At 40.4% G+C, this 57,671-nt stretch carries 56 protein-coding genes and 1 pseudogene (2 of these 57 only partly in view); 20 read left to right on the top strand and 37 right to left on the bottom strand.

The window, feature by feature from the left end; all coding sequences use genetic code 11:
• The 4 genes from LV83_RS02480 to metK all read right to left on the bottom strand — a co-directional run.
• Positions 1 to 1,061: the 5' portion of a carboxypeptidase-like regulatory domain-containing protein gene (locus LV83_RS02480; protein ID WP_111609932.1), read on the bottom strand. 388 nt of this gene lie to the left of the window's left edge; 1,061 of the gene's 1,449 nt are visible here — the first part of the coding sequence; its start codon is at positions 1,059 to 1,061; the stop codon falls past the left edge of the window.
• Entirely contained in the window at positions 1,061 to 2,239 is a 1,179-nt protein-coding gene (locus tag LV83_RS02475) for a hypothetical protein (RefSeq protein ID WP_111609931.1), read from the bottom strand. The genes LV83_RS02480 and LV83_RS02475 overlap by 1 nt, the downstream gene beginning before the upstream one ends.
• Positions 2,229 to 2,492 (bottom strand): hypothetical protein, encoded by a 264-nt coding sequence (locus LV83_RS02470; protein WP_111609930.1) that lies wholly within the window; start codon positions 2,490 to 2,492, stop codon positions 2,229 to 2,231. Before LV83_RS02470 ends, LV83_RS02475 begins: the two co-directional genes overlap by 11 nt.
• Before the next feature lie 232 nt (positions 2,493 to 2,724).
• Entirely contained in the window at positions 2,725 to 3,978 is a 1,254-nt protein-coding gene (gene metK, locus LV83_RS02465) for a methionine adenosyltransferase (protein WP_111609929.1), read from the bottom strand.
• Between the two features lie 178 nt (positions 3,979 to 4,156).
• Here metK and LV83_RS02460 point away from each other — a divergent pair, with 178 nt between their 5' ends.
• Positions 4,157 to 4,768, top strand: a complete 612-nt coding sequence (locus LV83_RS02460) for an META domain-containing protein (RefSeq protein ID WP_111609928.1) — start codon at positions 4,157 to 4,159, stop codon at positions 4,766 to 4,768.
• A 48-nt stretch (positions 4,769 to 4,816) separates the two neighbouring features.
• Here the strand turns inward: LV83_RS02460 and LV83_RS02455 are convergent, their stop codons facing one another.
• The 9 genes from LV83_RS02455 to htpG form a co-directional block, all read right to left on the bottom strand.
• Positions 4,817 to 5,395, bottom strand: a complete 579-nt coding sequence (locus LV83_RS02455) for a precorrin-2 dehydrogenase/sirohydrochlorin ferrochelatase family protein (RefSeq protein ID WP_111609927.1) — start codon at positions 5,393 to 5,395, stop codon at positions 4,817 to 4,819.
• A 106-nt stretch (positions 5,396 to 5,501) separates the two neighbouring features.
• Positions 5,502 to 6,278 (bottom strand): uroporphyrinogen-III C-methyltransferase, encoded by a 777-nt coding sequence (gene cobA, locus LV83_RS02450; RefSeq protein ID WP_111609926.1) that lies wholly within the window; start codon positions 6,276 to 6,278, stop codon positions 5,502 to 5,504.
• A complete protein-coding gene (locus LV83_RS02445) occupies positions 6,275 to 8,374 on the bottom strand; it encodes a HEPN domain-containing protein (protein ID WP_111609925.1) in 2,100 nt (699 codons plus the stop codon). The genes cobA and LV83_RS02445 overlap by 4 nt, the downstream gene beginning before the upstream one ends.
• A 71-nt stretch (positions 8,375 to 8,445) precedes the next feature.
• Positions 8,446 to 9,702, bottom strand: a complete 1,257-nt coding sequence (locus tag LV83_RS02440) for a sulfate adenylyltransferase subunit 1 (protein WP_111609924.1) — start codon at positions 9,700 to 9,702, stop codon at positions 8,446 to 8,448.
• 207 nt (positions 9,703 to 9,909) lie between these two features.
• Entirely contained in the window at positions 9,910 to 10,809 is a 900-nt protein-coding gene (gene cysD, locus LV83_RS02435) for a sulfate adenylyltransferase subunit CysD (RefSeq protein WP_111609923.1), read from the bottom strand.
• A 134-nt stretch (positions 10,810 to 10,943) separates the two neighbouring features.
• Complete coding sequence (locus tag LV83_RS02430; RefSeq protein ID WP_111609922.1) at positions 10,944 to 11,648, bottom strand: phosphoadenylyl-sulfate reductase; 705 nt, start codon at positions 11,646 to 11,648, stop codon at positions 10,944 to 10,946.
• Positions 11,623 to 11,895 carry a DUF2061 domain-containing protein gene (locus tag LV83_RS02425; protein WP_111609921.1) on the bottom strand — a complete coding sequence of 91 codons (273 nt, stop codon included), beginning with the start codon at positions 11,893 to 11,895 and terminating at the stop codon, positions 11,623 to 11,625. The genes LV83_RS02430 and LV83_RS02425 overlap by 26 nt, the downstream gene beginning before the upstream one ends.
• A gap of 76 nt (positions 11,896 to 11,971) precedes the next feature.
• Positions 11,972 to 12,388 carry an RrF2 family transcriptional regulator gene (locus LV83_RS02420; protein ID WP_111609920.1) on the bottom strand — a complete coding sequence of 139 codons (417 nt, stop codon included), beginning with the start codon at positions 12,386 to 12,388 and terminating at the stop codon, positions 11,972 to 11,974.
• A gap of 548 nt (positions 12,389 to 12,936) precedes the next feature.
• On the bottom strand, positions 12,937 to 14,823 hold the full coding sequence (gene htpG / locus LV83_RS02415; RefSeq protein ID WP_111609919.1) for a molecular chaperone HtpG: 1,887 nt from the start codon (positions 14,821 to 14,823) through the stop codon (positions 12,937 to 12,939).
• 385 nt (positions 14,824 to 15,208) lie between these two features.
• Here htpG and LV83_RS02410 point away from each other — a divergent pair, with 385 nt between their 5' ends.
• The 5 genes from LV83_RS02410 (at position 15,209) to ccsA (LV83_RS02390) (ending at position 20,070) form a co-directional block, all read left to right on the top strand.
• On the top strand, positions 15,209 to 15,874 hold the full coding sequence (locus LV83_RS02410) for a heme exporter protein CcmB (protein ID WP_111609918.1): 666 nt from the start codon (positions 15,209 to 15,211) through the stop codon (positions 15,872 to 15,874).
• A 196-nt stretch (positions 15,875 to 16,070) separates the two neighbouring features.
• The gene (gene ccsA, locus LV83_RS02405; RefSeq protein WP_111609917.1) at positions 16,071 to 16,745 is read left to right on the top strand and encodes a cytochrome c biogenesis protein CcsA; all 675 of its coding nucleotides are present in this window, start codon (positions 16,071 to 16,073) and stop codon (positions 16,743 to 16,745) included.
• A gap of 102 nt (positions 16,746 to 16,847) precedes the next feature.
• Complete coding sequence (locus LV83_RS02400) at positions 16,848 to 17,090, top strand: CcmD family protein (protein WP_211320444.1); 243 nt, start codon at positions 16,848 to 16,850, stop codon at positions 17,088 to 17,090.
• A gap of 12 nt (positions 17,091 to 17,102) precedes the next feature.
• Positions 17,103 to 17,519, top strand: coding sequence for a cytochrome c maturation protein CcmE domain-containing protein (locus LV83_RS02395; protein WP_111609916.1), 417 nt, complete (start codon positions 17,103 to 17,105; stop codon positions 17,517 to 17,519).
• A 28-nt stretch (positions 17,520 to 17,547) separates the two neighbouring features.
• The gene (ccsA, locus tag LV83_RS02390; RefSeq protein ID WP_111609915.1) at positions 17,548 to 20,070 is read left to right on the top strand and encodes a cytochrome c biogenesis protein CcsA; all 2,523 of its coding nucleotides are present in this window, start codon (positions 17,548 to 17,550) and stop codon (positions 20,068 to 20,070) included.
• Positions 20,071 to 20,183: 113 nt separating this feature from the next.
• Here ccsA (LV83_RS02390) and LV83_RS02385 read toward each other — a convergent pair whose 3' ends face one another.
• The 5 genes from LV83_RS02385 to tpiA all read right to left on the bottom strand — a co-directional run bounded on the left by LV83_RS02385 (position 20,184) and on the right by tpiA (position 26,140).
• A complete protein-coding gene (locus LV83_RS02385; RefSeq protein WP_111609914.1) occupies positions 20,184 to 21,722 on the bottom strand; it encodes a GH3 auxin-responsive promoter family protein in 1,539 nt (512 codons plus the stop codon).
• Positions 21,722 to 22,459, bottom strand: a complete 738-nt coding sequence (lptB, locus tag LV83_RS02380) for an LPS export ABC transporter ATP-binding protein (protein WP_111609913.1) — start codon at positions 22,457 to 22,459, stop codon at positions 21,722 to 21,724. The genes LV83_RS02385 and lptB overlap by 1 nt, the downstream gene beginning before the upstream one ends.
• 1 nt (position 22,460) lies before the next feature.
• Positions 22,461 to 24,185 (bottom strand): single-stranded-DNA-specific exonuclease RecJ, encoded by a 1,725-nt coding sequence (gene recJ / locus LV83_RS02375; protein ID WP_111609912.1) that lies wholly within the window; start codon positions 24,183 to 24,185, stop codon positions 22,461 to 22,463.
• 356 nt (positions 24,186 to 24,541) lie between these two features.
• On the bottom strand, positions 24,542 to 25,372 hold the full coding sequence (prmA, locus tag LV83_RS02365) for a 50S ribosomal protein L11 methyltransferase (protein ID WP_111609910.1): 831 nt from the start codon (positions 25,370 to 25,372) through the stop codon (positions 24,542 to 24,544).
• Between the two features lie 6 nt (positions 25,373 to 25,378).
• Entirely contained in the window at positions 25,379 to 26,140 is a 762-nt protein-coding gene (gene tpiA / locus LV83_RS02360) for a triose-phosphate isomerase (protein WP_111609909.1), read from the bottom strand.
• 72 nt (positions 26,141 to 26,212) lie between these two features.
• On the opposite strand from tpiA, the gene LV83_RS02355 reads away from it, so the two are divergent.
• Positions 26,213 to 26,719, top strand: a complete 507-nt coding sequence (locus LV83_RS02355) for a regulatory protein RecX (protein WP_111609908.1) — start codon at positions 26,213 to 26,215, stop codon at positions 26,717 to 26,719.
• 177 nt (positions 26,720 to 26,896) lie between these two features.
• On the opposite strand, the gene crtD is transcribed toward LV83_RS02355, so the two are convergent.
• Entirely contained in the window at positions 26,897 to 28,372 is a 1,476-nt protein-coding gene (gene crtD, locus LV83_RS02350) for a 1-hydroxycarotenoid 3,4-desaturase CrtD (RefSeq protein WP_111609907.1), read from the bottom strand.
• 380 nt (positions 28,373 to 28,752) lie between these two features.
• Here crtD and LV83_RS02345 point away from each other — a divergent pair, with 380 nt between their 5' ends.
• The 4 genes from LV83_RS02345 to LV83_RS02330 all read left to right on the top strand — a co-directional run bounded on the left by LV83_RS02345 (position 28,753) and on the right by LV83_RS02330 (position 33,548).
• The gene (locus tag LV83_RS02345; RefSeq protein ID WP_111609906.1) at positions 28,753 to 30,723 is read left to right on the top strand and encodes a hypothetical protein; all 1,971 of its coding nucleotides are present in this window, start codon (positions 28,753 to 28,755) and stop codon (positions 30,721 to 30,723) included.
• Positions 30,720 to 31,559, top strand: coding sequence for a DUF2490 domain-containing protein (locus LV83_RS02340; RefSeq protein ID WP_111609905.1), 840 nt, complete (start codon positions 30,720 to 30,722; stop codon positions 31,557 to 31,559). The genes LV83_RS02345 and LV83_RS02340 overlap by 4 nt, the downstream gene beginning before the upstream one ends.
• 201 nt (positions 31,560 to 31,760) lie before the next feature.
• On the top strand, positions 31,761 to 32,099 hold the full coding sequence (locus tag LV83_RS02335) for a hypothetical protein (protein WP_111609904.1): 339 nt from the start codon (positions 31,761 to 31,763) through the stop codon (positions 32,097 to 32,099).
• A 384-nt stretch (positions 32,100 to 32,483) separates the two neighbouring features.
• Complete coding sequence (locus LV83_RS02330; RefSeq protein ID WP_111609903.1) at positions 32,484 to 33,548, top strand: hypothetical protein; 1,065 nt, start codon at positions 32,484 to 32,486, stop codon at positions 33,546 to 33,548.
• A 59-nt stretch (positions 33,549 to 33,607) separates the two neighbouring features.
• Here LV83_RS02330 and LV83_RS02325 read toward each other — a convergent pair whose 3' ends face one another.
• The 13 genes from LV83_RS02325 to LV83_RS02265 form a co-directional block, all read right to left on the bottom strand.
• Positions 33,608 to 35,074, bottom strand: a complete 1,467-nt coding sequence (locus LV83_RS02325) for a glycine--tRNA ligase (protein WP_111609902.1) — start codon at positions 35,072 to 35,074, stop codon at positions 33,608 to 33,610.
• A gap of 132 nt (positions 35,075 to 35,206) precedes the next feature.
• A complete protein-coding gene (locus LV83_RS02320) occupies positions 35,207 to 35,644 on the bottom strand; it encodes an outer membrane insertion C- signal (RefSeq protein ID WP_111609901.1) in 438 nt (145 codons plus the stop codon).
• Between the two features lie 54 nt (positions 35,645 to 35,698).
• A complete protein-coding gene (locus LV83_RS02315) occupies positions 35,699 to 36,745 on the bottom strand; it encodes a Gfo/Idh/MocA family oxidoreductase (RefSeq protein ID WP_111609900.1) in 1,047 nt (348 codons plus the stop codon).
• Between the two features lie 2 nt (positions 36,746 to 36,747).
• Positions 36,748 to 37,374 carry a response regulator gene (locus LV83_RS02310; RefSeq protein WP_111609899.1) on the bottom strand — a complete coding sequence of 209 codons (627 nt, stop codon included), beginning with the start codon at positions 37,372 to 37,374 and terminating at the stop codon, positions 36,748 to 36,750.
• A 55-nt stretch (positions 37,375 to 37,429) separates the two neighbouring features.
• On the bottom strand, positions 37,430 to 38,185 hold the full coding sequence (locus LV83_RS02305) for a sensor histidine kinase (RefSeq protein WP_111609898.1): 756 nt from the start codon (positions 38,183 to 38,185) through the stop codon (positions 37,430 to 37,432).
• Positions 38,172 to 38,873 (bottom strand): histidine kinase, encoded by a 702-nt coding sequence (locus tag LV83_RS02300; protein WP_245946976.1) that lies wholly within the window; start codon positions 38,871 to 38,873, stop codon positions 38,172 to 38,174. The genes LV83_RS02305 and LV83_RS02300 overlap by 14 nt, the downstream gene beginning before the upstream one ends.
• Positions 38,874 to 38,935: 62 nt before the next feature.
• The gene (locus LV83_RS02295; protein WP_111609897.1) at positions 38,936 to 39,331 is read right to left on the bottom strand and encodes a molecular chaperone DnaK; all 396 of its coding nucleotides are present in this window, start codon (positions 39,329 to 39,331) and stop codon (positions 38,936 to 38,938) included.
• Positions 39,332 to 39,447: 116 nt separating this feature from the next.
• On the bottom strand, positions 39,448 to 40,212 hold the full coding sequence (locus LV83_RS02290) for a histidine kinase (protein ID WP_111609896.1): 765 nt from the start codon (positions 40,210 to 40,212) through the stop codon (positions 39,448 to 39,450).
• 8 nt (positions 40,213 to 40,220) lie between these two features.
• Entirely contained in the window at positions 40,221 to 40,619 is a 399-nt protein-coding gene (locus LV83_RS02285) for a molecular chaperone DnaK (RefSeq protein ID WP_111609895.1), read from the bottom strand.
• A gap of 145 nt (positions 40,620 to 40,764) precedes the next feature.
• Positions 40,765 to 43,737, bottom strand: a complete 2,973-nt coding sequence (secDF, locus tag LV83_RS02280) for a protein translocase subunit SecDF (RefSeq protein WP_111609894.1) — start codon at positions 43,735 to 43,737, stop codon at positions 40,765 to 40,767.
• Positions 43,738 to 43,830: 93 nt separating this feature from the next.
• Positions 43,831 to 44,187 carry a hypothetical protein gene (locus tag LV83_RS02275; RefSeq protein ID WP_111609893.1) on the bottom strand — a complete coding sequence of 119 codons (357 nt, stop codon included), beginning with the start codon at positions 44,185 to 44,187 and terminating at the stop codon, positions 43,831 to 43,833.
• A gap of 112 nt (positions 44,188 to 44,299) precedes the next feature.
• Positions 44,300 to 44,917 (bottom strand): uridine kinase family protein, encoded by a 618-nt coding sequence (locus LV83_RS02270; RefSeq protein WP_111609892.1) that lies wholly within the window; start codon positions 44,915 to 44,917, stop codon positions 44,300 to 44,302.
• 37 nt (positions 44,918 to 44,954) lie between these two features.
• Positions 44,955 to 45,530: a non-canonical purine NTP diphosphatase gene (locus LV83_RS02265; protein WP_111609891.1), complete on the bottom strand. Its 576-nt coding sequence runs from the start codon at positions 45,528 to 45,530 to the stop codon at positions 44,955 to 44,957.
• A gap of 285 nt (positions 45,531 to 45,815) precedes the next feature.
• On the opposite strand from LV83_RS02265, the gene LV83_RS02260 reads away from it, so the two are divergent.
• Positions 45,816 to 46,382: an LOG family protein gene (locus LV83_RS02260; RefSeq protein WP_111609890.1), complete on the top strand. Its 567-nt coding sequence runs from the start codon at positions 45,816 to 45,818 to the stop codon at positions 46,380 to 46,382.
• 392 nt (positions 46,383 to 46,774) lie between these two features.
• Entirely contained in the window at positions 46,775 to 47,278 is a 504-nt protein-coding gene (locus LV83_RS02255) for a hypothetical protein (RefSeq protein ID WP_111609889.1), read from the top strand.
• A gap of 15 nt (positions 47,279 to 47,293) precedes the next feature.
• On the opposite strand, the gene LV83_RS02250 is transcribed toward LV83_RS02255, so the two are convergent.
• Positions 47,294 to 48,223: a LysR substrate-binding domain-containing protein gene (locus LV83_RS02250; RefSeq protein WP_111609888.1), complete on the bottom strand. Its 930-nt coding sequence runs from the start codon at positions 48,221 to 48,223 to the stop codon at positions 47,294 to 47,296.
• 101 nt (positions 48,224 to 48,324) lie between these two features.
• Between LV83_RS02250 and LV83_RS02245 the strand changes: the two genes are divergently transcribed.
• The 4 genes from LV83_RS02245 to LV83_RS02230 all read left to right on the top strand — a co-directional run bounded on the left by LV83_RS02245 (position 48,325) and on the right by LV83_RS02230 (position 50,583).
• Entirely contained in the window at positions 48,325 to 48,882 is a 558-nt protein-coding gene (locus LV83_RS02245) for a peroxiredoxin (protein WP_111609887.1), read from the top strand.
• 82 nt (positions 48,883 to 48,964) lie between these two features.
• On the top strand, positions 48,965 to 49,555 hold the full coding sequence (locus LV83_RS02240; RefSeq protein WP_111609886.1) for a carboxymuconolactone decarboxylase family protein: 591 nt from the start codon (positions 48,965 to 48,967) through the stop codon (positions 49,553 to 49,555).
• A gap of 321 nt (positions 49,556 to 49,876) precedes the next feature.
• Positions 49,877 to 50,215, top strand: a complete 339-nt coding sequence (locus LV83_RS02235; RefSeq protein WP_111609885.1) for a hypothetical protein — start codon at positions 49,877 to 49,879, stop codon at positions 50,213 to 50,215.
• Positions 50,216 to 50,247: 32 nt separating this feature from the next.
• Positions 50,248 to 50,583 (top strand): hypothetical protein, encoded by a 336-nt coding sequence (locus tag LV83_RS02230; protein ID WP_111609884.1) that lies wholly within the window; start codon positions 50,248 to 50,250, stop codon positions 50,581 to 50,583.
• Positions 50,584 to 50,703: 120 nt separating this feature from the next.
• Here the strand turns inward: LV83_RS02230 and LV83_RS02225 are convergent.
• The 3 genes and pseudogenes from LV83_RS02225 to gndA all read right to left on the bottom strand — a co-directional run bounded on the left by LV83_RS02225 (position 50,704) and on the right by gndA (position 52,859).
• Positions 50,704 to 51,048, bottom strand: a pseudogene (locus LV83_RS02225) (HepT-like ribonuclease domain-containing protein).
• Positions 51,041 to 51,340 (bottom strand): nucleotidyltransferase family protein, encoded by a 300-nt coding sequence (locus LV83_RS02220; RefSeq protein WP_111609883.1) that lies wholly within the window; start codon positions 51,338 to 51,340, stop codon positions 51,041 to 51,043. The pseudogene LV83_RS02225 and the gene LV83_RS02220 overlap by 8 nt, the downstream one beginning before the upstream one ends.
• Before the next feature lie 106 nt (positions 51,341 to 51,446).
• A complete protein-coding gene (gene gndA / locus LV83_RS02215; protein WP_111609882.1) occupies positions 51,447 to 52,859 on the bottom strand; it encodes an NADP-dependent phosphogluconate dehydrogenase in 1,413 nt (470 codons plus the stop codon).
• Between the two features lie 194 nt (positions 52,860 to 53,053).
• Between gndA and zwf the strand changes: the two genes are divergently transcribed.
• The 3 genes from zwf to LV83_RS02200 all read left to right on the top strand — a co-directional run bounded on the left by zwf (position 53,054) and on the right by LV83_RS02200 (position 56,923).
• The gene (gene zwf / locus LV83_RS02210) at positions 53,054 to 54,580 is read left to right on the top strand and encodes a glucose-6-phosphate dehydrogenase (protein ID WP_111609881.1); all 1,527 of its coding nucleotides are present in this window, start codon (positions 53,054 to 53,056) and stop codon (positions 54,578 to 54,580) included.
• A gap of 45 nt (positions 54,581 to 54,625) precedes the next feature.
• The gene (gene pgl, locus LV83_RS02205) at positions 54,626 to 55,342 is read left to right on the top strand and encodes a 6-phosphogluconolactonase (RefSeq protein WP_111609880.1); all 717 of its coding nucleotides are present in this window, start codon (positions 54,626 to 54,628) and stop codon (positions 55,340 to 55,342) included.
• 255 nt (positions 55,343 to 55,597) lie between these two features.
• Entirely contained in the window at positions 55,598 to 56,923 is a 1,326-nt protein-coding gene (locus LV83_RS02200) for a rhamnogalacturonidase (RefSeq protein ID WP_111609879.1), read from the top strand.
• Positions 56,924 to 56,934: 11 nt separating this feature from the next.
• On the opposite strand, the gene LV83_RS02195 is transcribed toward LV83_RS02200, so the two are convergent.
• Positions 56,935 to 57,671, bottom strand: partial view of a zinc-binding metallopeptidase family protein gene (locus tag LV83_RS02195; RefSeq protein WP_111609878.1) — the 3' portion only. Its footprint extends 307 nt past the window's final position; 737 of the gene's 1,044 nt are visible here — the last part of the coding sequence; its start codon lies beyond the right edge, outside the window — the gene reads right to left on this strand; its stop codon occupies positions 56,935 to 56,937.

Genomic DNA, 57,671 nt, shown 5'->3' with positions numbered 1-57,671 from the left:
TCACGCGTGAGAGGATTTTCTTCAGTTTGAAACCCAAAATCGGTATAGGCCGCCTGGTAGTTACTATAAGTGAAAAAGTATTTTCCTACTGGATCTCTTCTGAATTTAACGACCGCCTCTCTTTCTTTTTGAAGATAGTATTGACCGACTTTTTCATTAATCTCTCGCTTGGCAGGAAATTGCTGATGAAGCTCTATCATGTGAATTCCATAGTCCTCTTGATCGATATAAAAAACCGCTTTCTCTAGTAACCCATACAAACTGTACCCCCATCTGGAGGCTTTACTTTTTACGCCATTATTTTTAGCCTTCACAGCTAAAACAAATACTTCTCGATCACCGATTATTTTACCCCCGAGCAACTCATAGTCAAACCAATTGATCTTAAAATCCCAAAGTCTATAAGCAAGTGAAGGAAAAATAAAGTCACCTATAGCTCCTCTTGGCCGTCCCGTCCTGCTAGTTAGAATCCCATATTGCGTTTTCTGGATATCGCTTATGGTCATAAAATTGTAATCATCACCACTTGTCGTAGGCTTTCTGGAATGTTTCTCGTGGTAGCCTTCTGAATGTAAATATCCTACAGCTCTAGCCATACCCTGAATAATATCATTGGCCCAAATCAATTCTCTATAAAATACATCGATTTCATGAGGTTGACCATATTGAGTTTTCTCCAGATTATCTTGGGCTCGCTCCATTATTTTCTTTGGATCAAAATCCAGCACTATTGCCTGATCTAGATCATACTCGCTTGGGCTCAACTTCACTTCAATGGGAGATTTTTTTAGATCTTGGACTTTAAGAGTCTTAGATTCAAAGCCAATGTGTGAGAACACCACTTCCATACCATCCTGAGCATTTGCCGGGAGGCGGAAATTAAAATCACCATCTAAATTGCTAACCGTACCTTTTACCAAGTCCGTGATGATGATATTGACAAAAGGTACCGGCGCTCCTGAAGTTGAATTGGTCACACTACCACTGACCAATCCTTGAGAAAAGCTGCTCAGTGAACTTAGGATCAAAAACAAGGACACCAAATACTTCAATGCTCCCATTAGTTAAGTATTAAAATATAAAACCCTTGTTTCTCATTTTGTTCGTCAAAAAATCCATCAGCAATATATTGAACTCCTACCTTCCCGAGAATCTTGAATTTACCTGGTACAGAATAATCTCCTAATAACTTGTTTCGTTTGAAGATTTGCAATCGGAGTGGATTGTAAGTTTCATCTAAAAGATCTTGGCGATCACTGCCTTGGCGGTAGGTTCGGAAAACAAGCTCATTCTCCTCGTCCACGAAGATATCTTTATAAAATCCTTCACTTTTTCTTGAAGCATAGAAATAATTGCTTTCAAAGGCCACATCCAGATTTTGGGACTGGGTATAGTTGGTATTCATTTCTTTGCCTGCGGCGCCAAACGATTCTTTCAAATTCCAATCCTGATCATAAACATAAATAAGCGAATCTATCTCATGAGTGACATAAATAAGATTAGTTTTAGTCACATCAAAATCAAATTTATTGTGAAAAGGGACAAAGCTGAATGCCTCATAGCTAGCTGGCCTAGTAATCTTAATTTCTTTCACTTTGCCAGAAAGCATATCGATTTTCCCTAAAACCCTACTATCTCGATAATAAGCACGTGAGATAAAAGCATTAAAAATCGGGTGCTCAACGTCCAATTTGGTCAATAAGTCTCCATCTGGTAGCTCAACTGTCCTCGCATTGTAATTTTGTAATTCATACATCCCAATATAATCACCCTTGGGATTGTCCATTATCTCATCATAGCTTACCGATGAAGGAAATTGTAGAACAGATTTTCTCAAAAAATTCCAATCCTGATCATAGAAATAAAACACCCAATCGTGCCTTATGACAAAGCCTTCTCGACTAGGAATCAATTCAGAAACTCCCATTAATTCTTCCGGACCATCAAGCTCCCGCTTTTTTACTCCATCCGATTCACCATTAAGCATAAACTCCTCAACCAAACCATATGCTTGATCCACAAAATAGATCGAACTATCTTTTACCTGGAAAAACCCAAGCTGTGAGGCGCGTGAGGGTGTAATCTCGAGAGTATCTATGGAAATCTGAGACCATTCAAAACTTTTGGAATCATTGGCAATCTTAATTTCATTTGACTCGCAGGAGAAAAGGCTTATTAAAATCAAACAAGGTAAGAAGGCCCATTTGTAATAGGCCTTCTTATTTTTACTAACAATCATCAGCTTTATCACAAGCTTTTCTGAATGAAATGCAACTTACGGTCACGCAACCACCGTCTTTACATCGTGTCTGAAGGGTACCTTCTTTTCTTTTATCATCGCAATTCTCATCAATTGCATTGTAAACACCTAATGCTACACCTGCAAGGGCAATCCCCTCTCCTGTAGAAATTTCCTGCGCGTTAGAATTGTCAAAAGACAATAGGAAGAAGCCAATAAGGCTAACTAGTAAAATTGAAATTTTCTTTTTCATGATTTTTTAGATTGTGTTTAAAAATTTAGAAAAATTCACCGATGAACTAGAAATGACGTCTGCGTAAATAAAAAAAAAAATAGAAATCAAAATTAACTACAGTTATTTTATTGAATAAATAGTTGAATGAATTTGAACGACCTAAAACTATAAATGAAGAGTTGAAAAAAGGGTAATGAAAACACTCGAATAATATAAAAAAAGCCTCTCGAAATTCGAGAGGCTTCAGTTTTTATATTCCAAACTTGGATTTGATCGTATCCACATAGTCAAGCTTTTCCCAAGTGAAGAGCTCTACATCCAAGGTGATCTCATCTCTATATGGGGATAGGAATGTTTTGGTCACAACTTCATTCTGTCTTCCCATGTGACCATAAGCAGCAGTTTCCTCATAGATGGGATTTCTCAACTTCAAACGCTGCTCAATAGCGTAAGGACGCATATCGAAGATCTCCTCGATTTTCTTTGCGATAGCTCCATCATTCAGATCTACTTTGGCAGTGCCATATGTATTGATATAAATACCCATTGGCTTGGCGACTCCAATTGCATAAGAAACTTGTACTAAAACCTCATCAGCTAATCCAGCCGCAACCATGTTTTTAGCAATATGACGGGTAGCATAAGCTGCAGATCGGTCAACTTTAGATGGATCTTTACCAGAGAAAGCTCCTCCACCGTGGGCACCTTTTCCACCGTAGGTATCCACTATAATTTTTCTACCCGTCAAGCCAGTGTCACCATGAGGTCCACCGATTACGAACTTGCCTGTTGGGTTGATATGATATTTAATTTCTGAAGTAAATAGCTTTTGCAATTCTGGCTTCAACTTCGCAATTACTCTAGGGATCAAGATCGAGATGATATCAGACTTGATTTTGGCAAGCATCTTTTCTTCCTCATCAAAATCATCGTGCTGAGTAGAAACCACAATCGCTTCAATTCGCTGTGGCACGTTGTCGTCAGAATATTCGATTGTCACCTGAGCTTTCGAGTCAGGACGGATATAGGTAATATCCTTATTTTCTCTTCTCAATTCAGCCAATTCACGAAGGATCATGTGGGACAGATCCAGTGCTAATGGCATGTAGTTTTCAGTTTCGCTAGTCGCATAACCGAACATCATCCCTTGGTCACCCGCGCCTTGCTCTTCCGGGCTCTGACGGTCAACCCCCTGATTGATATCCTGAGACTGCTCATGAATTGCTGAAAGCACGCCACAGGAATTACCTTCAAACATGTATTCAGATTTGGTGTAACCAATTCGGTTGATTACATCTCTGGCGATTTTCTGCACATCTAAATAGATTTCTGATTTTACTTCACCGGCTAAAACAACCTGTCCTGTTGTTACGAGAGTCTCACAAGCTACTTTGGAATTTGGGTCGAAAGCTAAAAAGTTATCAATCAGCGCGTCAGAAATTTGATCTGCGATTTTATCTGGATGCCCCTCAGATACTGATTCTGAGGTAAATAAATATGCCATATATAATGTGGGGTAATGCTAATTTAATGGATGCACAAAAATAGGGTAACTAGGGGAAATAAAAAATTGAAAAACTAGGTCTGTTTTAAAGTAGGTGAATTTTACCTCCTTATCCCAAAATAAGTTAACTTATCACTACGTTTAAAATAAAAAGGTATTCTTCATTCCTTTGAGCATTATGAGAAATCCTCTTTTAGCACTTTTGATTTTTATGCTTTTAAGCTGTTCTGAAGAAATTGGTGATCCGGAAGTTTTTGAACCGCTTCCCATGGGTTCGGGCTGTAATCCTAAAGACATTTGCTGCTACGACCTGAGAGAGAAGTCCGGCGTTTATGATTTGTTTAGCAGCTGGGAGTTTGCAGGATTTCAGACCATCACCAACGATAATGAATCATTAGACTACCTGACTTGCCTTGCTAGAACTGCAGTATTTACCCTTGGAGGCGAAGATTACGATAATGTATTTAAAGTAACTCTCCAGTTATCTAAGGAGGACTCTAAAATATCAGCATGTGAGAATCTAGCAGCTTTTAACCTAAGGACATTTTCTAATAAAATCACAGGATGTTATTCCAGCAGTGAGTCAGGAAGTCTCTCAATGTTTACTCCTGAAGAAGGAATTGAGTTTATACCGAATAATGCCTCATACACTTTCCCGGTATTAGGATTTGAAAATGATTTTTTGGAGGCAATACAATCGGTGGATTCATACGAGATAAAAAGTAATAAACTCTATTTGACCACTAATAGCACAAGTGAAAAACTGCTTTTTATTGCTATTGAAGATTGAATTAGAATTCAGAATTTATGCACTAGAAAATTCTTTGCTCAATCAACCTTAAGCTCTCTTCTTCACAAACCCCTCTGTAATTTCATTCATCGCCTTCACTTTATAGTCAAAGTCCCCTTTCAGGGTATCTCGATAAGCATTGAGGTTGTTGAGGAGGTCATCCAATTCCTCTGGAAGAACTTCTTCCAACAATTGACGAAGTCGCTTGGCAGCTGTGGGAGATTTGCCATTGGTGCTGATGGCGATTTTAAGATTGCCTTTGGTGACAATCCCTCCTAGATAAAAATCACAGAGATCAGGGGTATCAGCCACGTTGACTAACAGAAATCGCTCCTTTGCTTCGTCCCGAATCTGTCGGTTCACAGGTTTATCATCTGTGGCTGCAATCACGATATGTTTTCCCCCCAGATATTTTTCATGATAAACATCTGTAATCAGCGTAACCGTTTCTGCCTTTTCTGCTAACTCTAAAAACTCAGGTCTAAACATCGGAGACACCACTGTCACTTGCGCATGAGGACTGGATTTAAGTAAGAATTCTAATTTCTCAGTGGCGACAAACCCGCCCCCAACTAGGAGTGTATTAAGTTCGTGAACTTTGAGAAATATGGGGTATAGATGGTTCATTTTTTTAGTATCAAGATAATAGACATAAGTATCAAGACATATAGATTAAGGACTGAAAACTGCTTTTCAGCTTTCTGAATTAAGCTTTTATACTTACCTCCTTTTGCTAATGTCTTCCAGCCACTGAAATTGCTTCCCGATAAACCTCAGCCAGCTTCATGCTTTCACGAACTACCTCACCAATGATGATAATCGCGGGAGCCTCAACTTTGCTTTCTTCAGCCTTCTGAACAATGTCTGAAATAAAGCCTGCTGTAATCTTTTCATCGCGAGTAGTACCACTTTGGATGATTGCTATCGGAAGATCAGGTTTTCCAAACTTACTATAAACCTCTGAAATTTCAGCCAACTTCCTAGTTCCCATCAATACCACAACAGTAGCCGTTGACTGGGCAGCCAGAGCCAAATCCCTGGAAAGTTCACCAGCTGAAGTGGTGCCTGTCACGACCCAAAAACTCTCAGAAACACCCCGCTTGGTTACCGGAATTCCAGCTGAAGCTGGAACCGCAATTGCTGATGTAATCCCGGGCACTACTTCTGTAGCGATTCCGAAGGCTTCTATGTATTCAATTTCCTCCGAACCACGTCCAAAGACAAATGGATCTCCACCTTTGAGTCGTACCACATGCCCATACTTTTTAGCTAAGCTGACGCAAAGTTGATTGGTATCTTCTTGTGGAAAAGAGTGTTTCCCAACTCGCTTTCCAACAAATATCTTAACTGCACTTTCAGGCGCATGCTCAAGCAAAACTGGATCGATCAACGCATCATACAAAACCACATCGGCCTTGTTCAGAGCCAATACAGCTTTCAGCGTGATCAATTCTGGATCACCTGGACCAGCTCCAACGAGCGTTACTTTCGGTTGAATCATTGAGTTCATGCAGTTACCTCTTCCTCACGGTAGCTTTTCAGCAAACCGTAGATTTCTAAGGCTTGCGCTGCATAAGCATTTGCAAACTCCTCAGTAGGCTCATTCTGATTGATCTGGTAGATTTTCTCTGCGAAAGTTCCTCCCAAATTGATTTTACCAGATTCCACAAACACCTCATCAAATTGCTTGATGATATTCGCATAGGAATTAGTACTCACGCTTTCGCTGAGCAAAATAGCTTTGGCTGCATTGATCAAGCCCGCATAATGATGGTAAATACTATCAGACCAGCGGCCTTCCTCCAGACATTTTTGAGCGATATCAATTTTCTCCTTCGCCTCCAATAGCAAGGTTGCAACCAAGTCAAGCACCACTCCGGCACATTCGCCTACGCCGACTGCAATTTTATATTCTTCGGTATTTCCCCAGTCCACATAATCGGCTGGAGTCACTGTAGAAGCATCACCCAATTCTTTCAATAATTCATAGAAATAAATCTGACCTTTCTGGTCATAATAGCTTAGGAAATCCTGTCCATCTGCATTTGCTTCGAAATCATCAAGTAAGATTCTCAATGCCTGAGGACCTCTTTTACTTGGGATTTTAGTCACTTTATCAGCAAAACGTCCGTTTCCATCACCCATATTTCCACCTCCAAGTAGAACCTGAAGCGCTGGAATGACGACTTTCCCAGATTTCATGGACATGCCCTGAAAACCAATATGAGCCATGTTATGCTGACCACAAGCGTTCATACAGCCTGAAATTTTAATCACCAAATCCTGATTTTTCAGGTACTGAGGATACTCAGCAAGGATCACTTTTTCAAGTTCAGCTGCAATTCCGGTAGAACTGGCGATACCAAGATTACAAGTATCTGTACCTGGGCAAGCCGTGATATCTCCCAAGGAATTATAGCCAGCTGACGCTAAGCCAATTTCCTTTAATTCTTTATAGAAATAAGGAACCAAATCCTCCCGAACATCACGGATCAGGAAGTTTTGACGTAGGGTAAATCGAACTTCAGCGCTTGCATATTTTTCCACCAAGTCCGCCAATTTTCTAGCCTGATCTGTGTAGAAATCTCCAAGAGTTACTCTAACGCCAACAGACACAAACCCTTTTTGCTTTTGAGGCAAAATATTGGTGAGTTTGAAGTGCTCAAAGTCCAACCCAAGCTCTTCTTCAACTTTCGCAGATGGAGCATCAGGTAATTTTTGCGCAGCATCATACGATTCATGATCGATAGGGTATGACTTAAATGGAAGTGCCTTTTTTTCGCTTTCTACCAAATCCAAAAATGCTTCCAAGCCCATGTCCTTGATCAAAAACTTCATTCTGGCTTTCATTCTTTTTGCCCGCTCTCCATGGCGATCAAAAATCCGGATCACCGCTTCAGCAAATGGAATGATCTGATCTGCCTCGACAAACTCTGAAAACACGTCGGCATGTCTAGGCTGTGAACCCAAACCTCCACCAAGCATCACTTTGAATCCACGAACTTCCTTTCCGTCAATCACTTTCACTTTTGGAATAAAACCCAAATCATGCAGATAACTTAGTCCTGTATCTTCATCAGAAGAGGAAAAAGAAATCTTGAATTTCCTTCCCATTTCCTGAGAAATAGGGTTTCTCAAAAAGTATTTGAAAGTCGCGTCTGCATAAGGAGTCACATCAAATGGCTCATTGGCATCGATGCCTGCCGTTTCAGAAGCAGTCACGTTTCTTACGGTATTTCCACAAGCTTCACGGATGGTAACATCGTCTCGTTCCAGTTCCGCCCATAGTTCAGGCGTACGATCCAAACTCACGTAGTGAATCTGGATATCTTGACGAGTAGTGATATGCAGTCTTCCGGTAGAGTATTCGTCAGAAACTTTGCAAATCCTGCGCAATTGATCGGAAGAAACGCGCCCATAAGGAAGTTTGATCCGGATCATCTGAACACCTGGCTGACGCTGGCCATAGATCCCGCGCGCCAGACGAAGGCTACGAAATTTTTCCTCGTCAATATTACCTCCGTTGAAAAGCGCAATTTTCTTTTCTAGGTCAATAATGTCTTGTTCTACAATATTATTTTCAAGTTCTGTTCTAAAACTTTGCATGGCTTAATAGGTTTTTTGTGCTGGTTGGAAAGTGAGTAGATTGTCACCCTGAGCGGAGTCGAAGGGTCTAATTATTCTATAAATCCAACCGAAACGGTATCGTACTCTGCTTCATCAATTAGGATAAAGCTTCCATTTGACTTATTTGATTTATAAGTATCAAAGTGAATCGGCTTATTAAGTCGGAAATGCACGCGTCCGATGTCATTTAATTTTAGTGAATGAGCATCTTCGCCCCCAGTGAAATCCGTGTGAATTCTAGATTCTATTTGATCGACTTTTGCCATCACTCGATTCACTCCGTGTTGCAAAATATATTTTTTCCCAACTGTCAATGCCTTGTTGTTTACCTGGCAAATCGTAGCCGTTATTTGCTTTTCGCTACGCGGAACTGCTGAGCTTTTCACCAACATATCTCCCCGGCTTAGATCAACTTCTGTTTCCAAAGTGATTGCTATGGAACTTCCTGGAGCTGCTTCTTGAATTTCTTGATCGAAGTAGTGAATGCTTTTGATTTTAGAAGTATTCAAAGAAGGTAAAAGCGTCACCTCATCACCCACTTTCAGATTTCCTCCATAGAGCATTCCTGAGAAACCTCTGAAGTCATGCCAAGCTTCCGTCTTTGGACGGATCACATACTGAACAGGAAATCTAGCCACCGTGCTTTCTTCCAAATCTTTTGCTTCCAAAACCTCCAAATGATCCAATAGTGTATTTCCAACATACCAAGGCATTTCTTCTGACTGTCTGGCGATGTTTTCACCTTTCAAAGCCGAAACAGGAATAAAGTTGATCTGATCTTCTGTGAAATCTGATTTTGAAACTAACACATCAAAATCTGCTTTGATTTTCAAAAAGACTTCCTCATCATAATTCACCAAGTCCATCTTATTGACAGCTACCACCACATGGCTGATTCGAAGTAAATTGGCGATAAAGAAGTGACGATAAGTCTGCTCGATCACACCTTTTCTCGCATCGATCAAGATGATCGCCACCTGAGATGTTGATGCTCCCGTCACCATGTTTCTGGTATATTCCACATGACCAGGAGTATCAGCTACAATGAAATTGGTTTTCTCGGTATTGAAATAAATATGTGCCACGTCGATGGTAATGCCTTGCTCACGCTCAGCTACCAAGCCATCAGTTGCAAGAGAAAAATCCAAGTAATCGTATCCGCGTTGCTTAGAGCTTCGCTCGATTGCTTCGATTTTATCTGTAGTCAATGATTTAGTATCGTAAAGTAATCGCCCGATCAGCGTGCTCTTGCCATCATCGACAGATCCTGCAGTAGCGATTTTTATAAGTTTTCTATTTTCAGACATGTTGTTTCTTTTTAAAGGGTAATCTGGAGTTTGTTAAGAATACTGCTTCTGGAGAAGCAGCATAAAAGACAAGGCCGAAGTCTGCTTACATAGTGGAGGTTCAGGTAAGCCTCGTAAATCGTAATTCTAAAATCTTATATAACTATAGAATCAAAACCTTCGAGGAGACCCTTCGACTTCGCTCAGGGTGACACCTCAAAGGTTACCCTAGAAGTATCCGACTTTCTTCCTCGTTTCCATCGCGGCTTCGGATCGCTTATCATCGATTCTCGCACCTCGCTCGGAGATGGAAGAATCTCTGATTTCCCCAACCACATCATCCAAGGAAACTGCCTCGGAAAACACAGCCGCAGTACAGGTCATGTCTCCTACAGTTCTGAAGCGTACCATTTTCACCATTACTTCCTCATGCTCCTCACGGAAAACATGCTCATTGGCAGTCCAGATCAATCCATCACGCATAAATACCTCGCGCTCATGCGCAAAATAGATCGATGGAATCTCAATATTCTCAGTTTTGATATACTCCCACACGTCCAGTTCAGTCCAGTTGGAAATCGGGAAACAACGAACGTTCTGGCCATTATGGATTTTACCGTTTAGCATATCAAACAGCTCTGGACGCTGATTCTTCTCATCCCACTGACCAAAGTCATCTCTAACTGAGAAAACCCGTTCTTTTGCTCTGGCCTTTTCCTCATCTCTTCTCGCTCCACCGATACAAGCATCGAATTTGAATTCTTCGATGGCATCCAAAAGTGTGGTAGTCTGAAGGGAATTTCTACTTGAATACCGTCCTCGCTCTTCACGAACTTTTCCCTGATCGATCGCATCCTGTACATTTCTTACAATCAGCTCTAATCCTAGCTCTTCCACTAGCTTATCTCTAAATTCGATTGTCTCCGGAAAATTATGCCCAGTGTCCACATGCAATAAAGGGAAAGGGATTTTAGCTGGATAAAAAGCTTTTTGTGCTAGCCTAACCAGCGTGATCGAGTCTTTTCCTCCAGAAAAAAGCAAAACCGGACGCTCAAACTGCGCCGCCACTTCACGAATGATGTGGATCGATTCTGCTTCTTTTGGATTAGGTATTAATAGGTTGTTCATAATATTTATGATTTACGAAGTACGATTTGCGGGTTGAAATTGTACTTCAAACTTTATCTTCTATTTGTCTTCGACTTCGCTCAGACTGACAAACTTTGCCTCAGTCTTGATTCTTGTGTCTATAATCTTGTGTCTTATTTCGCGTGCAATCCGCACTCCTTCTTCGAATCTTCCCACCACCAACGGCCTGCACGGGCATCTTCGCCTTCCATAATCGCGCGAGTACATGGAGCACAGCCTATACTGATGAAACCTTTGTCGTGCAGCGGATTATATGGTATGTTTTTCTCGTCGATGTATGCTATCATTTGATCAAAAGTCCAGTCCAACAACGGATTGAATTTGAGAATCTGATTTCCTTCATCCCACTCGATACGCTTCATATCGGATCTGTTGGCGGATTGCTCAGCGCGAAGTCCCGTCACCCAAACTTCATTTCCAGCAAGAGCTCTTCGAAGCGGTTCTACTTTGCGAACAAAGCAGCAGGACTTTCTATTTTCAACAGAGTCATAAAACCCGTTGATCCCTATATCACTTACCAAGTTCTCTACAGAGGAAGTAGTAGGGTAATATACTTTTATGTTTTGCTTGTATTTAGCTTCAGTTCTGGATAGCAGGTCAAGGGTTTCTGGAAAAAGCCTTCCTGTGTCCAAAGAAAATATTGAAATAGGCAAATGCGCATCAGCAATCAACTGCGTGATCACCTGATCCTCCTGACCTAGGGAGGTAGAAAAAGTAACTTTTCCCGGAAGAAGATCGGCTATCAAAGCCAGTCCTTCCTGAGCACTCAGCCTACTCAGCTGAGCCTCTAACTCATGCATATTCTTTTTGAGTGTCATCTTCTTTTACTTTAGGTACAGATTCCCAGATTCTCTCATGAAAATAGAACAGGATGATTTTGGAGAAAACCTCCACAGAACCAATAGACAGTGCCATCACAAATTCCCCGGTTATGAAATAGGAAATAATGATGGTATCAATTGTCCCGACAATTCTCCAAGAAATAGACTTAAGCAAGCTCTTGGCATTGCTATCTTTTCCAGGCTTGCTAGCAAACAGCTTTTTGAGTGGTTGGTCTAAAATCATACAAGGTTTGTTACGAGCATAAAGTACAAAAGTATATAAACCCTATAAAATATATAGGGTTTATGGTAAAAAAATTTTACTCTTCGTTCAAAATATCCTCTAATGATTTGTTTTCCAGTATTTTAAGAGTCTCATCTCTCACCTGAATCATTACTCTATTTATACCGCAAACTGCCTCATTTTTACACTCTTCGCAGGGTTCGTAGTAGTTTAAGCTCACGCAAGGAAGTAGAGCAATCGGGCCATCTAACAATCGAATCACTCTGGAAAGGGGAATATCTTTGGGTTCTTTGATCAGGTAATAGCCTCCACCTTTGCCTTTTTTACTTCCCAGCATTCCAGCCTTCTTGAGTTCAAGTAAGATATTCTCTAGAAACTTATGAGAAATCCCATGCTCCTCTGCGATCTCTTGGATCAACACGGTCTTCTCATCTTTGTGCTTGCCGAGGTAAGTAAGGGCATGCAGGGCGTATTTGGTCTTTTTGGAAAGCATAGATCAAAAATACGCTTTTTAAGTGAATACCCTAGTACCGTACTAGGCTTTAATAAATATGACAAAAAAACGGGTATGAAGACATACCCATTTAACTAGTTTTTTTGAATTGTTTGATATTAAAGCAATTCAACACTTCTCTATTCATAGCAAGTCAACCTCATTATAAAAATCTGCCTAGAATCAAAGCTAAGAATAAGATAACTAGAGAAATGGAAAGAGATGAAATCTTCTTTTTCACCTTTTTCCTTTCATACAGCTGAATTAACGAGAGAACCAATCCAACTATATATAGAACCAATTTAACATTTTCCCAATTCATATAAGAATGCATATTGAACCAATGTAATCAGAAAAGGCTAATTCAGCCAAAGAAGTCCTTGTAATCTCAAGCTTCGACCTACTACTATTTTAATCGCAGTCGATGATCTTTATTAGTAAAAATCACTTAGAAAAAGGAATAACAAAAAAATCCCCGAGGTTCGGGGATTTTTAATCTACCAAACCCTCCAAGGGTTTAGAGCCCTTGGAGAGTAGCTACTACTTTTTTACAGCAACTCCACACTTCTCTTCACGAAGGCCGTTAAATCTTTACCGGTTAGCAAGCCTTGGGAAAGAAGAGCCAAGTCAAATGACTGTTTAGCTATTTTTATCTTTTCTTCTTCAGTTTCAGCTTTCAAGACTTTGTCCACTGCAGGGTGATTTCCGTTGACAGCTACCTTGTAAGCATCAGGAAGGGAACCGTAGAAGCCCATTCCTCCACCGCCAGTTGCAGCCATTTCCTTCATTCTGCGCATGAATTCCTCCATGGTGATCGTCACAGGAAGTTCCTCAGGACTCAAGCCTTCTACTTCTACTGTATAAGTCTTATTGTTGATTGCCTTATCGAAGATTTCCTTCACTTCCTTGCTCTGATCTTCAGTCAGCAAGTTGGCATAGGTCTCATCCTTCTGGATCAGCTTCTCAGCCACATCAGCATCTACGCGCTTCAGTTGGGTTTTCTCCAACTTAGATTCCAGGTTTTGGATAAAGTGACTATCAATAGGTGAATCCATTACCAAGACATCGTAATCTTTCTTGTTGGCAGATTGGATAAATCCATCCTGCTTTTCCAAATCAGTAGCATATAAGATGACCGCTTGATCATTCTTGTCCGTTTGATTTGGCTTCACTTTAGATTGATATTCTTCAATAGTGAAGTACTCACCTTTTGTGTTTTTCAGCAAAGCGAAATCCTTACCTTTCTCGTAAAATTTTTCTTCGGAGATCATTCCGTATTTCACGAAAAGTCCGATATCATCCCACTTGTCTTCGTATGCTTTTCTATCTTTTTTGTAAAGTTCAGCAAGCTTGTCCGCCACCTTCTTCGTGATGTACGAATTGATTTTCTTCACATTTCCATCCGCTTGCAAGAAACTTCTTGATACGTTCAGAGGAATATCCGGAGAGTCAATCACCCCATGAAGCAACATCAGGAACTCAGGAACGATGTCCTTCACTTCGTCCGTGATGAATACCTGACGAGAGAATAATTTGATCTTATTTCTCTGAAGTTCGAATTCGTTTTTCACTTTCGGGAAGTACAATACTCCCGTCAAATTGAATGGGTAATCTACGTTCAGATGAATCCAGAAAAGTGGATCCTCAGACATAGGATAAAGCTCTTTGTAAAATTTCAAGTAATCTTCGTCTGTCAGATCACTTGGAGACTTTGTCCAGATCGGAGCCGTGGTATTGATGAAATTATCAACTTCAACAGACTTCCATTTCTTCTTACCTTCCTCATCTACACCATCTTCTACAGATTCGGTTTTTGTTCCAAACTTGATTGGAACAGGAAGGAACTTAGCGTATTTGTCAAGGATTCCTTGGAGCTTGAACTTGTCTAGGAATTCTTCAGAATCTTTATTGATATGAAGAATGATGTCTGTTCCGCGCTCTTTTCTTTTTCCTTTGGAAATCTCGAAAGAGGTAGAACCGTCACAGGTCCATTTTGCTGCTTCAGCTCCTTCTTGGTAGGAAAGTGTACTTATTTCTACTTTATCAGCTACCATGAAAGCCGAATAGAAACCGAGACCAAACTTACCGATGATCTCATTGGCATCTTTTGCGTCTTTGAATTTCTCGACGAATTCCTCCGCTCCAGAGAAAGCCACCTGGTTGATGTACTTTTTGATCTCCTCAGCAGTCATACCCAGACCGCGGTCGGAAATGGTGATGGTTTTCTTCTTCTCGTCGAAACTCACCTCCACCGTAGTGTCACCAAGTTCGCCCGTGTACTGACCTAATGTCGCAAGTCGCTTGATTTTTTGAGTCGCATCGACGGCGTTAGAAACTAGTTCTCTTAGAAAAATCTCGTTATCAGAATAGAGAAACTTCTTGATAATCGGGAAAATGTTATCGGTATGGATCGAGATCGTGCCTTTTTCCTGCATGGCTATAAATTAGTTTAGTTAAACACTTGTTTGTCGGGCACAGAATTGCAACTGTTGTTCCAAAGGAGTTTTGGTGTCAATTTGGCAGTTTCGATTTCGGAATTCAGATTTACGATTTCAGATTTTCTTACTAATTAGCTGAGTACTAAAAAGTAAATATATAGATTAACCACACTTTACAATTTCCCCACCTTACAATTCTGAAGACAAAGCTCAGAGTTTTCAATTCGTCATAATTGGTGTCAGTCCGAGCACCCGAGAGACGGGAGTCTAGAGATTCTAGAACCCTTCGACTTCGCTCAGGGTGACAACCTTTCATTCCACGAATGCTTGAATTTTTCAATATTTCAATCTTATAATTTTTCAATCCACCTATCTTTGAGCGATGTTGAAAGAAATCTCGGTTCTGATCAGTAAAGAAGTCACGCTGGAATGGCGACAGAAATTCGCGCTGAATGGGATTTTGCTTTATGTGGTTTCGGCAGTTTTTATCACGTATTTAAGTCTTGGCGCTCAGAAAGGAAACATTTCAACCCCGATCTGGAATGCACTTTATTGGATCATTATCCTGTTCTCAGCTGTGAATGCCGTTGCAAAAAGCTTTGTCCAAGAGCATCAAGGCCGCCAACTTTATTATTACATGATTGCTTCTCCTGAGGCAATTATCCTTTCGAAAATTATCTACAACACAGGACTGACATTGATTTTAGCACTTTTAGGCTATGGAGTTTTTTCAGTGATTCTGGGAAATCCTATACAGGATCAAGGCTTGTTTCTCCTGAATTTGGTATTAGGAGCGATGGGTTTTTCAGCCTGCTTGACCATGGTAAGCGGGATTGCTTCCAAAGCAGGAAATAACGCGACGCTGATGGCTATTCTTAGTTTCCCGATAATCATACCGATTTTGCTGATGGCCATCCGGATATCGAAAAATGCGATGGATGGACTGGATAGGAGTGTAAGTATGGATTATCTATTCACACTTTTAGCGATCAATGCGATTGTCGCTGTGACAGGATATATTCTGTTTCCTTATTTGTGGAGGTCGTGAGATTGGAAAATTGGAAGATTGGAAGATTTTAAAATTAACTCCATAGAAAGTCTGAGATAAACAAAAATGCTTGAAGTTCTGTAGATCTCGTAAATCGTAAATCTAATATCCTAAATCCACTCAAAAGACTTCACAAAAAGCACCGTTTTCAGGAACTTATGACGTATTTTTGCGCTTGAATTAGCAAAAATGCCCTATGCGCCAATCCTGGTGGAAAATTCTTGCAATTGCCCTGCTGCTGTACACGCTAATCGCAGGCTTGCTGATGGAAGCGCCAAGACTTCCAATTCTCAACGAAACCATTCGTGCTCTTCACTTCCATGTGACTATGTGGTTTGGAATGATCCTGATGCTAGTAGTAGCAGTGTATTATAGCATCAAGTATCTGCGAACTAATGACCTTCGAAATGACGATTTGGCCATAGAGTTCACCAATGCTGCCATTTTATTTGGAGTTTTAGGAATTGTGACTGGTATGCTCTGGGCCAAATTCACTTGGGGAGATTACTGGAGTGGAGATCCTAAGCAAAATGCATCGGCCATTGGGATCTTGATGTATTTCGCATATTTAATACTAAGAAATTCACTGACTGATTCGCAGCAGAGAGCACGTATCGGAGCCATTTATAACATTTTCGCATTCGCAGCTTTTATTCCCCTTATCTTCGTACTCCCAAGATTAACAGACAGTTTGCACCCAGGAAATGGTGGAAATCCAGGCTTCAATGCCTATGATCTAGACTCCAAACTTCGGGCAGTTTTCTATCCAGCGATTATCGGATGGACTTTATTGGGAAGTTGGATCGCAACTGTACGCGTCAGAATGCGTAGGGTGGAGAGAACAATTGAAGACCGAATGATTAATTCTTAATAGAAGAGATGAAATCGAGCATGACCCAAAGCGACACACAGAGGTATGATTATGCTGTTTGCGAAGATTCCATGTGGCAATTAAAAATCAAATTATAAACACGTGAAAAAATTATTGACAATAGCGCTTTTGGTTTTCAGTCTTTCTGCTTTGGCACAAGAAAAAATCCCTGTCACTGAAGCCGACTACACCAATAACTCAGTGGAAATGGCTGACTTGATGAGATCAAATGGCAAAATCTACGTCTTGGTAGGTGTAATCGCAATTATATTTGCAGGGATCACCGTTTACCTAATCAGCACGGATCGCAAGATCAGCAAACTTGAAAAAAATCTTCACTCCTAAAATTCAGAACTAATGAAGAAAGGACACATAATAGGTTTAGGAATTATTGCCATAGCAATAGTCATCATCATGACTTCCATCGGGGATGCAAGTAGCTACGAAAGCTTCACTACTGCTAAAGAAATGAAGCAAGACGGGGACGATAAGGCAATTCATGTAGTAGGACAACTGAAAAAGGATGCTAGTGGAGAAGTAACTGGTCTAAATGTTCGGGAAGATAAAGTTTCTTTCACATTTATGTTGGTGGACAACGAAGGTGTAGAGCAGGAAGTGTTTTACAACGAGCCAGTTCCTGCAGATTTTACCCGGTCCGAATCCGTAGTAGTAATCGGATCCTACAAGAATGACGAAATATTTATTGCCGATAAGATCTTAATGAAGTGCCCTTCCAAGTACCAAGAAACGGAAGTGCAGGCAGCAGGAATGTGAGTTTAGGGCAGTTTGAATTAAAATATCCATGATCAATACCTTTATCGGTAACCTCGGCCACTTCATGACCATAGTGGCCTTTGTCAGTGCACTGACTACCGCATACGCTTACATTCAGTATTTCCGCGCCAACGAAATCGACAAAGCAAGTTGGAAGAGATTCAGTAGAATCAGTTTCGGAGTTCACGGCATCTCTGCTGTGATGATTGCTTTTTCACTTTTTGAGATCATCTACAATCACCGCTTCGAGTATTTTTACGCTTACTCTCACAGTTCGGAGGCACTGCCAGTACATTACATGATTTCCAGTTTCTGGGAAGGTCAAGAAGGAGCTTTTATCCTTTGGATATTTTGGAACGTGGTGCTTGGCACAATCCTTATTTTCACTAATAAGTTCTGGGAAGCTCCGGTCATGGTGGTGTTTGCGCTCGTTCAAGCATTCTTAGTGTCTATGATTTTGGGTGTGGTGATCGGTGATTTGAAAATAGGAAGCTCTCCTTTCATTCTCCTGAGAGATGCCACACAGGCACCGATTTTCCAGATGAATCCTGATTTTGTTCCTGAAGATGGAACCGGATTGAATCCACTTTTGCAAAACATCTGGATGGTGATTCACCCTCCTACGTTATTCTTGGGCTACGCTTCGACATTGGTTCCTTTCGCTTTCTTGATGGGTGGATTAGTGACCAAAAAATACTCTGAGTGGATTCGCCCAGCTTTGCCATGGGCGATTTTCTCTGCAATGATCCTAGGAATGGGAATTATCATGGGAGCCTATTGGGCTTATGTGACCCTGAATTTTGGTGGGTATTGGAACTGGGACCCGGTAGAAAATGCCGTGTATGTGCCTTGGCTTATTCTGGTAGCATCTATTCACACCATGATCACTTATAAGAAAAGTGCCACCGCGCTGAAGACTTCAATTGTCTTGGTGATCATGACTTTTATTTTGGTGCTTTATGCCACTTTCCTAGTGAGATCGGGTGTATTGGGAGATGCTTCAGTACACTCCTTCACAGATTTGGGTCTATCCGGTCAGTTGCTGATTTATATGCTTTTCTTCCTAGTAGTAGCTATAGTCCTTTGCGTAATAAATTGGAAAAATATTCCTACTTCAGAAAAAGAAGCCTCTGTTTACTCCCGCGAATTTTGGGTTTTCATTGGTGCGACTACGCTGGCATTGATGGCCTTCCAGGTCATTTTGCCTACCTCCATTCCTGCTTGGAATGCCATGGTAGAAAGTTTCGGAGGCATATCTAACATGGCTCCGCCAGCAGATCAGATCGAGTTCTACACCAAATTTCAATTGTGGTTTGCAGTTGCCTTGGCTATGCTAACTGCCGTTGGTCAGTTTTTCTGGTGGCAGAAAATGGATAAGAAAGCTTTAAAAGATGCGCTTCTGACTCCTTATATCATTTCAGTTTTACTTTCGGCGGCGATTATTGTTTTGGCCAAAGTCTTTGATTGGCAATACATGATCATCGTGCTTGCTGGTACATTTACGATTACTGCAAACGCGGTGATTCTAGCCAAAATTCTAAAGAAATCTACCTTCAAACTGGCTGGAGGCTCTTTGGCACATATTGGTTTGGGTATGATTTTGATCGGAATTATGTTCAGCTCGGGATATTCTGACACCATTTCCATCAATATGTCCGGCTTGACATACAGCAATAGCTGGGAGGATGAGTTGAACAAAGAGCATGTCTTGCTTTGGATCAATAAGCCAACTCAGATGAAGGACTATACGGTGATTTATCGTGGTCGTCAGAAGAAGGTAAAAGGTATATCTGAATATGTTCCTGCCAAGATTCTGGAACCAACAGGAAAAGTAAATGAAGCCCTAGCGTTGGAGGATTATAAAGATCACTTCAAAAAGGGAGACAAAGTTGATATTGTCCTAGAAGAAAATGACTACTTCCAGATCGAGTATTACCAAAATGAAGTATTGAAATTCTCCCTAAGTCCTATGTCTCAGTTCAATGAGGGTATGGGTGGATTGATTTCTTCACCAGCCTCCAGAATTTTTATAGACAGGGATCTGTATACCTACGTAGCAGCCATGAATGATTCTGAGGATCCGGATTGGAAAGAAGATGAGAACTATGAAGTAGCACCTGGGGAGCAGTTCCACATTGCAGATTATGTGACCTACTTTGATGGCGCTGATGTGCTTCAAGAATTGGATGGTTATGTGCTACAAGAAGGAGACGTGGCAGTAAGAGCTAATCTTAGAATTTTGGATTACGATGTAGAAAAATTGCTTCAGCCAACCTTCATTATCCGTAACAATCAAGTTGGAAAACTGCCAGTGGTAGATAATGAGCTAGGTATTAAAGTGAGTCTTGAAAACATCTTGCCAGAGGAAAACAAGTTTGTCTTCAAGGTAAATCAGTATCAAAAAGACTATGTGGTAATGAAGGCTATAGTGAAGCCTTACATCAACGTACTTTGGATCGGTACCATCGTGATGCTGATCGGGTTTACAGTCGCTATCTTCAGAAGATTCGACGAGTTCAAAAAGATGCGGGATAAGGGAATGGAAATTTAAAAGCTGAAAGCTGAAGTCAGAAATCAAAAGTCTGAAAGTTGAAAGCTAAAATCATAAAACAAGGAAGCCCGGCGATATCGTCGGGCTTCCTTGTTATTGCAAAATACTAAATATCAACCTACGGGTTTTGAACTTTCCATCATCCCCAATATCTCATCCAAATATTCTCTGGAGTTGGAAAGTCGTGGCACTTTATGCTGACCTCCTAATTTCCCTCTTTTCCGCATCCACCGTTCAAATAAGCCATGTGGAGCATGATGGATGATTGGTTCTTTCAATGCCAGTCCTTTGTGACGCTTAGCATCGTAATCAGAGTTTATTTCTCTCAAATGCTCATCAACTAGTCTGTCAAACTCATCTGGATCAGATGGTTCTTTTTGAAATTCCACGATCCATTCATGCGCACCCTTCGATCCAGACCCTTCAAAATACACGGGAGCAGCTGTGAAATTAGAAATCATGGCAGCTGTATGCTCGGCTGCGAATTGGATCGCTTTTTCAGCATTTTCCACAATCACTTCCTCGCCAAATGCATTGATGAAATGACGTGTCCGACCTGAAATTCTAAATCGATAAGGTGCCGTAGAAGTGAATTTTACTGTATCCCCAATTTTATATCTCCAAAGTCCACCATTGGTGGTAATCACTAGCGCATAATTCTTTCCAACTTCTACTTCAGACAATGGAATCACTTCTGGGTCTTCATTATCCCATTCTTCCATGGAAATGAATTCATAGAAAATACCATAATCCAACAGCAGTAATAACTCATCAGAATCCTTCTGATCCTGTATCCCAAAAAATCCCTCAGAAGCATTGTATGTCTCCATATAGCGCATCTTCTCTGATGGAATAAGCTCCTTGAAAAGACTTCTGTAAGGTCCAAAAGCTACCGCACCATGGAAAAATATCTCCAGATTTGGCCACACTTCTGTAATATTCTTGGCTTTCTTTAACTCTAAGACTTTTTGCAAAAGCACCACGGTCCATGTGGGAACTCCCGCCATGCAAGTCACATCTTCGTCCATAGTCTCAAGAGCCATTTTTTCAATTTTGGCTTCCCATTCTCCCATCAAAGCAGTTTCCTTAGAAGGTGTTCGGACGAAATACGACCAAAAAGGCAAATTCTCCATGATCACTGCTGAGATATCTCCAGCTCTAGCGGTCCCAAGAGGATTTAGCGGGTTTTGATCAAGGGTACCTCCGATTGTCAAGGTCTTACCAGCAAACATTCTAGAATCAGGGTAATTGGCCATATAAAGTGCAACCATGTCTTTGCCCCCTTTATAATGGCACTCTTCAAGACTTTCATGTGTCACCGGAATGTACTTGCTTCTACTTGCAGTTGTTCCTGAGGACTTCGCAAACCATTCTATTTCCTTATTCCAAATGACATTGTCTTTACCTTCCATTGTCTTGTCAATGAATGGCTTGAAACTATCATAGTTTCTTATAGGTACTCTGCGGGCAAAATCAGCATAGGACTTTATCTCCGAAAATCGATGCTCAACTCCAAAATCTGTATTTTTTCCAGCTTCTAATAGTTCCTTAAAAATCGTTTCTTGAACAGCAATAGGGTTGTGCTTAAAGTTATCAATTTGACCTAGGCGACTTCTAAAAATCCAAGTCATTAAGGAATTCAGAACTGCCATTAATTAAATACTTTTCGTTTCAACTCGAAATTAGACCCTAAATATACTTTTCTCACTTGCTCGTCGGCTGCCAATTCTTCAGCTGTTCCAGCTTTAAGAAGCTTCCCTTCGAACATCAAATATGCTCTGTCAGTAATAGAAAGTGTTTCATTTACATTGTGATCGGTGATCAAAATACCAATGTTTTTTGTCTTAAGCTTAGCTACAATGGTTTGAATTTCCTCAACCGCGATAGGGTCTACACCTGCAAAAGGCTCATCCAGCAAAACGAATTTTGGATCAACTGCCAGAGCTCTGGCGATCTCAGTTCTTCTTCTTTCACCACCAGAAAGCACCATTCCCAGATTTTTACGCACATGAGTTAGACTGAATTCCTCCAGCAAACTCTCCACCTTTTCCTTGCGCTGCTGCTTAGGCATTTTGGTCATTTCCAGCACAGCCATGATATTTTCCTCTACCGAAAGCTTACGGAAAACTGAGGCTTCTTGGGCTAAATAACCGATTCCAGACTGGGCTCTTTTATACATCGGCAGGCTTGTGATATTTCTATCTTCCAAAAAAATCTTGCCCTCATTAGGTTGAATCAACCCTACAATCATATAAAAGGAGGTGGTTTTTCCGGCTCCATTTGGACCTAAAAGCCCCACAATTTCACCTTGACTCACCTCGACAGAGATGTCGTTCACCACTCGGCGACCCTTGTAAATTTTTACCAAATGCTCAGCACGAAGAATCATATCAGTCAAATTTGATGTCTTTCACGTAAAGTTGCAAACTGCTCTTATCGCGAAACACATTTTCTCTCATTTCAGCAACTATATCAAATCGCATTTTTCCGCGGAGCATATTTACGGTTGTTAAGTCAGGATCTTTTGCCCGATCTGCCATCCCAAATCCCAGACAAACCGGCGTAGTCACCTGCCCATCCTGTACTATTTTGAACCTCAGATGTTTATCCTTGAGAACAGTCACATCTTCAGCATATACATTCGCAATTCGGAAAATCGGCTCCGTATTTCCTGGCCCAAAAGGCGCCATTTGCTTCAAGATATTATAAAACTTGTAATTAATCTGATCTAAAAGCAATTCATCATCAACTTCTATCACTGGCTTACGATGGACTTCCTCAATTCTACGCTTTACCACAGCTTCAAATTTCTCCTGAAAAGCAATCACATTCTCCACAGGAAGTGTCAAGCCGGCTGCGTACATATGGCCACCAAATTGATCCAATAAATCTGAACACTCTTCTATTGCTTCGTAAATATTAAAGTCTACCACAGATCTAGCGCTGCCAGTAGCTTTCCCATTTGATTCCGTCAAAATGATAGTTGGTCTGTAATATTTTTCAATGCAGCGACTAGCCACAATCCCAATTACGCCCTTATGCCAGTCATCTTTGAAAAGTACCGTAGAATTCCATTCTTCCAATTCCTCCCGGGAAGCGATCATTTCAAAGGCTTCTTTGGTGATATTTTCATCAAAATTCCTTCGCGTAGCATTCACCTCGTCTACCACTTTGGCCCGCTCCATCGCACCTTCCAAATCCGAAGAAATCAAAAGCTCCACTGAAGCTTTTGCATGCTCTAGTCTTCCTGAAGCATTTATTCTAGGTCCAATTTTGAAAACCACATCCGAAATCCCAATGTCCTTTTCCAAATTACTACTCAACATCAACGCCTTCAATCCTGGTCGCGGCGTATTGTTCAGTCGATCAAGGCCGTAATAAGCAAGAATCCTATTTTCTCCAGTAATGGGAACGATGTCTGCAGCGATACTCACTGCCACCAAATCCAAATAAGCATCCAATAAAGAGCTGTCCATGCCGCGCTTCATCGCAATCGCTTGGATTAGCTTAAAGCCAACCCCAGCCCCACTCAATTCTTTGTAGGGATAATTGCAATCTTTTCGTTTGGCATCCAATACGGCAATAGCAGCAGGAAGCTCTTCGCCCGGCGTGTGGTGATCACAAATAATGAAATCTACCCCAAGTTCGGTTGCCAAAGCAACTTTCTCGATTGCCTTGATTCCACAATCCAGCGCGATAATAAGCTTTATGTCATTTTCTGCAGCAAATCGAACTCCTTTTTCGGAAATGCCATAGCCCTCTTTGTATCTGTCTGGGATATAAAAAACCACATCTGAATAGAAGGTTTTTAGGAAACCATACATCAGTGCAACTGCGGTCGTACCATCCACATCATAGTCACCATAGACCATGATTTTTTGCCCGCTGGCAATCGCATCTTGAATTCTGTCCACTGCTTCAGTCATATCCTTCATCAGAAAAGGATCGTGAAGCATCACCAGCGACGGGCGGAAGTAGCTCTTCGCCTGCTCAAAACTCTCCACCCCTCGATTAATCAGCATGTTGGCCAAAGTCGGATTGACATTGATGGCCTTGCTCAACACATCTACAGCCAGTTGCGAGGTTTTGGGCTTTTGTTTCCAGAGGTACTCCATGAAGCTAATTTAGTAAACTAAGTTTCTTGTGATTTTATAAATTAAAAGTACTCGTTCTATAATCGGCTTTTGAAGCCTAAAAGTTTACTCAAAACCAATTAATACTAGCTTTTCGTCTTTTTATATTTTTCCCAAAAATAAACAGGGAAGATAAGGGCTTTCAGTTTCCAATCATTTTTCTCAGCCAGGTTCAAGGTGGAATCCTCATGCACAGTTCGATACATTTTTCCAGCTAAAAGACAATGCCCAATCAGCAACACAAAAACTACAGCGTAAATAATCAGTTCGGTCATTAAAGTTGTAAGGTGTTAACGTGGCAAGGTTGTAAAGTTACTTCTGTCTTCGGTCTCCTGTGTTCAAGCTTTTTTCTGCAAAATCAGCGCCGCCCAATTATCCTTGCTTTGCTGTGCAATCAACTCCAAACCTAGTGGTGTTGCACATTCGTTTAGGTCTTCGATATCCTGTGTATAAAACCCGCTTAGCAACAAGAATCCATCATTCTTAAGCAAATCACCATAAATATTCATCTCATCCAAAAGCACATTCTTATTGATATTGGCTAGCACGATGTCAAACTCACCCTTAGGATTCACTTCGCGGATTGTTCCTAACTCCATACGTGTAGTGAGTCCGTTTAGGTCAAAATTCTCATTTCCATTGTCCACACACCAATCGTCGATATCAAAAGCCTCAACTTCGCTAGCTCCTAGCAAATGAGCCATAACTGCCAAAATCCCTGTTCCAGACCCTACGTCAAGAACTCGCTTGCCTTGGTGATCGATTTGTCCTTGATTCCTAAGCATCTGAAAAGTCGTCGCATGATGCCCAGTGCCAAAAGACATTTTAGGATTGATAACAATCTCATGTTTGAATTCAGGCTTGCTCGGGTGAAAGGAAGCCCGAACATACACTAGGTCATCTACAGCAATGGGATCGTAATTCTTTTCCCACTCCTCGTTCCAATTGACCTTTGGCATTATGCCTTCTTCCAAAGTGATTTCAGCATCCACTTTATATTGGTCCATCACTTCATCGAAAGCGGTCCGGTCAAAATCTGACTCCAGGGTATAAGCATCGATTCCCTCCTCAGTTTCGAGGAAGGAATTAAAGCCTATCATGGATAGTTCAGCTATAAGGATTTCCCGGAATTGCTCCAGGCACTTGATTTTAAACTCCAGGTAATCCATTTTTTATTAGAATGATTTGATAATATCAACGAAATCACGTGACTTCAAAGAAGCTCCACCGATCAAACCGCCATCTACATCAGGCTTTGCAAAAAGCTCCTGTGCATTCTTTGGATTACAGCTGCCTCCGTAAAGGATTGAGGTATTATCCGCGATCTCTTTTCCATACTTAGAAGCGATATGCCTTCTTAAAGCAGCATGCATATCCTGAGCTTCCTCAGAGCTTGCTGTTTTGCCAGTACCAATCGCCCAGATCGGCTCATAGGCAATTACGATCTTTGAGAAGTCTTCCGAACTCAAGTCAAAAAGACTTTCTGTCAATTGGAATTTCACATTTGGCTCATGAGTCCCAGCAGTTCTGATCTCAAGAGATTCTCCACAGCAGAAGATTGGAGTCAAGCCATTTGCAAGAGCAAGTTTCACTTTGGTCGCAAGTATCTCATTAGTCTCCTTGAAATATTCGCGACGTTCGCTGTGACCGATGATCACATAGTGCACTCCAAAAGAAGCTAGGATCTTCGCAGAAACTTCACCTGTAAAGGCGCCAGCTTCTTTATCAGAACAGTTCTGAGCTCCGATAAAAACACCTTTTGCTTCTCCTATCAGTTTTTTAACAGGGAAAATATGTGGAAAAGGAGGATTAAGCACCGCGATAGCATCGCCAGAATGCTCGTCCTTCATCATATTCAATATTTCGGAAGTAAGTGTCTGACCTTCTTCGAAAGTCATGTTCATTTTCCAGTTGCCGGCTACGATTTTCTTACGCATAATGAGTTTTGAAAATTTAATAAGGTTTGATAAAAATGGGATTCACTTTAATTTGGTTTAAAATTACGGAAAATGTCCAGTTGGGGAAAATATAAGCCAAATGAGTCAGGAAAAAACTCCTGGTCGCAGGAAGAAGCTTTTGAAAAGCTTACCACTTTCTGTGCTTATCAGGATCGATGTCCCTGGGAAGTTCGTCGTAAACTTCACGATAAGGGAATCAAAGATGAGCCTGCAGAGCAAATCATAACAGAATTGATAGCCGAGGAATTTGTAAATGAAGAGCGGTATGCAAGAGCCTTTGCCAGAGGCAAATTCAGGCTGAAAAAATGGGGAAGGAACAGAATTCGGATGGAACTGAAAATGCGGGAAATTCCTGAATCACTTATCCGAAAAGGCTTGTCTGAAATCGATCCTGAAGAATATTACGATACGCTTTTGACTCAAACAGAGAAAAAATGGGAAAGCACCCACGAATCCGATTCCTTTAAGAAAAAGTATAAAGTGACCCAATACTTGATGTCAAAGGGATTTGAGATGGATTTAGTAAAGGAAGCTGTGGAGAGTTTACAGTCTCAGTGATCAGGTTTCAGATGTTGGCTCAAGTCTCATGACTTGTACCAGTATTAAATGCAGTCTTCAGACTGCCACTGATTATTTAAGCTGATAGAAGTCTGAAGACTTCAATAGAGAATGTCCAAGTCTGAAGACTTGAACAAGTATGAGAAATGCAAACTGCGACTAACCACTAATAGCTGCCTACTTCTCCACGATCATTTCACTCATAATCTTTGCAGAAAGCAAACAAAGGGGAATCCCACCACCAGGATGCACCGAACCTCCACAGAAGTATAGGTTTTTAATCGAAGAGGAATAGTTTGCATGACGCAGAAAAGCCGCAAACTTATTATTGGAGCTGTTGCCATAGAGCGCCCCTTGAGCAGAGGAAGTCTTGGACTCTATAGTGCGGGGATCTAAAATTTCCTCTACTTCGATGAGAGACTCCACATCCGTTTTGAGGATTCTGTTCAGCTTATGGATGATATTTCTTTTTGCTTCAGCTATCATCTGATCCCAATCCTGTCTTTGGTTATTGGGCACGTTGATCATCGTAAACCAATTCATGCATCCTTCTGGAGCGTCATCTGCTTTATGAGTGGAAGTGATATTTAGATAAATCGTAGGATCTTCATAGATAGTCCCTCGTTTGAAAATGTGCTCAAATTCCAGTGGGTAATTGTCGGAAAAGAAAATGTTGTGCAGATCGAGTTCAGGAAAATCCCGCTTGATTCCCCAATAAAATATGAGTGCGGAACTCGACTTGGGTTGCTTGAGTAAAAGTTTGGGTTGCTTTTCCTCTTTTAAAATAGTCTTGTAGGCATTGACCATATCCATATTGTTAACCACTAAATCAGCAAAGTGATCTTTCCCTTTAATTCTAATTCCTTTCGCCTCTCCATTTTCCACCAATACTTTTTGTACTTTCTGACCAAAATGATAAGCTACTCCAAGTTCTTGGGAGAGTTTGAATAGGCTCATCGTGATGTCATGCATTCCTTTTTTAGGAAAAAATGCCCCGATGTTAAATTCCAGATGTGGAATAATGTTGAGTGTGGCAGGAGTTTCAAAAGGATTCGAGCCGTTGTAAGTTGCGTATCGGTTGAAAAGTTGCACCAGTTTGGGGTGGGAAAACTGCTTTCTATTTGCCTCGTTCATAGTTGAGAAAATCCCCAACCGCCCCATCCTCAGATAGGACTTCATCGCCTGTGGATTCGTCCAGGTATCCAACTTATGCAAGGAGCGATTCATGAAAAGTGGCGAAAGACTGTCATATATAAATGCTGACTTTTGTAGTGCTTCGCGGATGTGCCCTGCAGGTTCGCCAAGTTTATTCTGTACTTCCTCAGCAAAGAGATTAAGGTCTGAATAGGCTTTTAGCTTTGTCCCATCCTCCCAAAAATACTGGCAAGTCACATCAAGCTTTTCATACTCAAAATATTCCTCAGGCTTTTTCCCAGCTAGTCGAAAAAGGTCATCCACCTGCTCAGGAAGTGTAAAAAGCGATGGACCTGCATCAAAACGATAGCCTTCCTTTTGAATTTCGGAAAGTTTACCACCTGGATAGTCATTTGCCTCATACACCGCTACTTGGTATCCCTTAGTGGCTAGGCGAATGGCTGATGCTATTCCAGCGATTCCCGAGCCGATAATGATGGCATGTCTATTTGAGGTCATATATCTGTAAAACTAGAAACTGAGAAGTTCTAAAAAAGTTAAAAAATGAGAAATTGTACTAAAAACTAAAGCCCAATTAAGTGAAGTCGCCACTTGCTCCTATTCGCTACTAGCAAGAAAGTACCGCGAAGCTAGGATGCATTTTGGGGCAAAAAATCCCTCTTTCTTTATTACTAATGCAAGAAATCACAGCATTAGTTATAATTTATCTAAAATATTGTTGATTTATTTCCACTCTTCTCAGGGTTGATTTATTTTAATTTTTAATAGTTCCAAAGAATATTCTGCCAAGAATAAGCTTTACAGAATTTGTATTTTGAGTTTTCCAATTCATAAATCAGGATAGTCATTTTGGCAGGCTTTTAGTAAAAAAAAGAAGTATGAGCAAAAAGATTTTGGGCCTTTTTATTTTCTTTTTTTCCTTTCAGACGAGTTTTTCACAGGATGCACGTGCTTACAAAGGTGGTTATACTTTTAAAGGACTTCGAGGTACTGCTGAGCTTTCATATACTCTGGATGCAGATATGGAGCCTATTCTCAATGGCCCTTTTTCCTTCAATTATAGTAAAATGGACAGCTTGAATAGTGGACTTTTTATAAAACTGCAAGCAAGGGGTTCATATGAAAAAGATCTGAAAAACGGTACTTGGTCCTATAACCAAGAAACCCATGACATTTCTATACAGGATATTCTAAATCGGGAGATTCAAGCCACCTTATCTTCCAAGTTGGTAGAACTGCAAGCGGGCTATGAAAATGGGAGTTTAAATGGAAAGTGGAATTATTTAGAAAAGAAATGGGAAAATGATGAGTACATCAACTTGTTTGAGGCTCAGGGCCTGACCTTCCGAAGGGATAGCTTACGTGGGTCTGTCAAACTAGTCTCCCGGAATCCCGAGAAACAATATCAAATCTATGGAGAGGTAAATGATGAGGGATTGATGGAGGGAAATTGGAGTTTTTTCTATCCATTGGATAGTACGCTTTCTATTCATGAGACCAGACGCTACGAGAAGGGCTTTTTAATCGGTCTCTCCAAAGTGAATAGCCTAAGTAATGAAATACTCGATGAGGTAGTTTTTTACAATGCTATTGTAAAGCTTGACTCTTTGAATCAGGGATTTGAAGTGGATTATCGGGTTTCCAATCAAGCTTTTGGCTTAATATTCAACGACGGCTATACTGAAGACAGTGATGAATTTCGTGAGCAGTACTTGGGAACATCTCTCCTTCAAGATGCATTAAGTCGGGTTTTGCAATTTGAGGAGGGTTTCTTATCTGAAGAAGACAGGTTGAAAAAATACCCCTTGTCTACTCGAAGATTTGTCTATGCAGTATCTAAACAAGATCAATTGCGCTATGATCAAATAATTGACTATTTCGATCGGCTGAAAGCTCAATCCAGCCAAAAGGCACTGCAAGATTTTCTTTCCTTGAACCAAAATACTTCAGATTCTTTAGCCTTCACTGCTGCTTATTTGGAATACCTATCTGCTAAAATCAAAAGCTATGAGCAAGTCATCGAATTGCTACGCAATGGAGAAATTAAGTATTTCGATACTGAAAATTATCTACAGGATGGGCTAAACTTCCTCCATCCAAAGGAGGAAATTTCCTATACCTATAAAACCGATCTGAATCAAAAAACGCTTGAGTTTCCCGCGCTTTCTGAGCAGAAAAAACTAGGTATAGATCTACTTGCACATATCGAGGCTGAGTGGGAGATTTTTGAACAAACGCAAGCATTCATTCAACAGCAGCAGATCGATTTCAGACAAACTAGTGAGTTGGATGTCTTGGAAGAACGAATTTTAACTGAGAGACAGCTTGAAGACAAAATCAAAGATTCTATAACTGTAACCTCAGATCGTCACCAAGCCTTAATTGATTCTGTCCATAAAAATCTGAGCATAGACAACTATCAAAGACTTTTGGACAAGTACAATGAAACGGAAGGATTCTTGGAAAAGGCAGAAATAGGTGATGAGATACTAGAGCTATTCCGCTTCGTAGAGGAAAAGCTGCCCGAACTTAGCAGATACGAGAATCTGGCAACTATCCTTAGACGGGAGTTTACTACAAAAACCTTGGACCCATTTACCTTCGAAACTGATTTCGAATATTTGCAGCAGCCAGATCTCATTCAGGCAGCTGAGGCAATCATAGATTACGAAATCGACTTAATCATGCATTCGCAGGACTTCAGGGAAGTACAATTCCACCTGATCAACCTAGATGCACTTGAATCTCGCCTTTTGGAGCTGCAAGGAAAAAACACCAAGCGACTGGAGCGAAACATCCGCAAGGTGTCAGGGAATATCAATCAACTTAAAAAACTACTTTCCATATGAAGTTTGATTTTTTAATTCCCATTTTGAAAAAAACTAAAAAGCCTCTTTGGTTTTTTATGCTAATGGCTTTGCCACTCAGTGCTTTGGCACAGCAGGATCCTGACGAACCGGAAGAGCGAATAACTTCTCGGCGGTCCGAACTCTGGAATGGCCTCTATACTAAATACCGAATCGGAGAGAAGTTATTTTACTACGGAGAGTACCACCTAAGGACTCGAGATCACTTGGTAGAAAATATGGGGCAAGTCTACCTAAGATTTGGACTTGCATACATCATCAATAAAAATCTGGAAATCACCGGAGGAATTGTCACGCCATTTTACTGGGCTCCCCCAGAATATGCTGAGCAAGATCAACCTTATGATAAGGTGGTGAATCAGTTCCGATTTTGGCAGCAGGCACTCTTTATTCAATCCCTAGGCAAGGCTAAGTTGTATCACCAGATACGTACTGAACAGCGATGGAAAAGGGATTATTATGTGGGGTCTCCTTTTGAACTTACCTATCGTTGGCGCTATAAGATTGCCTCCTATATCCCTTTGAATTCCTACAAATTTCAGCCGGGAACCTACTTCTTATCACTTTATAACGAGGTTTTTATCCAAACCGGAAAAACTATCATTCGTAATCCCTTCGAAGACAATAGAGCTTTCGTGGGTATGGGATACATATTGAATGAAAACATCCAGTTTCAAGTGGGCTATGCCAAAAGCTGGCAACAAAGAGACTCAGGAATCAATTACAATAATCGGGACTTATTCCGCTTTTCAGTGTATCACAATTTAGATTTCACGAAGAAGAAAAGTCCTCCAGTAGACTTTCAGCCCGTTTTTTAGCGGGTCGAATCAGGTTTGATCTTACTTCTAGATCAAAGATGTTAGTAAACCCATTTTTTGTCGATGGCTTTCAAAGTCTATCAGATGCGCCACCCATAACCCAATGAAATAGGAATAAAGAGGGTTTTGTTAAAAGTTTTCCTAAAGTGTATCGTTGAAGCACTGCAGCGCGTATAGATTACAAACACTACCCACTTTTTTATGAAAAACTCACTTTTAATCGCGGTAATCGCAGTGATTTTCTTTTCCTGCGAAAAAATAGACGAGCCAGAGATCCTAGGAACCTATACTTATATCCCTGAAGGCTGTGATCCTGAAGCGAATCCTGAATTCGGTTGTGCGAGCACTTTGACACTTTCCCCAGATGGAGTAGCAGATATCCTTCCAAGTGGAGATATTATTTTTAGAACCACTTTCAAAATTAGGGGTGAAAAAATTATTGTAGCCAAAGCGGATGAGGTGATTGACCAATTCGTGTTTCGCTACATTGATAATTCCACCTTGAAAAATGAACGGGACGGGGGATTGTGGGTGAAGTGATATTAGGAAATAGGATTTGCAAAACCAAAGGTTACCCACCCAAGAACTACACAAGAATTACTAAAAAGATTTTATGATTATCCGCAATGATGCCAGTCACCTTAGATTCTTTGCTTATCTAGTCGGAAGACCTCCCGAGCTATCGGGAGACCGAAGACCGAAGTGGCCTCAATTCTTAAGTTTAACATTACCTACATTGCTTTTGCCTCCTTACCGGTAGAAAAGCGGATATACATAAAAGATTCACTTTTTTCCAGATTTGGAGAAAATTACTTGTACTGAAGTAATAAGTGCTTAAACTATTTCAAGGAAATTATTGCGAACGGCTTTTTTTTATGTTTGAAAAACATATATCTTTCATTAAAATAAATCCTACAGAATACTATGAAAACACTCACACTTAAATTGCTGGCGTTGGTGACCTCAGCAATGCTCCTAGGAGCCTGTAGCCAAATGGCTACCTATGAAAATGAAGACTTGCTACTTGAGCAAGAAGTTGCAGCCAAAAATGGGTTCAAATTGACTCCTTATGCATCTAATAATGGAATTAATAGTAGAGTATTTTGCGGAATTGAGACTATTATCCCTGTTCGGAAACTAAATGGACAATTAGATTTAGTTGGTTCGGTAAAGGTATCTAATGACCAATTAAATGTTTACCTAGATTTTTCTCCTGAAGGGGTTATACCTTCTTATTATTCTTATTTTGCTGGCGATCAAACTACAGTAGCAAATAATGGTGCTAAGAATACAATAATTGCAGGAAATGCAACAAACTCCTCAACGATTGTTATTCCAATAAGTGGTTTAACCGATGTTTATCCTGCTCTAGAAGGGGTCAACATTGATCTTGCAGCTATGTTTGCTGTTGGTGATGATAACTATTGGGCTGATGGATTGAAATTTGCTAATGTGAATGCTAACCAAGCTAAATACTTTGTATATACGATACAAACTGATTGTCCTGATACACAGATTTGTTATGGAGATGAAGAAGGGTCTTGGACAGAAGGATTCGAATACAATCCAGGAAAAAATTTCTCTGAATATTCCTCTTTTTCATCTTTAATTACTGGAGTAAAATTACAGGCAGGAGCAAATCAAACCCATGTTGGCAATGCTAAAATTGTAGATGAATATGTAGAAGACGGTTTAACTTATGTTGCAATAACAATTGACTTATTATCCGGATATGTATTTGGTGATGAAAGTTATGATGAGGAAGGCAATCTCGATCCAGGTTCTATCTTCGTTCAAAACTTCTTTCAATCTGATGTAGATAATGGCACTATTCCTGGACTTCAAAACAACAACAATCCAGCACCAGGTCAATTTGATTATAAATTCACAGATGTTTCGGGTTCTTCTTATACAGTTTCTGGTATATTAAAAGGAGACTATTTTGGTATCAAAACCTCAGTACAAGCTATTATAGATTGTCCTGAATAATTTGTTAATAAAAAACCTCTGAGATCACTCTCAGAGGTTTTTTTATGACTTTTCTTTTCTTACAACTTCTCAAAAACTCTTCTAAAGCTAGTCGCTTCAGCAATTTTACCATGAAGCTCAGAGATAGGCACTCGCTCTTGCTCTGTCGTATCTCTGTGACGGATCGTCACGGTGTTGTCTTCCAAGGTCTGATGATCCACTGCGATACAGAAAGGAGTTCCAATCAGATCCTGACGTGCATATCTCTTACCAATAGAAGCTGCATCTTCGTAGATAATATTGAAATCGTATTTCAATAACTCTACGATCTCCTGACCTTTTTCTGGCAAGCCATCCTTCTTGGTGATCGGAAGAATCGCTGCTTTCACAGGTGCAATCGCTGGATGTAGTTTCAAGTACGTTCTGCTCTTTTCTTCTGTATTTTCTTCAGTATATGCATTGCAAAGGGTCAACAAGAACAAACGATCTGCACCTATAGAAGTCTCGATTACATAAGGAATGTAATTCTGATTGACTTCCGGATCGAAGTACTGCTGCTTTTTTCTGGAAAACTCCTGGTGTGACTTCAGATCAAAATCAGTTCTAGAGTGAATCCCTTCTACTTCTTTGAAGCCAAATGGGAAATCAAATTCTATATCCATCGCGGCATTTGCATAGTGAGCGAGCTTTTCGTGATCATGCTTTCTCAGTTTTTCCGCAGGAGTTCCTAGTGCCAAATGCCATTTCATTCGCATATCCGCCCATTTCTGATACCATTCCAGCTCAGTGCCAGGACGTACGAAGAATTGCATCTCCATCTGCTCAAACTCACGCATTCTGAAGATAAACTGACGTGCTACAATCTCGTTTCTGAAAGCTTTACCGATCTGGGCAATCCCGAAAGGAACTTTCATTCTGGCAGTCTTCTGCACGTTCAGAAAGTTCACAAAAATGCCTTGAGCAGTCTCTGGTCTAAGGTAAATTGTAGTGGAATCTTCAGCCACAGAACCTACCTGAGTAGAAAACATCAGGTTGAACTGACGAACATCTGTCCAGTTGGAAGTTCCAGATATTGGGCATTTAATACCTTCATTAGTAATCAATTCTCTTACACCATCTAGATCCTCAGCCTCAAGTAATCTTGCAAGTGCGCCAGTCAGTGCATTTGCTTTTTCTATATCGCCAGCTCTTTCGAAAACCGCTGCATGCTCTTCCACCAGCACATCAGCTCTATATCTTTTTTTGGAATCCTTGTTGTCGATCATAGGATCATTGAATGAATCCACGTGACCGGAAGCCTTCCAAGTGGTAGGATGCATAAAAATAGCAGCATCGATACCTACAATGTTATCCTGGACACGTGTCATGGTTTCCCACCACAGACGCTTCAGGTTGTTTTTCAACTCTACGCCATAAGCTCCATAATCATATACAGCCTGAAGGCCATCGTAGATCTCAGAACTAGGGTAAACAAAACCATACTCTTTGGCATGGGAAATAATATCTTTCAATTGCGCGTTTTCCGCAGGAGTTGCTGTTTTTGCCATAGCGGCAAAATTAAGGAAACATATTGAAATCTTGGGGTGCTTAAAATATCAAATTCAGTTGAAATGATTTTTTAATAAAAATAGCCCTGACTTTCAAGAAATCAGGGCTATGTTGTTGGTGGTTTTATTTTTCTATCTAAACGTGTACTTTACTCCTATCCCTCCTCTGAGGTAAGTATGAGAATGATTGGCAATCACTGGTGCGGCTTCTATCAAAAACCCCAAATTCTTAGTGTTAAATGGCTTAATCAGTACGCCTACAGGTATTGCGACATAGATATCGTTATGATCGTCGTGATGCTTATGGTGATGATCTCCCAATAATCCCAAACCAGCACCCACATAGGCATTGACTTCACTTTTTCTGACGAAATTATAGCCTCCCATCAGTTCCAGCCCGATGTGATGACCTATCCCTAGTCTAGCTTCGCCAAAGAATTCTTTGTCTGGATCTGTACCCACTGTTATGAATGTATCAGAAGTCTGGAAATTGACGCCTACTGAAACTTGGGCTTTAGAAATCGATATAAATGCAAAAACTGCAAATGAGAATAAGAATACTTTTTTCATGTCGGTTTAATTATTTCCAAACCTTACCCTAAAAAAGAGCCAGACTTAAATCTATTACCAACCTCCCTCTTCTTTTGAGATCCTATTTCCGGACTTAGCACTTTCAAAAGAGGCCTCTATGATCTTCAAAACGCTGATTGTCTGAGGAATTGTGATGGCTAGGCTAGTGCCTTTTGAAATAGCATCAGCTACATTTTGGTAGAGAATTCGGTAATCTCCCGGGATTGTTTCGTAAGCTTTTGTTTCCTCAGTGAGGAAAACTTTCCCCCACTTCTCCTCAGTTTCCACACCCCAAGTTGGGCCTTCTGGCTTTTCACCTGCTTTGAAAGCCGCTTCTTGGACATCTAAACCAAACTTTTGATAAGATCCATTTTTCCCCAAAAGCAAAAACTTAGGTGTAGGAACATTCACCAGAGCACCTGCAGTCACCTTAGCCTTCAGCGACCCATAATCCAAAATAATATCAAAGTAATCATCAGCCACCGCCCCAGTTCTTTGCTTTCGAATATCTGCCTGAATCCAGTTTGGGAGGCCAAAAAGCAAGACGACCTGATCTATCAAATGTGCGCCAAGGTCGTACGTTATGCCATTTCCAGGAACTTCCTTTTCTCTCCAATTCTCAGATACTTCAGGACGGTATCGATCAAAATGAGATTCCAAATAAACCAAATCCCCAAGATCTCCCTCTCGCACCAATTTCTGCAAGGTCATGAAATCCCCATCGAAGCGGCGGTTATGAAAGACAGTACAAATCAATCTTTTCTCCTCAGCTAATTTATGTAGCTCCTCGGCTTCGTGAGAAAAAATCGTCACGGGTTTGTCTACGACCACATGCTTTCCGGCATTCAGACACTGTATAGCCATCGGAAAGTGATATTCATTAGGAGTGGTGATGACTATCAAGTCCGCGACATCAGCATCTAGCAATTCCTCCAGGCTCCTATAGGTAGTAACTCCTTCGTATAATTCTTCACAGCGATTGGTACGTCGCTCCACTGAAGCGACCAATTCGAGATCAGGGCATACATCAATAAGTGGGGCATGCATTTTTTCAGCCACTGAGCCGAAGCCTACAATAGCAGTTTTGATAGGATTACTCATGATTAAATATTCATTTCGTGAGCCTTATTGACGAGCTCGATTCTGGAGCTAACTTGCAGCTTCAAGTGGATATTTTTGCGATGTGTCTCTATAGTTTGCTTGCTCAAATTGAGCATTTTAGCAATTTCCTTATTTTGGATTCCGTCCTTGATCAAATGAATTATTTCTGTTTCACGTCGCGAAAGTTTATACCGTGAGCGGAAGGCATCAAAATATGCGCCTTGAAGGGCTTGTTTTTTCACCCTGTCAAAATTCAAGACATGACGGCCATCAAAAACTTCACGAATGGTAAAAATCAACTCGTCGGGGTCTGCATCTTTTAAGATAAAAGCATCAGCTCTCTGCTCGATGCATTTCTTATAAATCTTCTCCTCATCGTACATGGACAGGACAATTACCTTTAGTTTGGAGAAGTTTTCTTTGCAATGATCCAATACTCCAAAGCCATCCATGATTGGCATATTCAGATCGGTAAGCACCACATCTACCTCATTATCTGCGAGATAGTCACATAGCTCTTTTCCGTTAGCAAATACGTCGGTAACCAAAAGGTCATCCTCTTCCTCGAGAATTCCTTCAATTCCTTTTGCAAATAATTTATGGTCATCAGCCAGGGCAATCCTGATCATTGGTAAGGGAGATTAGTACTTCAGGGTAATTTCACTTCAAATTATACCCTAAAATCTAATTTGGCAAGGTTAAAGTGATTTCTGTTCCTTTGCCAATAGCAGAACTCAGTTCAAATTGACCTCCAATAGTCTCCATTCTCTTGCGGAGATTGAACATCCCACTACCCTGAGAGTCTTGGGATGCGTCAAATCCCCGGCCATCATCTTTGATCAAAATGCGTTTGACATTCCCACTTTCATGTATCCTAATTTGAATAGTTTCAGGAGATGCATGCTTGATAGCATTATTGAGAGACTCTTGGATTACCCTAATTAATACAAGTTTTTGGTCTTTAGGCAAATCCAGTAATTCAAAATCTGCCTCCAGTGAGGTTTCACAAAAGCCAGTATTTTGAATTCTTGCCAATTGTTGAGCAACAAATTCATTGATGCTAAGTGTTTCTACCCAATCAAGATTCAATTGCTTGGAGAGTCCACGCACCTCCTGGATTGCCTGACTAAGAATTTCCTTTCCCTCGGATTGTTTCTCTGGCTTTATGGATCCAAAATTCAGCTTAGCAAGGGAAAGTAACTGTCCTATGTTATCATGAAGCTCTCTTCCTATGTAGGTTAAGGTTTCCTGCTGGATTTCATTTTCAATATTCAGCAAGGTTTTTTCATGTTCAGATTTGATCTGATCCATTTTTTGACGGTTTTGTGCCTGCCGCTGTCTGTGGATAAAAACCATGGAGATCACGAAAGTGGACATGATTCCGCCAAGGAATATTGTTGCAAATATTATTACATAAATCTGATCTTCAGATGCTTCCATGATAGTATGGTTCCGTTTCGAATATGTTAGTCAGCTTTGGTGACGCCACCCACAATACAAGTAATGAAAGATTAATAACCCCTAAAACTCTATTAATCTGCATGAGGGAAATGGCTAATTCTTTGTTTATGTTCCACAAATACAATAAGGCGACAGAGTTGATATAAGTAAGGGAATAGGTGAATAGTATAAAAGTCATTTGCCAAAAGGACAATAATTTAAATGGGTTGGAATTGAGATAATTGTCTTCGGTAATTAAACCGATAAAATAAAGGCCACTACCCACTAAAATCATATTAGCTCCTATTGCAAAAATGATGGGTTGGCTTGTGTAAATAGGCTCTATACCAAGGAGCTGTATTGCTATTACCAGGACAATGAAAACAAAGACCAGCCAGTTGATGTATTTCTTTTTGGAGGGTACTAGCCAATTTTTGATTAAAAAAAGATAAAGAATAGTACCTATTTGATAATAGCCAATATTAAATAGCCAAACATTATATGTGGGGTTCTCCTCATTACCCAAGGCGGCATTTACCAATTTATTAAATTCAAAATTGTACTTTAAATAACCCCCCATATTCTCATAAATAACCGTAAATACTAAAATTAAAAACGGAAACCAGAAGATTTTACTAACCTTAAGATGATTGGGTAATTTTAGGAAATAGAAAATGCCTACAATCAATAGGAAAGATATTGCTATTAGATACCAATCGGTAAATATTTGGTAAAACCTACTATCCATCATTAGGAGACAGTCGGCTCAGGATCACAGAATGGGGGACACATCGCTCCTACATTTTGATAATCCTCTTCTGGGTTTGAAAAAGTAATTTGGTCTTCGTTTAGATTAGCTGCTCTCATGACTACAGTTAACGCGCCGGTTAATTGATCCACTTCGTTTGGGTGATATTTAGCAGCTACTTCTTCCGTATATTCAGTGATATAAAACTGAATACCTCCTTTTTTGGGATCCTTGTCAGCTTTTACTAGCAAGCCTTCCAAGGTTTCTCTATCAAAAAAAATCCAATTTGTCTGATCGATTTTATCCTTGCCTTTTTTGTCTTTAGCAGGCTTACCCTTCTTCACTTCCTTACTGTACTTTAACTTCATGCTCTCGAAGTCTTCTTTAGAAATTTTCATGAAAATTAAGTTTGTAAAAATTTTAGATGATTAAAAGCTGTAGAAATAATTCCCCAAAAGATAATGATTTTATTCGCCACATGACTAGTCCTTAATTTGGTTTGATGAATCAAATTTTAGGGGCCATAAGATTTATAAAATGGTTCTTTTTCAAAGACTTTTGGAATCAATGGCGAGGCAATAGTCACTGTTAGAACTCCCAAAGTACAAATCCACATGAAAGAGGAAAACTGCTGTAAACTACTTCCTAATACTGGATTGACAGCAAATAGATATAGCAGGGCTACAGAGGATATATAATTCAATGAAAACGTGAACATTATTACAGTCATTTGCCAAAATGATACTAACCTAAGTGGATTGCTTTCTAAAAATTGGTCTTGCGTAATCATTCCAATAAAATATAACCCGCTCCCTATCAAGATCAAATTAGCTCCAAGCGCAAAGATTATAGGCTGATTATAATACAGCGGTTCTATCCCTGAAAACTGAAGTGCACATGCCATCGATATGAACACGATAATCATCCAGTTGATATATTTCTTTTTAGATGGCGGGAGCCAAGTCTTGATCAATAATAAATAAAGGATCACACCTACCTGTCTTCTGGCAATATTGAAGAGCCAAAGATTAAACTTAGGATATTCAGTATTTCCAAGGTAGGCATTTACCGCTTTTTTTAAGTCATAATTATAATTCGTATAAGCTCCAAAATTTTCATAAAACACGGTAAATGTTAAAATCAAAAAAGGAAGCCAATACTGAATATTGGCTCTCTTGCCTTTTGGTAACTTGATGAAAAAAACTACACCGATTATCAATAGTAAATTGGTGCTAATAGTAAACCAATCAGAAAATGCTTGTAACAATTTACTATCCATACTTTTTCTTAATTACCCGTAGGGTCTGGATCACATTTGAAAGGGCACTCCACACCTCCTCCTTCAAAGCCTCCACCATCTTCGTCTACGAAAACCAACTGACTATCATTTAGATTGGCAGCACGCATCACAATCGTAAGCTGGCCTTCGTATGCGGCGGCTTGATTAGGGTAAACTAGGTTCGCTGTTTCTTCAGTGTATTCTGTAATGTAGAATTGAATCCCACCTACTTTTGGATCTTCATCGACTTTTGCCAGTAGACTCTCAAGTGTCCCCCTGTCAAAAAATACCCAGTTCAACTGGTTATCTTTATCTTTCCCTTTTGCTCCTTTAGCAGGTTTGCCTTTTTTGACTTCTTTGTCATATTTAGCTTTCATGCTCTCGAAGTCTTCCTTTGAAATTTTCATGTAAGATCTATTTTTTAAAAATTTGAAATTGAGTAAATACTGTAGAAATAATCCCCCAAAAGATAAGGGTTTTATAGTCCTCAAGACAATAAAAAAGGAGCGAGTATGGCACCCGCTCCCTTAATTTATTTTGTATTATGACTATTTAGGCAAGCTTTTTAGCTTCTTTAGTAGCATTCTCATTGTCAATTTCTCTTTTCATCAAATCCACAACAATAGGAGTTGCGATGTAGATTGAAGAATAAGTACCCACCAATACACCAATAAATAGTGCAAAAGAGAATCCTCTCAATACTTCACCGCCAAATATCAACAAGACAATCACCACGATCAACGTAGTAAATGAAGTAATCAATGTACGACCTAAGGTCTGGTTGATAGCGTCATTGAATACTTTCACCAACTTATGCGTTCCTCTGCTTTCGATATTCTCACGAATACGGTCAAATACGATCACAGTATCGTTAATGGAGTAACCAATCACTGTCAATACCGCAGCAATAAATACTTGGTCAATCTCGAAAGTAGCTCCAAATGCACTCGCGATAGCAAAGGCAGCAATCACAAATAGTGTATCGTGAATCAAGGCAATGATAGATGCCAGGGAGAATTGCCACTTACGGAATCTCAATAAGATATATAAGAAAATAGCGACCAAAGCTACAACCATGGCTTCGACGGAAGATGCTTTAATATCATCCGCTACTGTAGCACCAACTTTAGAAGAACCTGTGATGGCAAATTGACCAGAAGCTAACGTTTCTGCGTCGTCAGTGAATGCTAATCCAGTAACCGTAGCAATTCCTTCTTTTACTTTACTTTCTACCTCAAGGTTAGATTCAGCATCATCTTCATTTACCAAATAGGAAGTTGTCACTTTCAAAACATTGTTTGAACCATAAGTTTTCACTTCTACCGATCCATCAAACTCCCTATCCAAACCTGATTTCAAATCCGAAGCAGCCATAGGCTCATCAAATGCAACGATGTAAGAACGTCCACCTGTAAAGTCAACCCCGAATTTCAAGCCATTCACGGCAGCTATTCCCAAACCAATCACAATGATGGAAGTGGAAATAAGATAAGCAACCTTTCTTTTACCCAAGAAATCAAGATTCAATGAGCTCAATGAATTTTTAGCAAATGGAGTGGCGAAACTAATCGAGCTCTTATCACCTTTCTTACTCATCCAGGATACAATCACGCGTGTGATAAATACTGCGGAGAAGAAGGAAGAAGCAATACCGATCATCAACACAATTGCAAATCCTTTTACTGGACCTTGACCTAATGCATAAAGAATAGCACCTGTAAGGAAAGTCGTTACGTTCGAATCGAGAATGGCTGAGAAAGCTTTATTGTAACCTGCATTGATCGCAGCTAATAAGCCAACTCCATTGCGAAGCTCCTCTTTGATACGCTCAAAAATCAATACGTTCGCATCTATGGACATACCTATTGTCAACACGATACCAGCAATGCCTGGCAAGGTCAAGGCTGTACCTAACTGAGCCAAAATACCCAGGATAAAGAAGATGTTGAACACTAATGCTGCAATAGCTACCAGGCCACCTTTTGAATAGTAAGCCATCATGAAAAGAACCACAATAGCCAAACCAGCTACCATGGAGATCAAACCTTGGTTCAATGCTTCTCTACCCAAAGTAGGGCCGATGATGCTTTCTTCCACGATCTGCGTAGGAGCAGGAAGAGAACCTGACTTAAGAATATTAGCCAAATCCTGTGCCTCCTGAAGTGAGAAGTTTCCGGCAATTTCTGATTGACCAGAAGGAATCTCTCCGTTTACAACCGGAGCTGTATAAACATAGTCATCCAATACTACCGCAATTCTTCTACCGATATTCTCAGCGGTTAACTTTCTCCATTTTCTTGCACCATCTGCATTCATTTGCATGGAAACTGCAGGCCTAGACGTTTGGTCCAATGTCTGACGAGCATCGGTCACTACATCACCTTCAAGTGGAGCTTCGTCCGTTCCTCTTTCAGTTTTAATTGCAAAAAGCTCCAACGTTTCAGTACCATCTTCAGCTTCGAAAGGCTTCACACCCCAAAGCAGCTTAATATCTCTTGGCAATAGACTTTTGTAATCCTCATTTTTGATGATACGGTTGATTGCCATGGTATCACGAAGCTCATATGCAAGACCATAATTAGGTTTTAACAAGCTGAATAATGGGGAGATACTGTTATCACCAGATCTAGAAGGATCGATTTCAGCCAGTTGTTTTTCTAAAGCATTTCTCAGTGAATCATCACCTGTAAGATTCTCAGTAGCTACCGTATCCTCGCTAGCAGGTTCAGCTGATTGATTTGCAGCTACCCAGGCACTGTTTACAGCTTCTAGAGCTGCACCGATTTCATTTGATTCAGCTACTTCCCAGAACTGTAGTTTTGCTACACCCTGAAGTAAGTTTCTTACTCTTTCCTGATTGTCTACACCAGGTAATTCGATCTGAATACGACCAGAACCTTGGATTCTCTGAATGTTTGGCTGAGAAGTCCCGAATCTATCGATACGAGTTCTAAGGATATTGAAAGAACGCTCGATAGCATTTTCAATCTCGTTGTCTATAATTTCAAGAATTTCAGAATCAGAGGATTCCAAAGAAATCCGACCTCTATTGGCTGCTGTAGCGAAAATACTACTAAGCTTTTGATTTGGGCTATTTCTCTGGAATGCAGCATAAAATAAATCCACATACTTAGCGGTAGAAGTTTTAGCTTCTTCACGAGCTTCTTCTACAGATTTATTGAAAGCTACATCTTTTGGGTTGCCAGCAAGTCCTTTTACAATCTCCACTGGAGAGACAGCCAAAGTCACGTGCATACCGCCTTGAAGGTCAAGACCCAGACCAAGTTCGGTTTCCTTTACTTCCTGGAAAGTATAGTCAGCTCCTAGAAAGCTGTAAACCGGAGCTCTCCAGATAGAGTCTAGGTAGCTTTGTCTTTTAGAAAAATCCACGTTGCCAGCAGCATCAGTTGCATATTCCTGGGCCTCGTTTTGGATATTGTTTGATACAAATGTGAATGACAGATAGTACAAGCATAATGCTGTAACGATCACTGTCAAAAACACAATGACACCTTTGTTTTGCATGAGAAATTGAAATTATTAATTGATTGTAAATACAGATTTATGGCTTAACCAATAAAAAGGTAAGCGCTTGGATGATTCGGGAATTAGTTGAAATCAGGGTCCTTTGGTGGATATTATTCGCTCAAAAAGTATTTCTACGAGCTGATTTGGTTGAAAAACTGAGGTGGATTCGGTGATGAAGGTGGAACCATCAAATCTTACAATGTCCTGAATTAGGTAAAGTAAGCTGTGGGAAACATGAACCACAAACGGTACCACGGCATCTACTGCCACATTTAAAAAAGTCTGATCCTGATCATTTGAAGTGGTTTTGTCTTGCTTTTCGACTTTAACCGATTCTCCATTTTCAGGAACATATTCTACGCTTGAAATAAATAAACAGAATAGCAATGCCAGCATCACAGTAATGCGCTGTTGGAATAAGTTGCTATTTCGTTTTGTTGCTTTCATGCGGCGCAAATATAGCCAATTATTTAAATTGACCATTTCTCATCTTAGAATTTCTGATTGTGGACTCTAAATTCGAAATAAAATGATATAAATCAGAGTATTAACAGAAGTATTAAGAGGTCCTCACTCGTAAGTAAGTGCGGATTACTTCAAGCGCTTTATCGAAATTATGATTATTGGGAACGATCAAATCCGCATCGTTCATAAACGGCTTGATGTATTTCTCATAAGTAGGCATCACGTGCTGCTCATAGCGATATAGCACATCGTCCAGGTCATAGCCTCGTTCTACTTTGTCCCGAATGATTCTTCTTTTCAACTTGATATGATCCTTCGCATCAATAAAAACCTTCAGGTCAAGAAGGCTCGCCAACTCTGGATAGTAAAGCACGAAGATACCCTCCACCACTACTACAGGAGCAGAAGAAAAAGTTAACATTTTTGGTGTTTTCGCTGCATTGTTGAAGGTGTATTCCTCTCTGTAGACCGTTTCTCCAGCTTGGATTTTACGGATATCTGCCGCGTACTCTTCAAAATCTATACTTTCCGGTCGATCAAAATTATGAACTCCATGATCATCTATCGGCTGCATTTCCCTCGGCTTGTAGTAATTATCCTGAGAGATCAGGCAAACTTCTCCTTCTTCAAATGAACTGAGCAACCGCTCTAAAAAAAGTGTTTTTCCCGAAGCAGATCCTCCCGTGATACCGACGATGAATGGTTTTTGCATGAGGCAAAGTTAAACTGATTTTCTACTTTATACAGAATTATCTATGGCTTAGGAAGGTTATTAACTCGCTGACAGCTTTTCCTCTGTGGGAGATTTGATTTTTCTCTACCATACTCAATTCAGCAAAAGACTTAGAATGTCCCTTAGGAAGAAAGACAGGGTCATATCCAAAGCCTCCATCTCCCGTTCTACTTCTCATAATCTCGCCTTCTGCCACACCTTCAAATTTGTACTCTTCCTCACCAAGCAACAGGGCAATAACAGTTTTAAATCGTGCGGTGCGAAGGGAAGTATCTCCAAGATTTTTTAATAATAAATCAATATTTCGCTGGTCACTTCTAGGTTCGCCAGCGTAGCGTCCAGAATAAACTCCAGGCTCCCCTTCCAATGCATCAACCTCCAACCCTGTGTCATCAGCGAAGCAATCCACTCCAAAATGCTCCTTAACATACTTGGCTTTCTGAAAGGCATTATGCTCCAGCGTGTCGCCTGTCTCTGGAAGCTCTTCGGAGCAACCAATATCTTTCAATGAAACAATTTCAAAGCTATCACCCAGTGCAGCTTTTACTTCTTCAATTTTCTTCGGGTTGTTTGTAGAAAAGCAGATTTTCATAGTTCAAAAATAGTGGATAATGAATACTTGCCATGAAGCTATTACATATAATTCTCTTGATTAAAGGCTAGAAGACCGTAGACGGGACAAGCTGCAGCGGCCTCAATAGGAGTGTTTAGCATGCATGAAGGAGCATTTAAAAATACTTTCTACACCTTTTATATTTCAATCTTATACGAAACACCATTTCTTCCAGAACCATTAAGCTTTTGTAAAACCTTCCTTATGCCTGTGCATTAAAAAATAGAAACCTGTAATTTAGAATTCCACTTTTGATTTAAAGTCATGAAGAAAATTACCATTTATTGCGGTTCCAGAAAAGGCGATAGTTCAGTTTATGAGGAAGGTGCCCGAGCATTGGCTCAGGAGATGATCAAACGGGATCACTCGCTGGTATATGGAGCCGGAAGAGTGGGATTGATGGGCGTGATCGCTGATGAAATGCTGGAAGCTGGAAAGGAAGTTTTAGGGATCATTCCCCAGAAATTGGTAGATCGGGAAGTAGCACACCGTGGCTGTACTGAACTGATCATCGTGGAGACCATGCGTGATCGAAAATGGCTGATGGCTGAGCGAGGTGACGCATTTATTGCAATGCCTGGAGGAATCGGGACTTTGGAAGAGCTTTTTGAAATCATGACGCTTAACCAGCTTCATTACATACAAAAACCTCTGGCACTCTATAATGTGAATGGGTACTATGATAAACTGATTGCATTTTTAGAACATGCCATGAAGGAGGGATTTATGTATCCTGAGCAGGAGGAATTGTTGATTGTTTCTGATGATCCTGTGGATTTGCTCGATAAGATCGAAAAATATGAGGCGAGAAGGCCTGCGGATTGGGGGTAGTGAATGCCCGGTGTTTGATGCCCGATGTCGGGTGATGGATGTCCAATGTCCCATGTCGGGTGTCTGCCTGAGCGAAGCCGGGTGTCTGCCTGAGCGAAGTCGAAGGCTCTTTAAAAGAAATGAAATAATTGTCCTCGTGCCTTCAGACTTCCATATTTCGGGTGCTCGGACTGACAGTTATTGTGGTGAAAAACATAATATGTCCTTGTTAGCGAAGTCGAAAATAGCCTTGCTGGTTTCTTCTCTTGGAGAAATAAGAAGGTTTTTAAAAATGAATGTAAAATGTTGAAGTTCGAATGATGAAGTTTCGGAAAGGCACCGGGCATCCGACACCTGACATAAAACATAATTTTAATCCATCCTAAAAAGATAATTTCGTATTTTTGCGCAGCATGATCCAAAAACTCTTTCCATTAGATAAAAATTACATTCTTCGACAGGCGCAATCCGTGCTTGAAGAAGAACTAATAGATCGGATGGTTTTTGAATTGAAGCGCTCTTATACTTCATTGTACAATCCGCTTCAATTAATGGATGAGACTTATGCTCAAATACTTGACTGCTTCGAATTTCCTAGAGATCGGGTTCGTTTGATATACCGTCAGCTTTGTGGAATCTATCGCTACAAACATGGTGACAATCAATTGGAAATGCTTTTTGATGGAAGAACTCATCTGGAGAAGTTTCAGGAAGATTGGTCCGCTGCATTGGTCGCCTATGTCCGGGATTTGGGGATTTATGAGCAATATGTGAAAACGATGCTGAGAATGACCATACTTTTTGATACCGAGTCCCGTGCTGAATGGGCTGAAAACCACTGCAAAGCTTTTATCAATCAACACTTCGAATTGAAAGTGGTAAAAAGACAAGGGGAACTTCGCCTGAAAGTTGGGTAAATTAAATTTGCTGTTTCAACGCCATTTTACTTTGATGTAATGATCTATCTTTTGAAATCTTTCAGGGATTGATTTGAGGATACTCGCTCTCAAGACTTCGATCAAAGCTTCCTTTGTAAAGCTACTGTGTACAACGAGACTGATTTCACGAACGGGCTCCGGAGAGTCAAATCTTCGGATTCTTTCATTCCCAAATTCTGAAAGCACCGCCATCTCAGGGACAAGTGTATACCCAACCCCTTTGTCCACTAATCGAATCAAAGACTCAATCGATCCACTTTGATATTCAAAACCAAAGTTATTTCTGGTTCTATCACTTTCACAGATAGCCAAAGTCTGTTCTCTAAAGCAATGTCCTTCATCCAAAACCAGCATTTGATTAGGATCCAAAACTGTAGGGGTGATGTGCCATTTTTTACATAGCGGATGATCTTTTGGTAAATAGAGCAAGAACGGCTCATTGAAAAGTGAAATCTCCCGTATGGATTTCTCCTCAACTGGAGTGACCAAGATCCCGATGTCCAAAGTTCCTTTTTGAAGTTCTGAGATGATTTCAACAGTCTGAAGTTCCCGGATCTTCAGTTTTGTCTTTGGGTTTGCGCGTACAAATTCTGGCAAAAACAGCGAAAGTAAGTAAGGAGCAATGGTGGGAATCACGCCAATGGTAAAGCTCCCATCCAAAGACTCCTTTTCATCTTGGACAAACTCATTTAAATCGGCCACTTCACGAAGAATTTGGCGGGCCTTTAGCAGAATTTGCTCCCCGGCTAGGGTGGGTTTTACAGGTTTGGCGTCACGATCAAAAATTTTGACACCGATCTCTTCTTCCAATTTTTTGATCTGCGTTGTCAAGTTTGGCTGAGAGACATGGCAACTTTCAGCAGCTTTCACAAAATGGCGGTGATTATCCAAGGCAACGATATACTCTAATTGATACAGGGTCATATAACTCAAAGTTATAAAGAGATAACAATTATTAATTTGATTGATGAAAAATTGATGGACAACTTTGTGTAACAATTTTGAAAACTAAACCTTACAATATTATGAGCAGCAGAATGCTTGGCTTGGGTGCTGAATTCCCAGCTTTCGAAAAAACAGCAGTAGTTTCCAGAGAAAAAGGACAAGAATTCCAGACGATCAGCAACACTATCCACACTTCCGAGGGGAAATGGATGGTAATGTTCTGGTGGCCAAAGGATTTTACTTTTGTATGCCCAACTGAAATCGCTGAATTCAACAAGAATGCAGGTGAATTTGCAGACAGAGATACCGTATTGGTAGGAGCTTCCACTGATTCTGAATTCGTTCACTTGGCTTGGAGAAACAACCACGAAGATCTTCGTGACCTTACTTTCCCTATGCTAGCTGATACTTCTAAGTCTCTTGCAGAGGAACTTGGTATCCTGGAAGCAAACGAGAAAATTGCTTACAGAGCTACGTTCATCATCGATCCTCAAGGAATTGTTCGTTGGGTATCTGCATACGATCTTTCTGTAGGAAGAAATGTAGAGGAAGTTTTGAGAGTGCTTGATGCGCTTCAGACTGACGAGCTTTGCCCATGCAACTGGGAAAAAGGAGAAGCTACGTTGAACCTGAACTAATTCAGATCTCAAGGTAATTTACAGCAAAGGAGGTTTTATGATCTCCTTTGCTTGCTTTCAAACCTAACTCTAACACCACACCATGGAAGTATTATCATTAAATCAATCAGTTGTCGAACTACTGGAAGTAGTAGGCCTGAATGAAGAATTTACCAATGAATCTTTGAGAAATCTGGGCGATGCTGATTCCAGATATGTGAAAGATTTGAAACTTAACTTCAAGACTATCCTCAAAGGGGATAAACTAAACCAAAAGGAAGTTGCTTTGATGGGCTTGGCACTTGCAGCTAATGCAGCCAACAATCCCCTTCAGAGATTTTTCAGAAAATTGGCAGAGGAAAACGAAGCTACAATTGCCGAGATCGGTGAAGCAGTGGCCTGTGCTTCTTTGCTGAGCAGCAATAATGTCTTGTACAGATTCCGCCACTTTGTGGAAAAGGAAAAGTACGGTCAATTCCCTGCCAGACTTCGCATGAACATTATGATGAATCCTGTGTTAGGAAAAGAATTCTTCGAATTGATCTCTACGGCAGTTTCTGCGGTGAACGGCTGCCAGATGTGCGTAGCTTCTCATGAAAATCACCTAATCGAATTGGGATCCAGCGAAGAAAGAATCTTCGAATCCATCCGTATGGCCTCTGTCATCACGAGTATGGTGAAAGTGATATACTAGGGAGGTGATTGTTTCCTATTATATCAGTAACCTTTAATTCCTTGTTTTAAAGGCTGGAAGACCGATGACGGGTGACCGAAGTACCATAAATGCTAGTGTTTACCGTATTTTAAGTAGCTTTTGCTTGTTCAATTGCTGATATACATTATTGAGAATTATAGTCCGGTATATAAATGCAAAAACCTCCTGAGTGATCGGGAGGTTTTTTTTGGTTAATATTTATTGTCTGAACAGCTAACTATTTTGTATAATGGAAAACTAAAAATCCTGGTAGCCCTAAATCAGATGTTCTAAAAACACAGTATCAATAAACTCTTCCTCATGTCTATAAATAAACTATCAGTCTTAATATTAATATTTGCACTATCATCCTGCGGCATATTCTTTAAACCTGCATGCCAATCAATAGTTATATCAGATGAAGAACTTCTTGATTCTATAGCCAGCAATTATAAAAATCAAGGAGTATCTGCAGTTTCTTTGCATATAAAAGGCCAAGTAGATAAAGGTATTTCATTAGATCAGTTCCAGCTTCCTGCAGGGGAAATCGACGCGGTTACAGAGCCTTTTGACTATTATAGCCCTACATACCATTATATAATAAGCAATCCTAACGGGGCAAAAGGCGATTTAGAGCTTTGTGTGACTTTTTACCACTGATTTAACTATAATTCATAAATAAGCTAAATAGCATGAAGACCCTTCCCTATTTGATCTTGATACTCAGTCTTTATGGCTGTATTGGAAGAAACAATTGCGAATTAAGTACTCAAAAATTTGATTTGAACTTGGCGTATGAGGAAAGTTTGGATTTTAGTTTTTGCAATATAAATCCGAATTATTTTCAGCTCCATTTTTCTGGTGAATTGGAGGGAGATATCCTATTATTAGAATACTATAAATTTTCAGGAAATGGAAAAATAGATACTTTGATCACTGCAGATTACTATGCGAATGAATTCATTTTCAATTATCGTCCACTCGGAAAAGTAAAGGGGGATTTGGAATTCAAGATTTCTCTTCTATAAACTTCAGAAGCAACCAACCCTTTAATTTAAACACAAAAACTCGCCAATATGATTAGCGAGCTTTTGCGTTGCTGAAAACTGAGACTGATTACTGCAAACTGCTATCTTCCTCTCAAAATATCATGAATTCAGAAGCTTAATAATGTCAACTTTTAGCTTTGGCAAATGATTGATAAGAATCGACCAGATATTTTCATCGGAAATATTGTCATAAGCGTGAATGACTTAATTTCTAAGCCCAACAATGGATCGTGCATTTTTGATTCTGTCTTCAAATAAAGGATCTCTTTTTAAAATGCGATTCAGTGCTTCTCCTATTATTTCTAGATGCCTCTCTACTGCTCTTTTCCGCATGGAATTTTTCTTATACTCGAAAAAATTCTTCTCATCTGATGGAAAATAACTTTCTATCTCCTCAATTGAAAAGCGAATATCATAAAGCCATTTTTCGATCCTTTCATCCATAAATCTTTTGCTTACTTCGATCTATAGACCTAATTAATACTGGATTCTTCAGGGTTTGTTCCTCCACTAAATCCACTTTTCGATTGAGGAGATTCTCCAATTTATTTTTCAGATCTAGGTAATTATCAAAATAATTGAACAGGTCTATGTTTTGGAAGGACACCAATAAATCGATATCACTTTTTTTGTTTAAAGAATTAGAAACTACAGAACCAAAAGCATAAAGCTTTTTCACCTTGTGACTGACACAAAGCTGAATGATCTTATCAATATTGGTTTGGATAATTCCCATGCTTAAAAATACGAAATACTCTGAAATAGCCTAAACACAAAAGCTCGCCAATATCATTAGCGAGCTTTTGTGTTGCTGAAAACTGAGACCGATCACTGCAAACTGACTACTCCCCCCATTCCGTATGGAAAATCCCCTCTCGATCCGTTCGCTCATAGGTATGCGAACCGAAGTGGTCGCGCTGGGCTTGGATCAGATTTAGCGGAAGTTTGGTAGAAGTATACGCATCAAAGTAACTCAATGCAGAAGAAAGTCCCGGAACAGGAATCCCATTTTTCGCTGCGAAAGCAACTACCTCACGAACTGCCGGCAAAGTGCCTTGAACTTTCGGCACAAAAGAAGGCGATAGTAATAAGTTAGGAATGGAATTATCAGCGGTATATGCTTCCGCGATATCGGCCAACAAACCCGCGCGAATGATACATCCTGCTCTCCAGATCTTAGCAATCGTGGACATGTCCAAATCGTAGCCGTAATCCTTTGAAGCGTACATCAACTGATGCAAACCTTGGGCATATGCGATGATGAATGAGAAATAAAGCGCTTGTTCTGCCTGCGCGATCAGTTCATCTTTGGCAATATGAGCAACTTCAGGCCTAGTGTACAATTCGTCCGCCTGAACCCGCTCGTCTTTCAACGCAGAAATCTCACGCATACTTACCGCCATATCAATTGTAGGAACAGGAATGCCTAAGTCCATTGCATTCTGCGAAGTCCACTTGCCAGTTCCTTTTTGCTTGGCTTTATCCAGAATCATATCCACCAAATCAGCAGAAGTTAACTCATCCTTTTGAGTGAAAATCTCAGCAGTGATTTCAACCAAAAAAGATTGCAAACGACCTTTATTCCAACTGTCATAAACTTGGTGAAGCTCTTCATTGGATAGGTCACAGGATTTTTTCAGCAAGTCATAAATCTCTGAAGTCAACTGCATCATGGCGTATTCTATGCCGTTATGAACCATCTTCACATAATTTCCAGCTGATTTTGGGCCTAGGTAAGCCACGCAAGGTTCACCTTTATATTTTGCAGAGACTGCTTCAAAAATTGGCTTTACATATTCGTAAGCTTCCTTGTCCCCTCCTGGCATGATGCTCGGGCCTTTTCTTGCGCCTTCCGCACCACCAGAAACTCCAGAACCAAAGAAGTGAATTCCTTTCTCTTTCAAATAGGCCTCTCTTCTGTCGGTATCAGTGAAAAATGAATTTCCTCCATCTATAATGATATCACCTTTGTCCAGAAGTGGCAAAAGGTTTTCTATCGCACTATCTACGATTTTTCCAGCCGGCACTAGAAGCATGATTTTCCGCGGAGTGGATAAAGCCTGAATAAAAGTTTTGACATCCGTGGTGGCTTTCACATTGTCCATGCCTTCAGCTTCCACTTCCATAGCCTTCACCTGAGCTTCACTAAGGTCATATCCAAAAGCGCTAAAATTATTATCAGCGACATTCAAAATAAAATTTCGCCCCATCACTCCAAGGCCAACTAATCCAAAATCGTAATTCGTGTACTCCATCGTTTCTTTCTGTTGTTTTCAAATTTGCTTCTAACCCTAATAGCTTGCAAGGTTAGAAATAAATATGGGTTATTTTTGCGTCTATAGCCATCAAAATTAATGGATTGAAGGTTGGCTTTCTAGTAAGATTGATAAATTTGTGACCGCCCAAAGTAGGGTTTTGATACAAAAAATATAAAAATACGCCCAAACTGATGAAGAAAACACAAAACCAGATGCTAATAATTTTTGGTGCGTCAGGTGATTTGACAGCACGAAAACTGGTTCCGGCAATATATAACCTCTATAAGGGCAAGCATCTTCCAGAAAATTTTGTGGTTTTGGGTGCTAGCCGAAGTGCGATGACGGACGAGGAATTTCGTCAGAAAGTAGTTCAGGAAAGTGAATTTTTGAAGGATAAAATCAGCAAAGAAGAGAAAGCCTACATCGCAGACTTTGCTGAGAAGATGTTTTATGAGGACTTGGGTGACGATTATGATAGCAAGTACGATGGGCTGGCGAAGAGAATAGGTAAGCTAAATAAGGAAAAGGGCTGTGATGAAAATTACATCTTCTACCTATCCACTCCCCCAAGTTTGTATGAAATAATTGCCAAGAATCTTTGCGAAGCGGGTCTTACTACGGAAGAAAATGGCTGGAAACGTATCATCGTTGAGAAGCCATTTGGCTATAGTTTGGCTACTGCTCAGGAGCTCAATGCAGGTTTACACAAGTATTTCAACGAACCACAAGTTTATAGAATTGATCATTATTTGGGTAAGGAAACTGTTCAGAACTTATTGGTTACTCGTTTTTCCAATTCTCTTTTCGAGCCTACTTGGAATCGCCGATACATTCACCATGTGGAAATAACTAATGCTGAAACAGTGGGTGTAGAGAAGCGCGGAGGCTATTACGATAAGTCTGGCGCGCTTCGGGACATGTTCCAAAGCCACTTACTTCAGGTCGTTTCATTGATCGTAATGGAGCCACCGATCAATTCAAGCGCTGAAGAAATCCGTGATGAAAAAGTCAAAGCGCTAAAGTCACTTCGAATCATGACAAGTGACGAAGAATTGTCAACGCACACCATGAAAGGTCAATATGTAGCCTCAACTATAGATGGCCAAAAAGTAAAAGGTTACCGAGAAGAAGATGGAGTAGATCCAGATTCTAAAACGGAGACTTTTGCCGCGGTTAAGTTTTTTGTGGATAACTGGCGATGGAAGGATGTACCATTCTATGTCCGCACAGCTAAGTACATGCCGACAAAAGTGACAGAAGTTGTGATCCACTTCAAGTCTCCAGCGCATGAGGTTTTCAAAAGCCAGGATGCATACAAGAAAGATAATAAAATCATCATTCGTATTCAGCCTGATGAGGGAATCTTGATCAAATTTGGAGTAAAAGTCCCTGGCTTAGGCTTCCATGTGGAGCAGGCAAATATGGATTTCTACTATTCCGATCTTGACTCTGCAGAGATTATGGATGCTTATGAGAGATTGCTTCTGGATGCTATGCAGGGAGATGCGACGCTCTATGCGAGAGCAGATGAAGTGGAAGCAGCCTGGAAGTTCGTTGACCCGATTTTGAAATACTGGCAAAACGAAGATGTCCCGACATACGGTTATGCAGCTGGGACCTGGGGGCCTAGGAATTCCGATGAGATGTTTGATGGACATTTCGGCTGGAGAAATCCCGGTAAGCGGTTGACTGACGAGACTGGGTTCTGCATACTTTAACTCGCTGTAATTGAATTAATTAATTGCTAAAAAAAGCATTCACAAATGAATATTATTGTTTCCAACTCCAAGGAAAGCCTTGCGGAAGAATTTGCTTATATGCTCAAGGAAATGTCCGACACAGGCGAAAAAATCCATGTGGCTCTTTCTGGCGGAAGTACTCCAAAAGTAATTTTTGATTACATCGCTGAGGAGTTGAGTGAAGAAATCTTTTGGGATAATATCAATTTCTATTGGGGCGATGAGCGTTGCGTGCCACCTGGCGATTCAGAGAGTAATTATAAGATGACTGTGGACCATTTGTTGTCCAAAATCGATATGCCGGAGGAAAATATTTTTCGGGTACTGGGAGAAAATGATCCTGAAGAAGAAGCAATTCGATACAGTGAAGTATTGAATGATGAATTACCAACTGTCAATGGTCTGCCTCAGTTTGACCTGGTCATGCTTGGCATGGGTGATGACGGACATACCGTTTCTATTTTCCCTTACAATATTGAATTATGGGACGCTAAAGAAAACTGTGTGGTGGCTGTTCATCCAGACTCCGGCCAAAAGCGAGTTACGATTACAGGAGGCATCGTGAATAATGCCAAAGCAGTGGCCTTCCTCGTCACAGGTGCAGGTAAAGCAGATAAAGTGAAAGAAATTGTCATGCAGGAAGGTGATTATGCCAAGTATCCGGCTTCTTTGGTCAAGCCAACTAGCGAGGAGCTCACTTGGTATCTTGATATGGATTCTGCAAAGAATTTAGAATATTAGTCGAGAGATTGACATGAAAAACATATTGGCAAAAAGCGACTGGGATTTAATTCTCAGTCGCTTTTTTATTCTAGACAGATTTCACTTGACATTTCGCATGCATGACTACTGACTCCTTTGCCAAATGAATGAAAAGGTATGCCACAAATTGAGCTCACTGACACAGGACACCACCTGATAGCAAAAAACATGTTTTATAATAATCTTGTAAATTGACTTTCAATTCTAGATAACTAATCAAAAAATTAACCTTAAATGCGGACCCTACTTTCGGCATGTTTCTTTATGCTAATGCTATTTCAAACTGCTTTTTCACAACAAGAAACCAGTGAACAATGGCCAGACGGATCGCCTATTTCTCCTTGGTTTCATGACTATTCCAAAGTGAAGTTGGAGGATTTAGGAAAGCAATATGTGTTGACTGATTATGGGGTAAAAAATGATAGCAGCATTTTACAAACGCAGCAAATCCAAGCAGTAATTGATCAGGCTGCGCAAACTGGCGGAGTGGTGATCGTTCCAAAGGGCACTTTTCTTAGCGGTGCATTATTTTTCAAACCCAAAACACATCTGCATGTGTCAGAAGGAGCAGTATTGAAAGGCTCCGATGACATAGCGAATTATCCTTTGATTCCTTCACGCATGGAGGGCCAAAACTTGGACTATTATGCCGCTTTGGTCAATGCATATGTAGTAGATGGATTTACGATTTCTGGTCAGGGCACTATCAATGGGAATGGCTTGAAATTCTGGGAAGCGTTTTGGCAGCGGAGAAAAGAAGACCCAAACTGCACCAACCTAGAAGTGTCCCGCCCGCGCTTAGTATTTATCTGGAAAAGTAACGACATACAACTCCAAGATGTCAAACTGATCAATGCAGGATTCTGGAGCTCTCACTATTATCAGTGCAAAAACATCAAATTACTCGATCTCACGATCACTTCTCCACATGAGCCAGTAAAGGCGCCAAGCACTGACGCGATTGATCTGGATGTAGTATCCAACGTGCTGATCAAAGGATGCTACCTCGCAGTGAATGACGATGCCATAGCGCTGAAAGGCGGTAAAGGACCTTGGGCAGATGAGGACCCAAACAACGGGGAAAACACCAACATCATCATAGAGGACAGCGAATTTGGCTTTTGCCATGGTGCCCTCACCAATGGAAGTGAGTCCATCCACAATAGAAATGTAATCATGCGAAACATCAAAGTGCAGGATGCTGTTCGCCTACTTTGGCTGAAAATGCGCCCTGATACTCCGCAACATTACGAATACATTACCTTGGAGAATATCACTGGGAAAGTGCGAAGTTTCATCTATGTGAAGCCCTGGACCCAGTTTTTTGACTTGAAAGGCAAGGAAGAAGTGCCACTTTCCTATTCAGATAATATCACCATGAGAAATATTGATTTGGAATGCGATATATTTTTCGATGTAGCGATTACTGAGAATGACAGGCTTTCAGACTTTACCTTCGAAAATCTAACTATAAAGGCTAAGAATGCAGATTTTGACCATTCTTTCGTAGATGGATTTGAAGTCAAAAACGTGAAAGTGAACGGTAAAGTGGTAGAATAAACACGGGCTATTTACTGGTCAAACAGTAGTTTGTGAATAAACTTCATCTTTTCTACTACAGCTGCACTAACCACAAATGGATAAGCATCAGGAATACCCATTGAGCGATTAATGCTATTGATGGCAAAAGACATGGGTGCCCAAGTTTTATAAATTGATATAAAGTCTTTGACCTCATACGGATCAAATTTAACAGATCCATTGAGGCTTTTGTCCTTAATAATTGGCTCAACTGACATTCCAAAATAATATCCTGTCTCTGTCATATCCATGATGTGTAAATAATGTGCCCACGTCTCAGCCCAATCTTCCCATGGATGTGATGTTGCGTATTCACTGATAAAATTATTCTGCCAATTTTCAGGAGCGCCATTTTGATAATGTTTTTTCAATGACTTTCCATAATCAGCACTTTCATCACCAAAAATATTCCGAAATTCATTCGAAAAACCTTGATTTGTAGCGACTAATCTATCCCAAAAATAATGTCCTACTTCGTGTCTAAAGTGACCAATTAGAGTTCTATATGGTTCTGCCATCTGCTTCCTCATTTTCTCTCTAAACACAGAATCCGCCTCTGAAAGTAAAATAGTAATCAATCCAGCTGCATGACCAGTCATAATTTGAGGATCATTCTGCTTAGAAATAAAATCAAATGAGAGACCTATTTCCGGATGATTTTCCTTGGGCAAAATAGCAAGCCCAAGCCGCTGCAACTGATATACCAAACGATGCTTGGCAATTTCCA

Source organism: Algoriphagus yeomjeoni (genome assembly GCF_003259505.1).
Taxonomy (GTDB): domain Bacteria; phylum Bacteroidota; class Bacteroidia; order Cytophagales; family Cyclobacteriaceae; genus Algoriphagus; species Algoriphagus yeomjeoni.
This window is presented reverse-complemented; position numbering and strand designations above follow the sequence as displayed.

Bases quoted from the DNA above. Each gene is read 5' to 3' on its own strand.
- LV83_RS02475 (WP_111609931.1), bottom strand. From the start codon at position 2,239: ATGATTGTTAGTAAAAATAAGAAGGCCTATTACAAATGGGCCTTCTTA.
- LV83_RS02470 (WP_111609930.1), bottom strand. From the start codon at position 2,492: ATGAAAAAGAAAATTTCAATTTTACTAGTTAGCCTTATTGGCTTCTTC.
- metK (WP_111609929.1), bottom strand. From the start codon at position 3,978: ATGGCATATTTATTTACCTCAGAATCAGTATCTGAGGGGCATCCAGAT.
- LV83_RS02460 (WP_111609928.1), top strand. From the start codon at position 4,157: ATGAGAAATCCTCTTTTAGCACTTTTGATTTTTATGCTTTTAAGCTGT.
- LV83_RS02455 (WP_111609927.1), bottom strand. From the start codon at position 5,395: ATGAACCATCTATACCCCATATTTCTCAAAGTTCACGAACTTAATACA.
- cobA (WP_111609926.1), bottom strand. From the start codon at position 6,278: ATGAACTCAATGATTCAACCGAAAGTAACGCTCGTTGGAGCTGGTCCA.
- LV83_RS02445 (WP_111609925.1), bottom strand. From the start codon at position 8,374: ATGCAAAGTTTTAGAACAGAACTTGAAAATAATATTGTAGAACAAGAC.
- LV83_RS02440 (WP_111609924.1), bottom strand. From the start codon at position 9,702: ATGTCTGAAAATAGAAAACTTATAAAAATCGCTACTGCAGGATCTGTC.
- cysD (WP_111609923.1), bottom strand. From the start codon at position 10,809: ATGAACAACCTATTAATACCTAATCCAAAAGAAGCAGAATCGATCCAC.
- LV83_RS02430 (WP_111609922.1), bottom strand. From the start codon at position 11,648: ATGACACTCAAAAAGAATATGCATGAGTTAGAGGCTCAGCTGAGTAGG.
- LV83_RS02425 (WP_111609921.1), bottom strand. From the start codon at position 11,895: ATGATTTTAGACCAACCACTCAAAAAGCTGTTTGCTAGCAAGCCTGGA.
- LV83_RS02420 (WP_111609920.1), bottom strand. From the start codon at position 12,388: ATGCTTTCCAAAAAGACCAAATACGCCCTGCATGCCCTTACTTACCTC.
- htpG (WP_111609919.1), bottom strand. From the start codon at position 14,823: ATGCAGGAAAAAGGCACGATCTCGATCCATACCGATAACATTTTCCCG.
- LV83_RS02410 (WP_111609918.1), top strand. From the start codon at position 15,209: ATGTTGAAAGAAATCTCGGTTCTGATCAGTAAAGAAGTCACGCTGGAA.
- ccsA (WP_111609917.1), top strand. From the start codon at position 16,071: ATGCGCCAATCCTGGTGGAAAATTCTTGCAATTGCCCTGCTGCTGTAC.
- LV83_RS02395 (WP_111609916.1), top strand. From the start codon at position 17,103: ATGAAGAAAGGACACATAATAGGTTTAGGAATTATTGCCATAGCAATA.
- ccsA (WP_111609915.1), top strand. From the start codon at position 17,548: ATGATCAATACCTTTATCGGTAACCTCGGCCACTTCATGACCATAGTG.
- LV83_RS02385 (WP_111609914.1), bottom strand. From the start codon at position 21,722: ATGGCAGTTCTGAATTCCTTAATGACTTGGATTTTTAGAAGTCGCCTA.
- lptB (WP_111609913.1), bottom strand. From the start codon at position 22,459: ATGATTCTTCGTGCTGAGCATTTGGTAAAAATTTACAAGGGTCGCCGA.
- recJ (WP_111609912.1), bottom strand. From the start codon at position 24,185: ATGGAGTACCTCTGGAAACAAAAGCCCAAAACCTCGCAACTGGCTGTA.
- prmA (WP_111609910.1), bottom strand. From the start codon at position 25,372: ATGGATTACCTGGAGTTTAAAATCAAGTGCCTGGAGCAATTCCGGGAA.
- tpiA (WP_111609909.1), bottom strand. From the start codon at position 26,140: ATGCGTAAGAAAATCGTAGCCGGCAACTGGAAAATGAACATGACTTTC.
- LV83_RS02355 (WP_111609908.1), top strand. From the start codon at position 26,213: ATGTCCAGTTGGGGAAAATATAAGCCAAATGAGTCAGGAAAAAACTCC.
- crtD (WP_111609907.1), bottom strand. From the start codon at position 28,372: ATGACCTCAAATAGACATGCCATCATTATCGGCTCGGGAATCGCTGGA.
- LV83_RS02345 (WP_111609906.1), top strand. From the start codon at position 28,753: ATGAGCAAAAAGATTTTGGGCCTTTTTATTTTCTTTTTTTCCTTTCAG.
- LV83_RS02340 (WP_111609905.1), top strand. From the start codon at position 30,720: ATGAAGTTTGATTTTTTAATTCCCATTTTGAAAAAAACTAAAAAGCCT.
- LV83_RS02335 (WP_111609904.1), top strand. From the start codon at position 31,761: ATGAAAAACTCACTTTTAATCGCGGTAATCGCAGTGATTTTCTTTTCC.
- LV83_RS02330 (WP_111609903.1), top strand. From the start codon at position 32,484: ATGAAAACACTCACACTTAAATTGCTGGCGTTGGTGACCTCAGCAATG.
- LV83_RS02325 (WP_111609902.1), bottom strand. From the start codon at position 35,074: ATGGCAAAAACAGCAACTCCTGCGGAAAACGCGCAATTGAAAGATATT.
- LV83_RS02320 (WP_111609901.1), bottom strand. From the start codon at position 35,644: ATGAAAAAAGTATTCTTATTCTCATTTGCAGTTTTTGCATTTATATCG.
- LV83_RS02315 (WP_111609900.1), bottom strand. From the start codon at position 36,745: ATGAGTAATCCTATCAAAACTGCTATTGTAGGCTTCGGCTCAGTGGCT.
- LV83_RS02310 (WP_111609899.1), bottom strand. From the start codon at position 37,374: ATGATCAGGATTGCCCTGGCTGATGACCATAAATTATTTGCAAAAGGA.
- LV83_RS02305 (WP_111609898.1), bottom strand. From the start codon at position 38,185: ATGGAAGCATCTGAAGATCAGATTTATGTAATAATATTTGCAACAATA.
- LV83_RS02295 (WP_111609897.1), bottom strand. From the start codon at position 39,331: ATGAAAATTTCTAAAGAAGACTTCGAGAGCATGAAGTTAAAGTACAGT.
- LV83_RS02290 (WP_111609896.1), bottom strand. From the start codon at position 40,212: ATGGATAGTAAATTGTTACAAGCATTTTCTGATTGGTTTACTATTAGC.
- LV83_RS02285 (WP_111609895.1), bottom strand. From the start codon at position 40,619: ATGAAAATTTCAAAGGAAGACTTCGAGAGCATGAAAGCTAAATATGAC.
- secDF (WP_111609894.1), bottom strand. From the start codon at position 43,737: ATGCAAAACAAAGGTGTCATTGTGTTTTTGACAGTGATCGTTACAGCA.
- LV83_RS02275 (WP_111609893.1), bottom strand. From the start codon at position 44,187: ATGAAAGCAACAAAACGAAATAGCAACTTATTCCAACAGCGCATTACT.
- LV83_RS02270 (WP_111609892.1), bottom strand. From the start codon at position 44,917: ATGCAAAAACCATTCATCGTCGGTATCACGGGAGGATCTGCTTCGGGA.
- LV83_RS02265 (WP_111609891.1), bottom strand. From the start codon at position 45,530: ATGAAAATCTGCTTTTCTACAAACAACCCGAAGAAAATTGAAGAAGTA.
- LV83_RS02260 (WP_111609890.1), top strand. From the start codon at position 45,816: ATGAAGAAAATTACCATTTATTGCGGTTCCAGAAAAGGCGATAGTTCA.
- LV83_RS02255 (WP_111609889.1), top strand. From the start codon at position 46,775: ATGATCCAAAAACTCTTTCCATTAGATAAAAATTACATTCTTCGACAG.
- LV83_RS02250 (WP_111609888.1), bottom strand. From the start codon at position 48,223: ATGACCCTGTATCAATTAGAGTATATCGTTGCCTTGGATAATCACCGC.
- LV83_RS02245 (WP_111609887.1), top strand. From the start codon at position 48,325: ATGAGCAGCAGAATGCTTGGCTTGGGTGCTGAATTCCCAGCTTTCGAA.
- LV83_RS02240 (WP_111609886.1), top strand. From the start codon at position 48,965: ATGGAAGTATTATCATTAAATCAATCAGTTGTCGAACTACTGGAAGTA.
- LV83_RS02235 (WP_111609885.1), top strand. From the start codon at position 49,877: ATGTCTATAAATAAACTATCAGTCTTAATATTAATATTTGCACTATCA.
- LV83_RS02230 (WP_111609884.1), top strand. From the start codon at position 50,248: ATGAAGACCCTTCCCTATTTGATCTTGATACTCAGTCTTTATGGCTGT.
- LV83_RS02220 (WP_111609883.1), bottom strand. From the start codon at position 51,340: ATGGGAATTATCCAAACCAATATTGATAAGATCATTCAGCTTTGTGTC.
- gndA (WP_111609882.1), bottom strand. From the start codon at position 52,859: ATGGAGTACACGAATTACGATTTTGGATTAGTTGGCCTTGGAGTGATG.
- zwf (WP_111609881.1), top strand. From the start codon at position 53,054: ATGAAGAAAACACAAAACCAGATGCTAATAATTTTTGGTGCGTCAGGT.
- pgl (WP_111609880.1), top strand. From the start codon at position 54,626: ATGAATATTATTGTTTCCAACTCCAAGGAAAGCCTTGCGGAAGAATTT.
- LV83_RS02200 (WP_111609879.1), top strand. From the start codon at position 55,598: ATGCGGACCCTACTTTCGGCATGTTTCTTTATGCTAATGCTATTTCAA.